Source organism: Sphingomonas sp. M1A8_2b (genome assembly GCF_053345535.1).
Map to the genome: position 1 here is coordinate 919,683 of NZ_JBKFAH010000002.1, position 50,696 is coordinate 970,378.

42 protein-coding genes, 1 tRNA gene and 1 pseudogene (1 of these 44 only partly in view) are annotated in these 50,696 nt (G+C 65.7%); 14 read left to right on the forward strand and 30 right to left on the reverse strand.

Annotated features, from left to right (window positions below; all coding sequences use genetic code 11):
* The 9 genes from addA to ACLBWL_RS12365 form a co-directional block, all read right to left on the reverse strand.
* Positions 1 to 518 carry the 5' portion of a double-strand break repair helicase AddA gene (gene addA / locus ACLBWL_RS12325; RefSeq protein WP_447793384.1) on the reverse strand. The gene continues 2,914 nt to the left of window position 1, outside the view, so only the first 518 of its 3,432 coding nucleotides appear in the window; its start codon is at positions 516 to 518; its stop codon lies beyond the left edge, outside the window.
* Positions 502 to 3,462 carry a double-strand break repair protein AddB gene (gene addB / locus ACLBWL_RS12330; protein WP_447793386.1) on the reverse strand — a complete coding sequence of 987 codons (2,961 nt, stop codon included), beginning with the start codon at positions 3,460 to 3,462 and terminating at the stop codon, positions 502 to 504. Before addB ends, addA begins: the two co-directional genes overlap by 17 nt.
* A complete protein-coding gene (locus tag ACLBWL_RS12335; RefSeq protein WP_447793388.1) occupies positions 3,455 to 4,210 on the reverse strand; it encodes a nucleotidyltransferase family protein in 756 nt (251 codons plus the stop codon). Before ACLBWL_RS12335 ends, addB begins: the two co-directional genes overlap by 8 nt.
* Entirely contained in the window at positions 4,207 to 5,187 is a 981-nt protein-coding gene (locus ACLBWL_RS12340; protein WP_447793516.1) for an aminoglycoside phosphotransferase family protein, read from the reverse strand. The genes ACLBWL_RS12335 and ACLBWL_RS12340 overlap by 4 nt, the downstream gene beginning before the upstream one ends.
* Positions 5,184 to 5,624, reverse strand: a complete 441-nt coding sequence (tsaE, locus tag ACLBWL_RS12345) for a tRNA (adenosine(37)-N6)-threonylcarbamoyltransferase complex ATPase subunit type 1 TsaE (RefSeq protein WP_447793518.1) — start codon at positions 5,622 to 5,624, stop codon at positions 5,184 to 5,186. The genes ACLBWL_RS12340 and tsaE overlap by 4 nt, the downstream gene beginning before the upstream one ends.
* A gap of 127 nt (positions 5,625 to 5,751) precedes the next feature.
* Positions 5,752 to 8,124, reverse strand: coding sequence for a PAS-domain containing protein (locus tag ACLBWL_RS12350; protein ID WP_447793520.1), 2,373 nt, complete (start codon positions 8,122 to 8,124; stop codon positions 5,752 to 5,754).
* A gap of 145 nt (positions 8,125 to 8,269) precedes the next feature.
* Positions 8,270 to 11,278, reverse strand: a complete 3,009-nt coding sequence (locus tag ACLBWL_RS12355; protein ID WP_447793390.1) for a TonB-dependent receptor plug domain-containing protein — start codon at positions 11,276 to 11,278, stop codon at positions 8,270 to 8,272.
* A 197-nt stretch (positions 11,279 to 11,475) separates the two neighbouring features.
* Positions 11,476 to 12,909 (reverse strand): adenosylhomocysteinase, encoded by a 1,434-nt coding sequence (ahcY, locus tag ACLBWL_RS12360; protein ID WP_447793392.1) that lies wholly within the window; start codon positions 12,907 to 12,909, stop codon positions 11,476 to 11,478.
* 230 nt (positions 12,910 to 13,139) lie between these two features.
* Complete coding sequence (locus ACLBWL_RS12365; RefSeq protein ID WP_447793394.1) at positions 13,140 to 13,700, reverse strand: YqgE/AlgH family protein; 561 nt, start codon at positions 13,698 to 13,700, stop codon at positions 13,140 to 13,142.
* Between the two features lie 110 nt (positions 13,701 to 13,810).
* Between ACLBWL_RS12365 and ACLBWL_RS12370 the strand changes: the two genes are divergently transcribed.
* The 5 genes from ACLBWL_RS12370 to katG all read left to right on the forward strand — a co-directional run bounded on the left by ACLBWL_RS12370 (position 13,811) and on the right by katG (position 20,760).
* On the forward strand, positions 13,811 to 14,290 hold the full coding sequence (locus ACLBWL_RS12370; protein WP_332754166.1) for a peroxiredoxin: 480 nt from the start codon (positions 13,811 to 13,813) through the stop codon (positions 14,288 to 14,290).
* 220 nt (positions 14,291 to 14,510) lie between these two features.
* Positions 14,511 to 15,947 (forward strand): AMP nucleosidase, encoded by a 1,437-nt coding sequence (locus ACLBWL_RS12375; RefSeq protein ID WP_447793396.1) that lies wholly within the window; start codon positions 14,511 to 14,513, stop codon positions 15,945 to 15,947.
* Positions 15,948 to 16,037: 90 nt separating this feature from the next.
* A complete protein-coding gene (locus ACLBWL_RS12380; protein WP_447793398.1) occupies positions 16,038 to 16,586 on the forward strand; it encodes a hypothetical protein in 549 nt (182 codons plus the stop codon).
* A gap of 105 nt (positions 16,587 to 16,691) precedes the next feature.
* Positions 16,692 to 18,188 (forward strand): helix-turn-helix transcriptional regulator, encoded by a 1,497-nt coding sequence (locus tag ACLBWL_RS12385; protein ID WP_447793400.1) that lies wholly within the window; start codon positions 16,692 to 16,694, stop codon positions 18,186 to 18,188.
* A gap of 346 nt (positions 18,189 to 18,534) precedes the next feature.
* On the forward strand, positions 18,535 to 20,760 hold the full coding sequence (katG, locus tag ACLBWL_RS12390) for a catalase/peroxidase HPI (RefSeq protein WP_447793402.1): 2,226 nt from the start codon (positions 18,535 to 18,537) through the stop codon (positions 20,758 to 20,760).
* 136 nt (positions 20,761 to 20,896) lie between these two features.
* On the opposite strand, the gene ACLBWL_RS12395 is transcribed toward katG, so the two are convergent.
* Positions 20,897 to 21,727: a 23S rRNA (adenine(2030)-N(6))-methyltransferase RlmJ gene (locus ACLBWL_RS12395; protein WP_447793404.1), complete on the reverse strand. Its 831-nt coding sequence runs from the start codon at positions 21,725 to 21,727 to the stop codon at positions 20,897 to 20,899.
* 307 nt (positions 21,728 to 22,034) lie between these two features.
* Between ACLBWL_RS12395 and ACLBWL_RS12400 the strand changes: the two genes are divergently transcribed.
* The gene (locus ACLBWL_RS12400; RefSeq protein WP_447793406.1) at positions 22,035 to 24,206 is read left to right on the forward strand and encodes a TonB-dependent siderophore receptor; all 2,172 of its coding nucleotides are present in this window, start codon (positions 22,035 to 22,037) and stop codon (positions 24,204 to 24,206) included.
* A gap of 276 nt (positions 24,207 to 24,482) precedes the next feature.
* Here ACLBWL_RS12400 and ACLBWL_RS12405 read toward each other — a convergent pair whose 3' ends face one another.
* From ACLBWL_RS12405 to mdcA, 7 genes are read right to left on the reverse strand one after another with little or no spacing between them, the layout of a single operon-like run.
* On the reverse strand, positions 24,483 to 25,415 hold the full coding sequence (locus ACLBWL_RS12405) for an acyltransferase domain-containing protein (protein ID WP_447793408.1): 933 nt from the start codon (positions 25,413 to 25,415) through the stop codon (positions 24,483 to 24,485).
* Positions 25,412 to 26,245 (reverse strand): triphosphoribosyl-dephospho-CoA synthase MdcB, encoded by an 834-nt coding sequence (mdcB, locus tag ACLBWL_RS12410; protein ID WP_447793410.1) that lies wholly within the window; start codon positions 26,243 to 26,245, stop codon positions 25,412 to 25,414. Before mdcB ends, ACLBWL_RS12405 begins: the two co-directional genes overlap by 4 nt.
* Positions 26,242 to 26,871: a malonate decarboxylase holo-[acyl-carrier-protein] synthase gene (gene mdcG, locus ACLBWL_RS12415; protein WP_447793413.1), complete on the reverse strand. Its 630-nt coding sequence runs from the start codon at positions 26,869 to 26,871 to the stop codon at positions 26,242 to 26,244. The genes mdcB and mdcG overlap by 4 nt, the downstream gene beginning before the upstream one ends.
* Positions 26,871 to 27,587, reverse strand: coding sequence for a biotin-independent malonate decarboxylase subunit gamma (mdcE, locus tag ACLBWL_RS12420; protein WP_447793415.1), 717 nt, complete (start codon positions 27,585 to 27,587; stop codon positions 26,871 to 26,873). The genes mdcG and mdcE overlap by 1 nt, the downstream gene beginning before the upstream one ends.
* A complete protein-coding gene (locus tag ACLBWL_RS12425) occupies positions 27,574 to 28,596 on the reverse strand; it encodes a biotin-independent malonate decarboxylase subunit beta (protein WP_447793416.1) in 1,023 nt (340 codons plus the stop codon). The genes mdcE and ACLBWL_RS12425 overlap by 14 nt, the downstream gene beginning before the upstream one ends.
* Complete coding sequence (mdcC, locus tag ACLBWL_RS12430; protein ID WP_380786490.1) at positions 28,593 to 28,910, reverse strand: malonate decarboxylase acyl carrier protein; 318 nt, start codon at positions 28,908 to 28,910, stop codon at positions 28,593 to 28,595. Before mdcC ends, ACLBWL_RS12425 begins: the two co-directional genes overlap by 4 nt.
* A 7-nt stretch (positions 28,911 to 28,917) precedes the next feature.
* Positions 28,918 to 30,564: a malonate decarboxylase subunit alpha gene (gene mdcA / locus ACLBWL_RS12435; protein ID WP_447793418.1), complete on the reverse strand. Its 1,647-nt coding sequence runs from the start codon at positions 30,562 to 30,564 to the stop codon at positions 28,918 to 28,920.
* A 164-nt stretch (positions 30,565 to 30,728) separates the two neighbouring features.
* Between mdcA and madL the strand changes: the two genes are divergently transcribed.
* The 5 genes and pseudogenes from madL to ACLBWL_RS12460 all read left to right on the forward strand — a co-directional run bounded on the left by madL (position 30,729) and on the right by ACLBWL_RS12460 (position 33,478).
* The gene (gene madL, locus ACLBWL_RS12440; protein WP_447793420.1) at positions 30,729 to 31,163 is read left to right on the forward strand and encodes a malonate transporter subunit MadL; all 435 of its coding nucleotides are present in this window, start codon (positions 30,729 to 30,731) and stop codon (positions 31,161 to 31,163) included.
* A gap of 11 nt (positions 31,164 to 31,174) precedes the next feature.
* Complete coding sequence (madM, locus tag ACLBWL_RS12445) at positions 31,175 to 31,939, forward strand: malonate transporter subunit MadM (protein ID WP_093397717.1); 765 nt, start codon at positions 31,175 to 31,177, stop codon at positions 31,937 to 31,939.
* A gap of 6 nt (positions 31,940 to 31,945) precedes the next feature.
* Entirely contained in the window at positions 31,946 to 32,638 is a 693-nt protein-coding gene (locus tag ACLBWL_RS12450) for a GntR family transcriptional regulator (RefSeq protein WP_447793422.1), read from the forward strand.
* Positions 32,639 to 32,696: 58 nt separating this feature from the next.
* Positions 32,697 to 32,969, forward strand: a pseudogene (locus ACLBWL_RS12455) (transposase); the annotation flags it as partial.
* A 74-nt stretch (positions 32,970 to 33,043) separates the two neighbouring features.
* Positions 33,044 to 33,478 (forward strand): alpha-L-rhamnosidase C-terminal domain-containing protein, encoded by a 435-nt coding sequence (locus ACLBWL_RS12460; protein ID WP_447793424.1) that lies wholly within the window; start codon positions 33,044 to 33,046, stop codon positions 33,476 to 33,478.
* A gap of 434 nt (positions 33,479 to 33,912) precedes the next feature.
* On the opposite strand, the gene ACLBWL_RS12465 is transcribed toward ACLBWL_RS12460, so the two are convergent.
* From ACLBWL_RS12465 to ACLBWL_RS12510, 10 genes are all read right to left on the reverse strand, one after another.
* Entirely contained in the window at positions 33,913 to 36,801 is a 2,889-nt protein-coding gene (locus tag ACLBWL_RS12465; RefSeq protein ID WP_447793426.1) for a TonB-dependent receptor, read from the reverse strand.
* A 772-nt stretch (positions 36,802 to 37,573) separates the two neighbouring features.
* Positions 37,574 to 39,250, reverse strand: coding sequence for a GMC family oxidoreductase (locus ACLBWL_RS12470; protein ID WP_447793427.1), 1,677 nt, complete (start codon positions 39,248 to 39,250; stop codon positions 37,574 to 37,576).
* Between the two features lie 52 nt (positions 39,251 to 39,302).
* A complete protein-coding gene (locus tag ACLBWL_RS12475; RefSeq protein WP_447793429.1) occupies positions 39,303 to 40,136 on the reverse strand; it encodes a sugar phosphate isomerase/epimerase family protein in 834 nt (277 codons plus the stop codon).
* Positions 40,133 to 40,714 (reverse strand): gluconate 2-dehydrogenase subunit 3 family protein, encoded by a 582-nt coding sequence (locus ACLBWL_RS12480; protein WP_447793431.1) that lies wholly within the window; start codon positions 40,712 to 40,714, stop codon positions 40,133 to 40,135. Before ACLBWL_RS12480 ends, ACLBWL_RS12475 begins: the two co-directional genes overlap by 4 nt.
* Positions 40,711 to 41,505, reverse strand: coding sequence for a 3-keto-disaccharide hydrolase (locus ACLBWL_RS12485; RefSeq protein ID WP_447793522.1), 795 nt, complete (start codon positions 41,503 to 41,505; stop codon positions 40,711 to 40,713). The genes ACLBWL_RS12480 and ACLBWL_RS12485 overlap by 4 nt, the downstream gene beginning before the upstream one ends.
* 62 nt (positions 41,506 to 41,567) lie before the next feature.
* Positions 41,568 to 42,491 carry a hydroxypyruvate isomerase family protein gene (locus ACLBWL_RS12490; RefSeq protein ID WP_447793433.1) on the reverse strand — a complete coding sequence of 308 codons (924 nt, stop codon included), beginning with the start codon at positions 42,489 to 42,491 and terminating at the stop codon, positions 41,568 to 41,570.
* Positions 42,492 to 42,504: 13 nt separating this feature from the next.
* The gene (locus ACLBWL_RS12495; protein ID WP_447793435.1) at positions 42,505 to 42,891 is read right to left on the reverse strand and encodes a c-type cytochrome; all 387 of its coding nucleotides are present in this window, start codon (positions 42,889 to 42,891) and stop codon (positions 42,505 to 42,507) included.
* Positions 42,888 to 44,042 (reverse strand): Gfo/Idh/MocA family protein, encoded by a 1,155-nt coding sequence (locus ACLBWL_RS12500; protein ID WP_447793437.1) that lies wholly within the window; start codon positions 44,040 to 44,042, stop codon positions 42,888 to 42,890. The genes ACLBWL_RS12495 and ACLBWL_RS12500 overlap by 4 nt, the downstream gene beginning before the upstream one ends.
* Positions 44,039 to 45,103 (reverse strand): sugar phosphate isomerase/epimerase family protein, encoded by a 1,065-nt coding sequence (locus ACLBWL_RS12505; RefSeq protein ID WP_447793439.1) that lies wholly within the window; start codon positions 45,101 to 45,103, stop codon positions 44,039 to 44,041. The genes ACLBWL_RS12500 and ACLBWL_RS12505 overlap by 4 nt, the downstream gene beginning before the upstream one ends.
* The gene (locus ACLBWL_RS12510) at positions 45,100 to 46,350 is read right to left on the reverse strand and encodes an MFS transporter (RefSeq protein WP_447793441.1); all 1,251 of its coding nucleotides are present in this window, start codon (positions 46,348 to 46,350) and stop codon (positions 45,100 to 45,102) included. Before ACLBWL_RS12510 ends, ACLBWL_RS12505 begins: the two co-directional genes overlap by 4 nt.
* A 114-nt stretch (positions 46,351 to 46,464) precedes the next feature.
* On the opposite strand from ACLBWL_RS12510, the gene ACLBWL_RS12515 reads away from it, so the two are divergent.
* Positions 46,465 to 47,493, forward strand: coding sequence for a LacI family DNA-binding transcriptional regulator (locus ACLBWL_RS12515; RefSeq protein ID WP_447793442.1), 1,029 nt, complete (start codon positions 46,465 to 46,467; stop codon positions 47,491 to 47,493).
* A 217-nt stretch (positions 47,494 to 47,710) separates the two neighbouring features.
* On the opposite strand, the gene ACLBWL_RS12520 is transcribed toward ACLBWL_RS12515, so the two are convergent.
* Together ACLBWL_RS12520 and ACLBWL_RS12525 are read right to left on the reverse strand one after the other, a co-directional pair.
* Positions 47,711 to 47,923: a CHC2 zinc finger domain-containing protein gene (locus ACLBWL_RS12520; RefSeq protein WP_447793524.1), complete on the reverse strand. Its 213-nt coding sequence runs from the start codon at positions 47,921 to 47,923 to the stop codon at positions 47,711 to 47,713.
* A gap of 260 nt (positions 47,924 to 48,183) precedes the next feature.
* Positions 48,184 to 48,648, reverse strand: a complete 465-nt coding sequence (locus ACLBWL_RS12525) for a helix-turn-helix transcriptional regulator (RefSeq protein WP_447793444.1) — start codon at positions 48,646 to 48,648, stop codon at positions 48,184 to 48,186.
* 173 nt (positions 48,649 to 48,821) lie between these two features.
* Here ACLBWL_RS12525 and ACLBWL_RS12530 point away from each other — a divergent pair, with 173 nt between their 5' ends.
* Both ACLBWL_RS12530 and ACLBWL_RS12535 read left to right on the forward strand, forming a co-directional pair.
* Complete coding sequence (locus ACLBWL_RS12530; protein ID WP_168371610.1) at positions 48,822 to 48,968, forward strand: hypothetical protein; 147 nt, start codon at positions 48,822 to 48,824, stop codon at positions 48,966 to 48,968.
* Positions 48,969 to 49,025: 57 nt separating this feature from the next.
* Positions 49,026 to 50,642, forward strand: coding sequence for a recombinase family protein (locus ACLBWL_RS12535; protein ID WP_447793525.1), 1,617 nt, complete (start codon positions 49,026 to 49,028; stop codon positions 50,640 to 50,642).
* Here the strand turns inward: ACLBWL_RS12535 and ACLBWL_RS12540 are convergent.
* Positions 50,599 to 50,675, reverse strand: a tRNA-Met gene (locus tag ACLBWL_RS12540). The genes ACLBWL_RS12535 and ACLBWL_RS12540 overlap by 44 nt on opposite strands.
* Positions 50,676 to 50,696: the final 21 nt, after the last annotated feature.

Here is a 50,696-nt window from a genome sequence, read left to right on the forward strand (position 1 = left end):
TCCGTCAGCATCGTTGCCAGGGCTTCCCGCGCGAGCCCCGCCTCTTCGCGCGCCTCCAGCGGCCGGAAGCCCGGCGTCAGCCCGGCCTCGACCGGGAATGCCGCCAGCAAGCCCTGACAGAATCCGTGGATCGTCTGGATGCGCAAGCCCCCGCCCGGCGCATCGAGCACCTTGGCGAACAGCGTGCGGGCGCGGTCCTGCAACGCCTGTACCGGGCTCTCGCCGAGCGCGATCAGGTCCGCCGCCAGTGCCGGCGCCGGCATCCGCACCCATGCCGCGAGGCGCCCGTTGATCCGCTGCGCCATTTCGGCCGCGCCGGCCTTGGTGAAGGTCAGACACAGGATCGCACCGGGATCGACACCGCGCAACAGCAGCCGGAACACGCGCGCCGCCAGCACCTGCGTCTTGCCGGTGCCTGCCGATGCGGACAGCCAGACGTGCGAGGCCGGATTGCTCGCATCGGCCTGCGCGCCCCTCAGGCGGGGCAGCGTGGCGAGCGCATCACCGCTCACGGCCATACCATTCGTCGCGTCGCATCAACTGGTCGTACTCGGCATAGGGGGCGTATTCGGGGACGAGTTTCGCGGTGAATGCGGCGCTGCCGGTCAGCCATTCGCCGACGACTTCGGTGAAATTGTGCGCGGCGATCGCGGTGAACTCGGCGGTCGGGATCTTGTCGCGCTTGCCCTCGGGATCGACCGGGCTCTCGATATAGCCGAACGCGTCGCGCTTCTTGCCGAGCGACCAATATTCGAATGCGCCCGCGGTGCCACGCACGTCTTCGAAGCCGCCCCGCTCCGCGATCAGGCCGAGCAGCCCGAGTTGCAGGCTGTACCCTGCGCGCACCGCGGTCGGCGAAGGCGGCTTGCCGGTCTTGTAGTCGATGATCGCGAGACGTCCGTCGGGCAGCGTGTCGATCCGGTCGTAGCGCCCCGAGAGGGTGACACCGGCGATCTCGATCTTGCCCTTGCCCTCGGCACTGGCGACGGTGCGGCCGTCCTCGCCTTGTGCGACTATGGCGCCGGCGATCCAGTCGATCGCCTCCAGCAACCGCGGCTGCCACAGCGCGCGCATCATCGGGTGCGTCCGCTCGTCCTCTAGCATCGCCTTCGCGCGTTGCCGGAGCGTGTCGACGGTGCAGTTGTCCTGCTTCCACCATTGCTCGAGGATGTCGTGTACCGCGGTTCCGCGCCACGCCGCGCTCGGATCGGCATCGACCGGGTCGAGCGGCATCAGCCCGAGCACGCGGCGCGCATAGAAGGCGTAGGGGTCGGCCTTGAGGCGATCGACCTCGGTGACGGAAATGACCTTTGGACGCAGCGAAGCCGGCGGCGAAGGTTCCGGCCGAACGGCGGGTTCATGCACACCCGGATCGTCGAGCGCGCGCGTCCAGCCTTCCAGCGCCGACGCACGCTCGAACCGATCGCCAGCAAGCGCCTGCAACCTTAACCAAAGCCGGGATGCCAAGGCCGGCGACTTCGCATCCCGGCGCGCTCGCGTGACGACCGCGCGAGGAGCGCCAAGCGCCTGCGCGAAATCATGCGCGGCGGTGCCGACACGTCGCTCCAACCCCGGCAACCCGAGTTCCATGCGAATACGCGGCGCAAGCCACGGATCGGGTGCGGGCCGTCCTGGCCACACGCCTTCGTTCAGTCCGCCGAGCACCATGACGTCCGCCGTCTGCAACCGCGCCTCGATCAGACCGTAGATTGCGAGCCGGGGATGTCCGCCGGGTGCTGGACGTACCGCTACTTCATCGAGCAACGTTCGCAACAACTGCGGTAGCTCGCGGGGGTCGATTCGCGGCGGTCCGGCAGGCGCCTCGGCTTCGAGGTCGGCGAGGAACTCCGCCGCCGCGCGCCCTGCAAGACCCGACCAGAGATTGTCGCCGCACAGGGTCTGCGCTGTCTCGCGCAGGCAGGCGAGCACCGACGCCAAGGGCTGCGGCCCCTGGTCGAACGCGCCTGCGAGCGGCGTCAGCAACGGCTGGACGTCGGCCCACCATGTTGCTGCCGTCCCCTTGCGCTCGTTAAGATGTCCAGCGATCCCGTCGAGCCCCGCCGCCGGTCGTGGTCCGCGCAACCGCCGGTCCAGCGCGCGCGCGCCGTCGAGCCACAGCAAGCGATCCTCGCCGGCGCGCACCAGCGGATGCTTCAGCAGCGCCAGCAGGGCGAGCGGGGAGAAGCGTTGCGCCGCCGCCTCGGCCAGCGCGAGCAGCAACGTGCCCGGCGGGAGGATCGACAGAGGCCGCCCTGCGCTGTCGTCGATGCCGATATTCCAGCGCCCAAGATGCGCCGCCACCCGCCGCGCAAGCGCACGATCGGGCGTGACGAGCGCGGCGGTCCGCTCGGGCACCTCCAGAGCCTCGCGCAATACCAGCGCGATCGCCTGTGCCTCCTCCGCCGGGGTCGCGAGTTCGGCCGCGGTCACGCCTTTCAAGCGGCGATCCTCCGCCGCGATCTGCGTCCACTTGCCGGTAAAATCCGCAGGCGCCAGCGCGTTGGCGATCGCCCGCCCGCGCGCGGCGTCGGCGTCATGCCCGCCGCCCTCGCGCCAGACCTGCACCTCGCCGCGCGCGACGCCCATGCGCAGGAGCATCAGCTTGGCATCGAACTGCGGATGCGTCTCGATCGAGCGCCGCGTAAGCCCGGTTACCGGGTGCGGATCATGCGGGCCGAGCGCGTCCCATTCCTCGTCCGGCAGCGCCAGATCGAGGCCCGCGAACACCACCATCCCCTGCGGCATGTCGGCAATGCACCGCAACAGTCGCGCGACTGCGGGAGCGGAATCGGTCACGCCTGCCGCACACACGATCCCGGCCGGCGGCGCGTTCCGCCAGCGCTGGGCGAGCCGGTCGAGCAGCGCCGAGCGCCGCGTCGCTGCGTCGATCCGTTCCAGCCGCGCAAGTTCGCCCGGCCAGCGTTGCAGCACGATCTCGAACGTCGCGAGCGCGCGGCGCCAATGCTCGGTAAGTTCCGGCCCAAGCTCGATATCGCGCAATCTGGTCGGCGGCACCTCCTCGACCAGCAACTGATCGAGCGTCCGCGCGAGTTCTCCCGCCAGCCGCACCGCTTCCGCCGCATCGACCGGATGGCCTTCGCGCGCCCGCTCTTCCGACACCAGCCGCGCGAGGATCATCCGCCGCTGATACGGCGGCACCGCGGGCAGCGGCGGATCGATATCGTCCGCTGGATCGAGCGCGGCGCCGACCGCCTCGCCCATCTCCGGATCACCCAGCGCTACGAGACGCGGCAAGACGAGCCCGCCGCCGCTCGCGCGCACGAACGCCTCGGTCACCGCCTTCGCCGCGCGGTTGTTCGGCAACACCACCAGCGCTCGGGCCAGCGCCAGCGGATCGCGGCCCGCCTGCCGCATCAGCCCTGCGACGAGGGCATCCGCAAACGCCCGGTGCGCGGGGATCGTGTACAGCGTCGGGCGACCCGCCGTGGCAATATCAGCCATCCGCGAGGATCGCCTCGGTCTTCGGGATCGCGGCGGGCGTGCCGACGTCGAACCACAGGCCCTGGTGGACCTGACCATAAGCGCGGCCCGCCTCGATCGCCCGGTCCCAGAAGATGTTGGTCGAGAACGGCCCCTCCGGCCAGTCCGCGATCAGCCGCGGATGGAGAATCTGGATACCGGTATAGGCGAACGGCGCTAGCCGGCCGGACTTGCGCCGCCCGCTGATCCGGCCATCCGCGGCAAGGTAGAAATCGCCCGGCCCGCGGTGATTATGCGCCCGCGCGAGCGGCACCATCAGCAACAGCGCGTCCATCTTGGCATCGTCCCAGCGCGACGCGAGCAGCTTGATCGCGTCGACCGGCCCGTCGATCCACAGATTGTCGCTGTTGACCACCAGCACCGGCGCATCCCCAAGCAGATGCCGCGCCTGGACGAGCCCGCCGCCCGTCTCCATCAGCATTTTCCGCTCGTCGGAGATCACCACGTCGATCCCGTCGAACCGATCGGTGACATGCGCCTCCAGCGTGTCCGCCAGATAATGCACGTTGACCACCGCGCGCTTGATCCCGGCCGCCTGCAACCGCTCGAAGACGTGATCGATCAACGGCTTGCCGGCGACCTTCACCAGCGGCTTGGGACGCGTCGCGGTCAGCGGCCGCATCCGCTTGCCGAGGCCGGCGGCCATCACCATCGCCGTTTCGGGGACCGTGCCGCGCGGGACGGGGCGGATCGTCTGCTGGCGGGTCATGCGCCCAGGACCAGCGGATCGCCGCGCAGATCGGCGGGGACGTTCGCTTCGAACCACGCCGCGACCGGCGCCATCACCGGTTGCGCGAGGTCGCGCTCCAGATACGCCCAGACGCGCGGGCACATCGTCGGATAATGCGGCTTGCCGTCGCGCTTCCACAACCGCGTGAAGATGCCGAGGATCTTGGCATTCCGCTGCGCGCCGAGCACGTGATACGCGTTCATGAAGTCGTCCCCCGCATCCGCCGCCGCCCGGTAGCGCGCGAGCATCGCCGCCTCGACCGTCGGATCGACCGTCCGCCGCGCATCCTGCAACAGCGACACCAGATCATAGGCAGGATGCCCCGCCAAAGCGTCCTGGAAATCGAGCAGGCCAAGCGATCGATCCGACCCGACCAGCATCAAATTCTCGGCATGATAATCCCGCAGCACCGTGACCGGCGTTTCGGCGATGGCGTGGTCGAACACCGCCTCCCACGCTGCGTCCCAACCGGGCAAATCGGGCTCGATCCCGACCGCCGGGCAGTACCATTCGACGAACAACCCCGCCTCGCGCTTCAAAACCGCGCGGTCGTACGACGGAACGGGCGCCGCCGGATGGCCGCGCAACCGCACGAGCAGGTCGATCGCCGGCGCATAGAGCGACAGTTCGTCGGCGGGCGCTGCGTCGACCGCCTCGCGCAACCGGTCGTCGCCGAAATCCTCGATCAGCACGAGCCCCTGGTCGAGATCGCACGCCAGTATAGCCGGTGCCGCGAAGTCGCGCTCGACCAGCCATTCGGCGATGGCGATGAACGGTCGCGGGTCCTCGTGCGGCGGCGGTGCGTCCATGAGAATGGCCTGGCGTCCCCCCTCTCCGCCGCCTTCGATCGCGCGGAAATACCGGCGGAACGACGCGTCGCCGGCGACCGGGAGGATCTGCGCCCCTCCCCAGCCATGAGCGTCGAGAAAAGCGGCGGCGCCGGGCGGCGGGGTCATGTCGGCCATCGCGACCTCCAAGCTTCCGGCACGCCGATAGTCAAGCCGCGCGTGCCGTCCGGCTCGATCGTCAGGCTCAACCGCAGCGCATCGGGCCAATGATCGGGGCCCGCGCGCTCCGGCCATTCGACGAGCAACAGCGAATCATAGCGTGCGTCGTCGAGCGCCAGTTCCTCGATCTCGGCGGGGTCGTCGATCCGGTAGAGGTCGACGTGAAGCACGGGGAAGCGCACCTCGGGTGGCGCGTAAGGCTGGACGATCGCGAAGCTCGGCGATGGTGCCTCGCCCGCGAGCCCGAGCGCGGCAAGCAGTCCGCGCGCGACGCTGGTCTTTCCTGCGCCAAGCGTGCCCACAAGCGTAATCACGTCGCCGGGTCGAACCAGGTCGGCAAGCGTAGCCCCGAACGCTTCGGTAGCTTGCGGGTCGGATAGTCGGATCACGCGCAAGAGCCCTCTCCCCCTCGGGGAGAGGGTTGGGTGAGGGGCTGTTTCGGGCGAAGCGCTGCTGGGCTTCCCCTCACCCCAGCCCTCTCCCCGGAGGAGAGAGGGAGCAGTGCCGCCGCCCTCATCGCCGCGGCAATTCGACGGTGATCAGCGTACCCTCGCCCGGCTCGGACACCAGTTCGATCGTCCCGCCGTGCGCCTCCACGAACTGCTTCGCCAGCGGCAACCCCAATCCCAACGCCCGATCCCCCATCGGCTTCGACTCCGCGAACCGGTCGAACGCATGCGCGACGGCCTCGGCGTCCATTCCGACCCCGTCATCCGACACCACGATCCGTGCGGATGTCGCATTGCCGTCGGTATGCAGCAACACCCGCCCGCCATCCGGCGTCGCCGCGACCGCATGCCGCAACAGGTGCTCGACGACCTCCTTCAACCGTTTCGGATTGCCGTTCACCCGCCCCGTCGATCGCGCGACCTCGACCGCGAAATCGAGTTTCCGGCGTTTGGCGGAGGGCAGGATAGTCTCAGCCGCGGCGCGCACCGTGTTGGCCAGATCGACGTCGCTCCGGTCGGTCTCGTCGCGATCGCTCTCTGCGCGCGTCAAATCGAGCACGTCGTCGACCAGCAGCCCGAGCCGCTCGACCGATTCGAGGATCGCACCGACATAGCCCTCCGCCTGCGGCGTCATCTCGCCCGCATAGCCGCCATGCAACATCTCGGCGAACCCGCTGATCGACGTCAGCGGCGTGCGCAACTCATAGCTCATATTGGCGACGAACGCCGTCTTGACCTTGTCGGCGGCCTCCAAAGCGTTCGCCCGGTCACGCAGCGCCTGCTCGGCGCGACGGCTGTCGGTGATATCGAGCATCGTGAACAGCGCGTTGCCATCGGGCAGTGGCACACCCGCGAACTCGAAATGCCGCCCGTCCGCGAACGCCACGCGGCCGCCGCGCTGCTGTCGCTCGACCGTCGCCGATCGGACCAGGTCGGGGATCAGCGCGGACCGGCTTGGCGTCGCGAGCTTGCCGCCGACCGCCTCGGCGAACGCATCGACGCGCGGATGCGCCGCGAGGAACTCCTCCTCGAGCCCCCACAACAGCCGGAACCGGTTGTTCCAGACCTGCAACCGGCCATCGGCGGCGAACACGCCGAGCGCCTCGAACAGATTGTCGAAGGTCGCGGTGCGCACCCGCAACAGCGTGTCGCGCGCGCTCGCGAGCTGGACCTGCTCGGTGCGATCCTCGAAGATCAGCAACAGCCCGCCATCGGGCAACGGCTGGGCGACGACGCGGAGATGCGTGCCGCCGCGCAAATGCCAGTTCTCCTCGATCGCACCCCCGCCGACCGGGCCGCTCTGCGATCCGCCGGTCTGCAGGAACCAGTCGCGCCGCTCCGCCTTCCAACTCGGGAAATCGCGCACCTCGGGCAGGCGATTGGCCTCGCGCATGCGTTCGAGCACGCGGTCGAATTCGGGGCGATCGGCAAGCCATTCGCTGCGCATCGCGAACATCCGCCGGAACGGCTGGTTGCAGAACACGAGCGACCGGTCGCCACCGAATTGCGCGACACCCGCCGACAGCCGGTCGAGCATCGCGCGCTGCGCCTCGGCGAAGCGCTTGGCGCCGGATCGTGCCTGTTCCAGCTCCTCGATATCGATCGCGAACCCGGCCACGCCGCCGCTCAGCAACGGCACGTCGTAGATCTGCAGCGACCGCCGCGCGCCATCGATCGTCGCCGGTAGGACCTGCTGATGCGGCCGCCCCTGTTCGCGCGCGACCGCCGCGCCCGCCAGCGGCCCGCCTCGGCCCGAGCCTTCGACCAGCTCCAATCCGCGCGCCACCACATCGGCGGCATCGCGCCCCTCGACCGCCTCGACATAGGCGGTGTTGACCATCGCCAGCCGCAGGTCGCTCGCACGGTACCACATCGGCATCGGCGCCGCCTCGATCAGCCCGGTCAGCGAATCATACGCGTCGGAAAGTCGCGTGGTTTCCGCACTGAGTCGCGCGATCTCCGCCTCGCTGTCGGTCGCATCGAACGCCCACAGCAACACCGCGCCGGTCGCGCCCATCTCGCCCGGCGCGCGGCCCCCGCGAAACGTGATCGCGCGCGTCGAGCAAAGCAGGCGGATCGAGCGGACGAATGCACGTCCCGATCGCTGCGCCGCGGTGATGTCCGCAATCAATCGCGCCGCGTCGTCCGCGGACAAACCGGTGCCGCCGGCCGCGAGCTCGGCCAGCAACCGCGGCGGCGCGTCGAAACCCAGCCAGTCCGCCATCCGCTGGACCATCTCGATCCGCCCACCCGCGCGCACGACGGTGACGATCGCCGGCGACCCGTCGAGCAGCGTCTTGAGGTGCGTATTCGCGTCGATCGCGTCGGCCGCCGCGGCGCGCGCGCGCAGACCCACAAACAGCGACGCGCCGCCCGCAACGATCAGCGCGAACAGCACCGCGCCCCCTGCGATCACCGCGCCGAGGCTCAAAACCATCATCGAAACCCTGTTCGCGCCATCATCGACCCTGTCTAGGCCAACACCACCGCGATGGGGAGGCCATCTCCAACGAAAAGCGGCGGACTCCGTTGCCGGAGGCCGCCGCCATCACGCTCTGCAGGTTAAACCGGACGCGGTCACATCAGAATTTGGGCATCTTGATGCGCGCACCGACGAAGAAGAAGCGTCCGATCGCGTCGACCGGATAGGTCGTCGACCCGTAGGCCGGCTTTTCATTGGCCACGTTGTTGACGCCGCCGTACATCGAGAAGTTCGGTGCGACATCGACGCTTGCGTAGATGTCGTGGACCCAGCGATCCTTATAGAACACATATTCAGGCGCCGAATAGTTCGGGTTGCCGTCCAGCGAATTCTTGCTGAAGCGACGCGTCTTATCGAACCACTGGACGCCGTAGTTGAGCGTCAGCGGGCCCTTCACCCACGTCAGATCGCCGGTCGTCTGGAATTTCGGCGCGAACGTGGTCTGGAGCGAGTCGGTGACCGGCGCGCCGGGCGTGCCGACGAACTCGAGCTTGTTGAGATAATTACCGATGACCTTGAAGTTGAACACGCCAAGATCGCCCGCCGACAGGCGATAGTTCAGGTTGAGATCGAGGCCGGCGGTCCGGAAGCTCGCGACGTTCTGGGGTCGTACGGTGAACCCGTTGATCAGTCCGGTGCCGGTCTGGCGCGTGATCGACTGACAGAACACGTTGTTCGTGTCCGCCTGGTCGACGCACAGCTCGGAAAGCTGCTGGGCGGTGACCTGGTTGATCGCGTTCTTCAGCCTGATGTCATACCAGTCGAACGAAACGCTGAGCCCGGGCAGGAACCGCGGCTCCAGCACCGCGCCCGCGGTCCAGGTCTTCGCGGTTTCCGGCGTCAGCGACGGATTGCCCGACTGGAAGCCCGAGATATTGACCGAACGCGTATCATCGAACGCAGCGACCTGGGCGGGGTTGAGCCCCGCTGCGGCCAGGATGGTCTTGCAGTTCGCTGCACGCGTCGCCTCGCCGAGGTTGAGATTTTCCGGCTTGCAGGGATCGTTGAAGAACTCGAACGTCTGCGATCCCCCGCCGAACAGCTCATTGATATTGGGCGCACGCGTGGCGCTCGAATATGTTGCGCGGAGGCGAAGGTCGCGAACCGGGGCATATTGGCCGTTGAGCTGCCACGTCGTCGTGCTGCCCGTTGTCGAATAGTCCGAATATCGGATTGCGGCGCCGAATTCGAGCTGGTGCGCGAAGCGGACGTTGCGCAGCAGCGGCGCGTTCAGCTCGGCAAAGCCTTCCTTGACGGAGTACTGACCGATCGTCGGCGACAGCGCGTTGGTATAGGTCAGCCCCTGCGCCGCCAGCGGGTCGGGGGTAAAGCCCGAGCGCTCCTTGCGGTATTCGCCACCCACCACGAACCCGAGCTCACCGCCCGGCAGGCTGAACATGTTGCGGAAATCGCCCGAGACGAAACCGTTGACGACCTGCTGCTCGACGAACGAGCGATCGGTCGTGTTAACCTTGATGAAGTCGAGGCCGGCCTGCGAGCTCTGGCCCTCGCCGAACAGGTTGATCGGCGAGCACTGGCCCGGGGCGAAGGTGGTCGGTGCAGTGACGTCGCGACCCGACGCGAACGGCTGGTCGGGAGTCCAGCCCGGCTGGATGTTGGCGCGACAGGTGATCTGCCCGGTCGCAGGATCGCGCACGGCATCGATCGCTGCGAAGAACCGATCGTCATAGATGTCGTTGACGTAGCGGCTCGTGACGTTGGTGCGGCCGTAGTTATAGGAAAGCTCGTAGCTCAGGCTGTCCGACAGATCGCCGCGGACGCCACCGACGCCGCGATACGTTTCACGCCGGATGTTCTCGCCACGCTGGCCCAGGTCGAAATTGTCGCGCGTGACCAGCACGCCGCCGATTTCGGGGTCGATCGCCGATCGGATGCTCGCGGGGATGTAGGGATTGTCCGAGGGGACGAAGAGATAATAGTCGAAGCTCGGCTGCGCGAGCGAGAACGAGCGGATATTGGCGTATTTGCCCTCGGCGAAGATCTTGAACTTGTCCGATACGTCGAAATGCGCGATCGCATTAACGACGTGCCGTTCGACTTCGGGGCGCAGATCGTTGCCGTAATCGGCGACCGACGTCGCCGAGCCGCCCTTGGCATAGCCGCCGGGGATCGTGATGCCGGGATCCCAAACGCTGCCGTCGCCGTCGAACTCCGGATACCCGTCACCGTTGACGTCGACGCCGCCGCGCCGCGACGTTCCATCGTAGCGGATATCGGTCTGGGGTACGAACAGATATGATCCGGGCGTATTTGCGACATAGTTCGGGTTGCGGTAGAAACCGACCCTGTTGGCGCCCCGGAGATACGAACGATCGCGCGTCTGCAACCGGTCGTCCATGCCATATTCGTAGGCGAGCGCGATATTGCCGCGGCCGTCCGCGAAGTTCTTGCCGGCCGTCACCGTCAGCAATCGCTGCCCGGTGTCGCCCTTGGCGGAGATTCCGGCCTGCCCGCGTGCCGTCAGACCCTCGAAATCGGTCTTGAGGATGAAGTTGACGACGCCGGTCACCGCGTCGGCGCCGTAGATCGCCGAGGTGCCACCGGTCAGCACTTCGATCCGCTCGACCAGGTCGTTGGGGATCGTGTTGACGTCGACCGACTGGTCGCCTGCGAGGCCGGCAACGTGACGCCGGCCGTTGACCAGCGTCAGCGACCGGTTCGTGCCGAGGTTACGCAGGTTGAGCTGGTTGAGACCGGTTGCACCGATCCCGGCGCGGTCGCCCGAATTGTCGCCCGATGTCGACGATCCGATCAACGCGGGGTAGCCGGTCAGGAAGTCCGTCAGGTTGGTGGTGCCCGATTGCTGGATCGTCTGCGCGCCGAGCGACACGATCGGCGACGGTGAGTCATAATCCGGCCGGCGGATCCGCGTACCGGTGACGACGATCTCGCTGTCCGGCACCGTTGCGGCGGGCGATTGCGGGGCGTCAGGCGCAGCCGTATCCGGCGCGGGCGTGGCGGGAAGGTTGGCGGTGTCGCCCGGCGCGGCCGTCTGCGCCATCGCCGGCGCCGCGGTCATCGCGATCAGCACGGCCAATGCCGAAGGCGCTGCAAACAGACCGCCGCTGCGGTTCACACTGAAATTCATTTTACCGAGCCCCTTGTTGAGCGCTGGTTCGTGAACTCCGCCACGTCACTGCGCAGTCATAAAAGGACATTTATTCTGCCGCTTCGCAACCCCACCGGATAATTTGAAACGACATGTTGCAATGCTGCAACAACGAAAAAGCCGCGCCCGCCTGATGGCGGACGCGGCTTTCGAAAAACCCTACGGAATCCTGAGGATCAGTAGCGGTAATGGTCCGGCTTGAACGGGCCTTCGACCGGCACGCCGATGTAACCGGCTTGCTTGTCGGAAAGCTTCGACAGCTTCACGCCGAGCTTCTCGAGGTGGAGCATCGCGACCTTCTCGTCGAGGTGCTTCGGCAGGACGTAGACTTCGTTCTTGTAGTTCTCGCCCTTGGTCCAGAGCTCGATCTGCGCGAGCGTCTGGTTGGTGAACGAGGCCGACATCACGAACGACGGATGGCCGGTGGCGCAACCGAGGTTCACCAGGCGACCCTTCGCCAGGATGATGATCTGCTTGCCGTCCGGGAACTTCACCAGGTCGGTGCCGGGCTTCACTTCGGTCCAGTCGTAGTTCGACAGCGCGGCGATCTGGATCTCCGAGTCGAAGTGACCGATGTTGCAGACGATCGACATCGGCTTCATCGCCTTCATGTGATCGGCGGTGATGACGTCGGCATTGCCGGTCGCGGTGCAGAAGATGTCGGCGCGGCTGACGGCCTCTTCCATCGTCACGACTTCGAAGCCCTCCATCGCCGCCTGCAGGGCGCAGATCGGATCGACTTCGGTGACCATCACGCGCGCGCCGCCGTTGCGGAGCGACTGGGCCGAGCCCTTGCCGACGTCACCGAAACCGGCGACGCAGGCGACCTTGCCCGCGAGCATGACGTCGGTCGCGCGACGGATCGCGTCGACCAGCGATTCCTTGCAGCCATAGAGATTGTCGAACTTCGACTTGGTGACCGAGTCGTTGACGTTGATCGCGGGGAACGGCAGCTCGCCCTTCTTCGCGATCTCGTAAAGACGATGAACGCCCGTCGTAGTCTCTTCCGAGACGCCCTTCAGATTCTTGACGGTCTCGGTCAGGTAGCCGGGGTTCTTCGCGACATACGCCTTGAGCGCACGCTGCATCTCGACTTCTTCCTCGTTCTCGGGCTCGGGCATCGTGTGGCCGGCTTCGAGCTTGGCGCCCCAGAGCGCGAACATCGTCGCGTCGCCACCGTCATCGAGGATGATGTTGGCGGTCTGACCCTCGATCTCGCGGTCCCACGAGAAGATGTCGCCGACATAGTTCCAGTAATCGGCCAGGCTCTCGCCCTTGATCGCGAACACGGGGACGCCCGATGCGGCGATCGCGGCAGCGGCATGGTCCTGCGTCGAGAAGATGTTGCAGGTCGCCCAGCGGACGTCGGCGCCGAGCGCGGTCAGCGTCTCGATCAGGACGGCGGTCTGGATCGTCATGTGCAGCGAACCGGTGATCCGCGCGCCCTTGAGCGGCTGCGCTGCGCCGAACTCGGTGCGCAGCGACATCAGGCCGGGCATCTCGGTCTCGGCGATGTTGATCTCGGCGCGGCCGAAATCGGCGAGGCTGATGTCGGCTACGACATAGTCGGGCTTGCCGTCGGTTTTCTGGGGCGCGAGCGTGGTGGCCACGAGGATATCTCCTGGGAATAATCTTTGATCGGCGAGCCTCATGCCCGTGCCGGATGCCGTGCGCCTTAGGGGATCGGGAGGCTCAAATCAAATATAAAGATATCTTTATATGATGGGTTGGGCAGCCGGACGGCCCTGCCAAACCGCGCCGTTCTCCTGCGAACGCAGGAGCCCAGGGTAACGAACGGCGTCCTGTGCGATGCTGGACTCCTGCGTTCGCAGGAGAACGGCTAAGCCCGCCCCGTCTCCGCGACGATCAACCGGGGGTCGACACCGGCCTGCGCGAAGGCATAGGTCCATCGATCCTCTACCGCCGTATCGAACAGCAGGTCGGTATCACCGAGCACGTTGAACCAGCCCGGTCGCGACAGTTCGCCCTCGAGCTGCCCGCCATCCCAACCGGCATAGCCCAGCGCCACCACCCACTGCGACGGCCCCTTCCCCTCGGCGATCGCGCGCAGCACGTCGACCGTGCTCGACAACTTCCACCGCCCGGCGACGTCGACCGAATCCTGCCCGCCCCAGTCGGACGAGTGCACCACGAACCCGCGGCGAGGCTCGACCGGGCCGCCGAAATGCACCGGCGCGTTGGGCGCATCGCCCGGTTCGATCCCGAACTGTTCGAGCAGATCGTGAAACCCGAGCCCGTCGATCGTCGCACCGATCCCGATCCCGATCGCGCCGTTCTCGTCATGGCTGCACATCGCGATCACCGCGCGCGCAAACCGCGGGTCGCTCATCCCCGGCATCGCGAGCAGGAATTGTCCGGAGAGAAAGGCCGTCTTGTCCATGCCGCACAACATAGCGGCGCATGCTTGCGGTCGCCACGCTTGAAATACCCCGCCCGGCGTCCAAGGTATCGCTCGCCCGCGACCAACGCGCGGCGACAGGAGATTTTCAGATGACGATCAGCGTCGGCGACCGCCTTCCCACCACCACACTCGTCAAGGCCACCGCGGATGGCCCCGATCAGGTCGATACCGACAGCTTTTTCAAGGGGCGGAAAGTCGCGCTGTTCGCGGTCCCCGGCGCCTTCACGCCGACCTGCTCGGCCAAGCATCTCCCCGGTTTCGTCGAGAAGGAAGCCGAGCTGAAGGCCAAGGGCGTCGACGAGATCGCTTGCGTCTCGGTCAACGACGCGTTCGTGATGGGCGCGTGGGGCAAGTCGGCCGGTGCCGGCGACATCACGATGCTGGCGGACGGCAATGGCGATTTCGCCAAGGCGATCGGGCTGACTATGGACGGCTCGGGCTTCGGCATGGGCACGCGCAGCCAGCGCTACTCGATGCTGGTCAACGACGGCGTGGTCGAGCAGCTGAACGTCGAGGCTCCGGGCGAGTTCAAGGTGAGCTCGGCCGAGCATCTGCTCAGCGAAATCTGATGTAAGGGGGCGGGAGCAATACCCGCCCCTCATTACCACCCCGGCGAAGGCCGGGGCCCAAGTGGCAAGGCCGAGGTAACTTCGGGATGCCCGCCGTTACATCCGTTCCCCAATATGGGCCCCGGCCTCCGCCGGGGTGGCGCATTAACACCGGGCGCGCTTAATCGTGACCATCCCTCGCGGTCTTGCCACCGTAACCTCCGCCACGTAACGCTACCCGATGACAATCGCATCCGACCTCGTCGCCGACCTCGACCGCCTCTATCGCGCCTCCGTCGAGCGCCTCCAAGCCGCCATGAGCGCCTATATCGCCGACGGCACCACACCCGATCCCGCCAGCCGCACCGACGGCTCGTTCGCCTATCCCGAAGTCCGCCTCATCTATAAGGGCGGTGTCGATCGACCCACGCCGCTGCGCTCGTTCGGCCGCATGGTCACACCCGGCGAATACAAGATCAGCGTCACCAAGCCCGCGATCTTCGCCGAATATTTGATCGAACAGCTGACGCTGCTGATCGAGGATTACGACGTCACCGTCGAAGCCGTCGAAGGTCGCCAGGAAATCCCGTTCCCGTACGTGATCGAGCCAGGCCACGCGCTGAGCCTCGACGAGGTCTCCGCCACCGAATTGTCGCGCCACTTCCCCGCGACCGAACTCGCGCATATCGGCGACGAGATCGCCGACGGCCTCTGGATCGCGCATGACGAGACCCGTCCGCTCGCGCTGTTCGACGGCCTGCGCACCGACTTCAGCCTCGCGCGCCTGCGCCATTACATGGGCACGCCGGCGGAACACGCGCAGCGCTTCGTGCTGTTCACCAACTATCACCGCTATGTCGACGAGTTCGTCCGCTGGGCCGGGACGCAGCTCGGCGAAGGCTCGCGCTTCACCAGCCTGTCGGGCGCGGGCGGGATCACGATCTCGTCGGGCGACGACATCGACAAGATCATCTCCGACAGCGCGTGGCGGCGGCACCAGATGCCCGCCTATCACCTTATGGCGGACGACCGCACCGGCATCACGCTGGTCAACATCGGCGTCGGCCCATCGAACGCAAAGACGATCTGCGACCACCTCGCGGTGCTGCGTCCCGAGGCATGGCTGATGATCGGCCATTGCGGCGGCCTCCGCCCCAGCCAGCGGATCGGCGATTACGTCCTCGCGCATGCGTATCTGCGCGACGACCACGTCCTCGACGACGTCTTGCCACCCGAGATTCCCGTCCCCGCGATCGCCGAAGTCCAGGTCGCGATGGCCAAGGCAGCCGAGATCGTCTCGGGGCAGTCGGGCGAGGAACTCAAGCGCCGCCTGCGCACCGGCACGATCGTCACGACCGACGACCGAAACTGGGAACTGCGCTATTCGAAGTCCGCGCTGCGCTTTTCGCTGAGCCGCGCGGTCGGCATCGACATGGAGTCTGCGACGATCGCCGCGCAGGGGTATCGGTTCCGCGTTCCCTACGGCACGCTGCTCTGCGTGTCGGACAAGCCGCTCCACGGCGAGCTGAAACTGCCTGGCCAGGCCAACCGCTTCTACGAGCGCGCGATCAGCGAGCATCTCCGGATCGGGATCGAGACCTGCGAGCAATTGCGACTGGAGGGCGCCAAGCTGCACAGCCGCAAGCTGCGCGCGTTCGACGAGCCGCCTTTCCGGTGAGGACCGCTCCAGCAGGACGCGGTTGAAAAACGGAGCGGAACGCGCCGCAATGCGTTACGCATCCGGAATCATTTCTGAGGGAGCATAGCCGTGGCCGACACCGACCCACCCGAAACGCCGCCCCAAACCGACGCCAAGAAGCCTGTCACCCGCCGCCGTGCGACGCGCGCGACCAGCGTACCGAAGTCGACCGCCGCCTCCGCGACCGCCAAGCCGGTAGCGCCGGCGAAGCGCGTGCCGGCCGCCAAGCGCGCCGTGGCGCCGAAGCCGGCAGTTGAGGCAAAGCCCCTGCCCGCTGCGGAAAAGCCCATCGCGTCGGCAACCCGAAAAATACCCAAGCCCGCGCCGAAACCGCGCTCGACCAAGCGCAGCACGCCGCGTCCCACGCCCGTGCGCAAGTCTCCCGCTCCCGCCCCGGTGGTGATCGCCAAACGCAGGATCGGCGGGAAATGGGGCGCCGCGATCGCCGGCGGCGTCGCGGTGATCGGCGCGGCCGCGGCCTTGCTAACACTCCGCGGCAGCACACCGAAAGCGACCCCACCCAAGCCGAAGGGCAAGCACGCGCATCAGGCGGACGGGACGGATTCGTCGAAGTCGCTGGCGGCCGGCATCGCCGATCCGGGAACGATCCCGGAGTAAGTGGGTGTAGGATGGTTGGGTCGACCGACGGAACAAGACCGATCGGTTCCGAATAATCAGGCCTAGGGTTCAAATACCACTCCGGCGAAGGCCGGGTCCCGATTGGTGGCCGACAGTAACGCGCGCTCTAACAGTTTTTCCGCCTTCGGATTTCTGGCGATCGACGATCTGATTACCTGCACGAGCAACCTTCTGATACTGCTCGGTGTGGAGCCGAGGACAAACCAAAGACGGTCAGCTTCGGGGAGCGGAGTGAGGACCAGCGCGAAGGGTGCATGCGCCGACAGCCGGTCGACGGACGTCCTGCTTGCAATCGGCCCCCGCCAACGTGGGCCGCAAGGTCTGCGGCGACATCGCCGGCGTCAGTTGCCAGCCCGTGACGACGAGCGCAGCGGCGACCGCCACACCGGCAATTTGGCGGCGGACGAGGCAAGTCCTCAGGTCACATCGATTCTTGGCTATGCATCACCGCTGGGCAATGGCCATGCCGTGTATCGGGCCCTGCAAGCCCATGCGAAGAATTTCGATCTCAGCGCAGTCACGACACGGCACCTTGGCAGTGCAGCGAACGTGATCGGCGCGCCAGAGCTCGGGCTTGGCTTCCTGATCCGTTCCAGCGCGATGGCGCGTGAGGAGGGCCGTCTCGGTGAGCTACCACGCACGCTTTTCGCCCAGGCATGGGCGCAAGTCGAAGTCGGCCACTGGGACGATGCGCTTGCGGCCGCCGCCGAAGGCGTGACCTTGGCGGAAGAAACCGGCGGACGGCATTGGGTCGCTGCGTCGAAGATAGTCGAGGCGCGCGTTGCCGGGATGCGGGGAGACATGGCAGCCTTCATCGCGCGATCGACTGAGGCGGAACGGATCGCGCTCCCGCTCGGGGCGAGCTTCCTCCTGGCCATGCTGCAGCTCGCACGAACGACGACCGCGCTGGGTGCCGGCCGTCCGCTGGAGGCCTTCGACCACATTCAGCGGATGTTCGATCCGGCCGATCCCGCCTACAATTCGAGCATCCAGTTCTATGCCGCGAGCGATCTGGTCGAGGCAGCCATCGCTGCCGACCGACGTGACGTGGCGGTACGGATGCTCGCCGACATTGTAACCGCGACAAATAGGAAGCCCGTGCCGTGGGTTGGAGCCAATCTCGCCTACTGCAAGGCGCTCGTCGCGGCGCCGGAGCGCTCGGGAACGGCTTTCGACGCGGCGAGCCGCGAGGACCTCAAGGACTGGCCATTCCTGCGTGGGCGCTGCCTTTTAGCCCAAGGCGAATATCTTCGGCGGAGTCGCAGACCAGCCGAAGCGCGCGCGCCGCTACGCGCCGCAGCCCAGACGTTCGATGCCCTGGGCGCCGTACCCTGGAGCGAACGCGCCTGGAACGACCTGAGGGCAGCCGGCGAAGGGAGCCGACCGAGCGAGACGCTTTTAGCGAGCGTTCTCAGTCCGCGAGAGCTTCAAATAGCACAACTCGCAGCTGCGGGGCTCACGAACAAAGAGATCGGTAGGCGGTTGAACCTTTCCCACCGCACCGTGGGGTATCACCTCCATAAGATTTTCCCCAAGACTGGCGTCACCGCGAGATACGAGTTGCGAGACGTATTGAACTAGGTGTTCTTTTCGCTCGACAGCTAGTGTCAGCCCAACAGACTGGTGCCGATCGTTCGCAGTGCCAAAAACTGCCCCGCTCGCCTGCCGCTTTGAGCGATGGAATTTGCACTGCTCGCGCTACATGTCCGCGAGGCGACGAGCGAGCGTGCCTGCGCCGAACTTTATCGCGGTGCGAGCGGTGCTGGCGTTCGCGCGCTTCCCCATGATTGCGGGGAACGGCACGCCCAACTACCACCCGTGATCGAATGGCGTGATCGGTTTGTCCCGAATAATCGATTGGACAAATGTCTGTCGGTCGCTGCATCTTGCCGCATCACGGTTACACCTATCGAGAGAGGACGCCACGATGGCCGATTACGAACAGCCTACGGGCAGCGGCTGCCCAATGAACCCTCAGGGTGGCGGCGAGGTCAAGGCCCGCTCGCTGCTGGGTCGTACGAACAAGGATTGGTGGCCCGATGCGCTGCCGATCGACATGCTGCACCAGCACGGCGTCTCGCCCGACCCGATGGGCGAAGACTTCGACTATGCCGAGTCGTTCCAGCAGCTCGACTACGCCGCGCTCAAGGCCGACCTGACCGCGCTGATGACCGACAGCAAGGCCTGGTGGCCTGCGGATTATGGTCATTATGGCCCGTTCATGATCCGCATGGCATGGCATGCCGCCGGCACCTACCGCGTGACCGATGGTCGTGGCGGGTCGTCGTCGGGTCAGCAGCGTTTCGAGCCGCTCAACTCGTGGCCGGACAACGGCAACCTCGACAAGGCGCGTCGCCTGTTGTGGCCGATCAAGCAGAAGTACGGCAAGAACATCAGCTGGGCCGACCTGTTCATCCTCGCCGGCAACGTCGCGATCGAGAGCATGGGCGGACCGGTGTTCGGCTTCGCCGGCGGCCGCAAGGACGTCTTCGCGTCCGAGGGGGACACGTTCTGGGGTGCCGAGGAACTCTGGGTCAACGAAGGCGCGCAGACGCGCATCACCGAGGACATGCCCGAGCTCGAAGGGCCGCTCGCCGCGATCCAGATGGGTCTCATCTACGTCAACCCCGAAGGTCCGGGCGGTGAGCCCGACGCCCTCAAGTCCGCACGCGACATGAAGGCGACGTTCCAGCGGATGGCGATGAATTCCGAGGAAACCGTCGCACTGACTGCCGGCGGCCACGCGTTCGGCAAGGCGCACGGCGCAAAGCCTGCCCCGCATTTCAAGAGCCCGTCCTCGGAAGCCGTGCACATGCAGGGCCTTGGCTGGCTGACCGATAGCGAGGAGATCGGCCAAGGTCACATCACGACCTCGGGCATCGAGGGCGCGTGGTCGAACAACCCGACCAAGTGGACCGGCGACTATCTGCGCCTGCTGTTCAAGTACGACTATGAGCTGACCGAGAGCCCGGCCGGTGCAAAGCAGTGGCAGCCGGTCAACCCGGAGCCGGAGGACATGGCACCCGACGCGCGCGACCCCAACAAGCGCGTGCCGACGATGATGACCACCGCCGACATGGCGTTGAAGATGGACCCCGAGTTCCGTGAGATCGCGCTGCGCTTCCGCGACGATCAGTCGGCGCTCGACGACGCGTTCGCGCGCGCCTGGTTCAAGCTGACGCACCGCGACATGGGTCCCAAGGTCCGCTACCTCGGGCCTGAGGTTCCCGAGGAGACGCTGATCTGGCAGGATCCGATTCCCGAGGGCACCGCGCCGTCGGACGCCGACGTCGCTGCGTTTAAGGACGCCGTGCTGTCGAGCGGGCTGACGATCGGCCAGCTGGTCAAGACCGCCTGGGCATCGGCGTCGACCTATCGCCGGTCGGACCATCGCGGCGGTGCCAACGGCGCACGCATCGCGCTCGCACCGCAGAAGGACTGGCCGGTCAACGAGCCAGAGCAGCTGAGCAAGGTCCTCGCCAAGCTCAACGAGTTGCGCGGCGCTATGTCGCTGGCCGACGCGATCGTGCTGGCGGGCTCGGCTGCGGTCGAGAAGGCGGCACGCGATGCCGGTCACGACGTGTCGGTACCGTTCCTCGGCGGACGCGGTGATGCTACGCAGGAGTGGACCGATGTCGAGAGCTTCGTGTGGATGGAGCCGCAGGCCGACGGGTTCCGCAACTACCTGAAGACGCGTCACCCGGTGAAGACCGAGGAGCTGCTGCTCGACAAGGCGTCGCTGCTCGGCCTGTCCGCGCCGGAGATGACGGTGCTCGTCGGTGGCCTGCGCGTACTCGGCGCAAACTTCGGCGATGCGCCCGAAGGCGTACTCACCCAGCGTCCGGGGCAGCTGACCAACGACTTCTTCGTCAACCTGCTCGACAACGACACGTTCTGGGATCTCGTCGACACGTCGAGCGACGAGAAGTTCATCGGCTACGATCGCGGCGGTCGTGAAAAGAAGTGGCAGGCGACCCGCACCGACCTGGTGTTCGGCTCGAACTCGCAGCTGCGCGCGACGGCCGAAGTCTATGCCGAGAACGGTCACGAGGCTAAGTTCGTCCGCGACTTTATCCGTGCATGGGTCAAGGTCATGAATGCCGATCGTTTCGACGTCACGGCCAAGCCCGTATCGTCCAACCAGGCGACATAAGGGTCGGTGACATGCGGGCGAGCCGTGTTGCTCTGGACAAGAGGCCAGAACACCACGGCTCGATCGTGACTGACGTGTTCAAAACCACCGGTTGTATTACGTTACGGTCCTGAACGACATCGTCAGGCTCGCGCCGCTAGGCGCCCAACCAATCGGTTGTTATCTCGCCCCTATGCCCCTCCGGTGCGAGCACGGCGCGCAGGGCTTCCAGCAGAGGTGGGAGCGCCTGCGTGAAGGCGTAGGGCGGATTGACGATATAAAGGCCCGCGCCATTATAGATGCCGGGCTGATTGCCATCGTACAACCAATGCTCCACCCCCAGCAATTTCGGAATGCCGAGCTTGCGTAACTGCGCCTTCCACCGCCAGTGCGTGCCGCGGTCTTTCAGCGGATACCAGATCACCGTCACGCCATGCGCCCATTTGCGGTGAGAGGCAGCAAGGGTGGCTGTGATACGTTCGCGCTCATCGGGCTGCTCGTACGGCGGGTCGACCACCACCACGCCGCGCGCGGTACGGGGCGGCAGCATCGCCGGCCAAAACTCGTAGGCGTCACGCTCATGCACGGCAGCGGATGTGTCGCGCATTACGCCGCGCAGGGTATAGGCATCCTCGGGATGTTTTTCGTTCAGGACCAGGAAATCCTGCGGGCGCAGAAGCTGCGCCAGGATCCGCGGAGAGCCGGGGTAGAAGTGCGGCTCGACCTCGACGTTCACCGCCTTTACGGCGGCGCGATAGTCGTTCAGCAAGGGGTTCGGGTCGGCAAAGGCCCGCAGGACGCCCTGCGTGGACTCGCCGGTGCGCCGGGCGTCGTCGCCGCCAAGGTCGTACAGCCCGCAGCCGGCATGGGTGTCGATCAGGGTCAGCGCGCTCGGTTTTTCCTGCAACGCCCGCACGAGGGCGATCAGCAGGCTGTGCTTCACGACATCGGCGCTATTGCCCGCATGGAAGGAATGACGATAATTCATTGCAACTCGAAATCCTGACAATCGACCTTTATCGTGCGGCTGGGCGCGGTTGCATAGCGCGAGGCGCGTGAAGTAACCAATATGGTGCTCGTGTAAAGTCAGGCGAAAACCTTCAACGCGCTCATGCGCGATGCGTCAAACCGGCGTTAGCGATCGTGCTCACCTTCATCTCTCTTTGGCCAGGTTGATCGGGCAGGCGCGAGAGGGTTGCCCTGCCTCTGAGGGGCCGCTCCAGACTTATTGATAACGACTTGCATTAGTAAATGATTCCCTGCAAGAGGCTGCCAGACGTCTCTGGGGGATACGAATGACTGCCTTACTCGCCGTTCTCATGACCGCGGCCAATCTCGACGCTTCGCCCGCTGCTTTGCCGGATCCGAAGGACGAGGCCGCACTTCAGGCGCGCCAATCCGCGGACGAGATTGTCGTCACCGGCGCCCGCACCGAAGGCACCAGCGATTACACGATCCCAGGGCAGACGACCGCCACGCGGCTCAACCTCACGCTCCGAGAGACGCCGCAGTCGGTCAGCGTTGTCACGCGCGCGCAGATCGAGGATTTCCAGCTTAACGACGTCAATACGCTGCTCAGCACGGTTCCGGGCGTGAACGTGCAGGCTGGCGAGACTGACCGGGTGTATTTCTCCGCACGCGGTTTCGACATCCAGACGTTCCAGGTCGACGGCATCGGCGTCCCGTTCGCGTTCGGCATCCAGACTGGTTCGATCGATACCGCATTTTACGATCACATCGAGGTCGTCCGCGGTGCGCCCGGCCTACTGTCGTCGACCGGCAACCCGTCCGCCGTGGTGAACTTCATCCGCAAGCGTCCGACCAAGGATCTGCAGGTGCGCGCGAGCGCCCAATATGGCTCGTTCGATCAGTATCGCGGTGAGGCCGACGTCAGCGTGCCGATCACCAAGACCGGCAGCATCCGGGCGCGTGCAGTCGGGGCGTATCAGGACGGCGACAGCTATCTCGACCGCTATGGTCTGCGCCGCTGGGTCGGCTACGGTATCGTCGAGGCAGACCTTGGCGCCAACACGACGGTCAGCGCCGGCTATGGTCATCAGGACCACAAAAGCCGCGGTGCGATGTGGGGTGCGATCCCGCTCACCTACAGCGACGGGACGCCGCTGAACTTCGCGCGCTCGTCGAACGTCGCGCCCGATTGGTCGAGCTGGAACGTCATCGACCGCCAGATCTTCGGCGACATCACGCATCGGTTCGGCAATGGCTGGGTTGCGCGTGCGAGCGCGATCCGCCGTGCCACCGACGAGAACAACACGCTGTTCTATGTCTACGGCAACCCGTTGCGAAACGACGCCGACGGCATCGGCATCGATCCGGCAACCGGGCTCCAGGTCGGGATCCAGAGCTATCCGGGCAAGTTCCGCGCCACCACGCGCAACCTCACGATGGAGGCCTACATCGCCGGCCCGGTGACATTCCTGGGGCGTGAGCACGAGGTCAACATCGGCGTGAACCGCAGCGCGCAGGACTATGTCCAGCAGTCGAGCTACGACACCAGCACGATCGGCACCTACCTGCCCTATCCCGACCTGTTCGCAGGCAATTTCCCGCTGCCTAATTTCCCCACCGAGTTTTCGAGCGCGCCCCTATCGAGCCAGAACACGCACACGCGGCGCGAGACGGCCTATGGTCTGGTCCGGTTCAATCCGGGCGACGCGGTCAAGGTGATGATCGGCGGTAACGTCACCCACGCCACGAGCACGGGCTTTTCCTACGGCGGCAACACCGATTTCGACGCGACGCGGTTCCTGCCGTTCGCCGGCGCGACGGTCGACGTGACGAGCAACCTCAGCCTCTACGGCAGCTACGCGACGATCTTCAATCCGCAGAACCAGCTGCTCGACATCAACAACCGCATCATCGATCCGATCGAGGGCGAGAACCTCGAACTCGGGATAAAGGGTGACTGGTTCGCCGGCCGGCTGAACGCGACGGTCGCGGTGTTCAAGACGCGGCAGGACAATACGGCCGAGGCGGCGGGCATCGTGACCGAGAACGACGTCACCCGCACCTATTATGTCGGGATCGATGCGCAGTCGGAAGGCGTCGAGATCGATGTCGGCGGCCAGCTCGCGCCTGGCCTGCAGATGACGGGCGGATATACGGTAATGCGGATCGAGGACCCGGAGGGCAATCCGGTGCGGCGCTATGTCGCGCGCAACACCGGGCGATTGAATCTCAGCTATACGCTGCCGATGCTGCCCGCCCTCAAGCTGGGCGCCAGCGCGCAGTATCAGAGCCGCATCATCTCGCCGACCGGGCTGGGCCGGCAGGGAAACTATGCGTTGCTCGATCTGCTGGCGGCGTACAGCCTCACGCCGAACATCTCGGCTGCGGTGAACCTACGCAACGTCACCAACACCAAATACCTGACCGCAACCAACTTCGACGGCGGCTATTACGGCGCCCCGCGTTCGGTGCTGGGCACGATAAGCGTGCGATATTGAGGAGCAGGCGTGGGGTGGACGTGCAAGGTGCGCCTAGGCTTGTCCATCCCACGCCGGCAAAGCGTCGGTATCGGTCGGCCCGATCGGGATCGGGATTGCGCTCGCCGACTACGGCAATTTTCGATCGACAAGTTGCCGGACGCCAAGTGCTGTCCGGCACCCGAAAGCGGCGAGCGTCTGCCCAACCGCAGTACATCCAGCGCGCAATTTAGCGGGGGGCTCGACCCAGGTGCAGACGTTCGACATGCACTCGGGCACTCCCACTCCAGTCCTCCGTCAATGATATTCACCGATCGATTGGCGTCGGTTCCACTCGGCAACGCCTTTCCAGCTCCGAAAATCGTCGACAGAGCGGACGTCGAGCCGCGGGTACGTCGCACGGACCATATCCGCGAGGGCGCTGCCCGGACCCAGTTCCAGGATCCGGTCGGCGCCGCGCTCGATCAACGCCTCCAAGGTCGATGCCCAGTCGACCGTCGTGTCGATTTGAGCCGCAAGTCCGCGAAAGTCGCCACGCCCCCTGGCGATCGACGCATCGGCGGCGCCGAGCAGGGTACGCCCCGGAATAGGTCTCTGCGGCTCCGACGCTTCCAATGCGTCGAGGAAAGGCGCCACAGCGCGCGACAGACGCTTCGTGTGCGACGCGACGCGGACAGCGATGGGCCGTGCTGCAACCGCGGACTCGTCCACTGCGGCGACACAGCATCGTTCGACGTTGTTACGGTTTCCGCCGATAATGAAGAGTTGCGCCGGGTTGACGATGGCGAGCGCGCAATCGAACCGCGCGACGAGCGCGTCCACATGCTCGCGCGTCAATCCTCGAATGAAGCCAAGGCAATCGTCCGCCCCGCTCACCGCATCCATCGCCTCGGCGCGGACCGCCGTCAGCCGAAGCGTTCGCTCGGGCGTCCAGATGCCGGCGACGCCCCATGCCGTCATCTCACCGACGCTATATCCCGCGACCAAATACGGCTCGGCGAATGCCAGGCACGCATTCGCGGCAAGCCCGCGCGCGACACACAGGATCTGGCTCGTCCGATTGCCATGCAAATCGGCGTCCGACGCGGTTTGCAGGAGCGTGAGGATATCCTGCCCGAGTAACGCACTCGCCTCGGTGAGAATCCGCGCAGCGGCCGGTTCGTTGGCGAACAGGTCGAGCATAGCGCGATCCTGCCGCCCCTGCCCCGAACACAGCAGCGCGAGCGTCATGCCGTCGTGAACTCGACGAACAGCGCCATTGCCAGCAGGTCGGCACACCCGCCGGGGCTAAGCCGTCTTGCGGTGAAGGCATTGTGCGTAGCGATCGCGGCTCCGCGCCAGTCGGTTGCGCCGACCCCGCCGGCATCGAGAAACGCACGGGCGCGTGTCTGCGCGAACGCGAGACCTTCAGAACCGCCACGGTAGAGGAGATTGGTGTCGTCGACCCCGACGATCAGCGCCATGAGCGCCTCGACGCGACAGGCTTCTTCGTCCGCGTTCCGGCGTCGCGCGTCGGCGAGCGCGGGCAAGGCGACCCGGTAGAGCGAGGGAAAGCCGGCCGCCGCCTCGGCGCGCGCGCCACCCGTGGCATGGCGACGGGCGACGGTGCTGCCGTGGCTGTGCAGCGGTACCGGTCCGCGGGCGATCTCGACGCCCCAGCGTTGCGCGACGATCGCGCCCAATGTGCCCGACATGCGGTACACCGCGCGAAACCCGGCGGCGGCGCAGAGCAGCCCCATGCCGAAGATCGCGCCGCGATGCGTGTTCACCCCGCCGGTGGCCGCCATCATCGCGACCTCTGCCTCGATCCCGATCGCGCGGAGGCGGTCCATGCCGGCGCCGGCCGCGCCCGCTTCGGCGAGCCTTGCGAAGAACGGTTCGAGCGTCTCGGCGCTGCGGTTCATCATCGCCGCGTCCATGTCGTCATGCGCGCCGGTATCGACCGGGCTGACGAGGCCGGGCTTGGGATAGATCGCGATCTCCAGCTTGAGGCACTCGGTCGCGATCCGGCCGATGCTGGCGCCGTCGATCGCCGTTGTCGCGCGAGCCAGTGCGGTCATGCGAACAACTCGGTTCGCGCGATCATGCGGTTGCCGTCCACGGCCTTCACCAGCATCTCGGGCGCGGCGGAAGCGAGTTCGCGCCACTGGACCGCAAGCCCGGTGGGCGTCACGATCTCCCCGTCCAGCCGCATCGGCGCGTCCGCGTCGATCCGCGCCAGTGCAGCAGCCAGCCGCGCCGCGGCGTCGGCGGTCGAGACCCGCCAGACGAGATCCAGATCGGACGTCTCCGACAGATACGGCAGGCCGGTCAAATGCGCCCACGCCAGGCTGCCGAAGCACCGCGTATCGGGATCCAGCGCGATGAGCGCGGCGATCGTTTCCTGCCACGCGATGGGGGCGCCCCGAGCCGTATCCGCGAGCAAGGGCGGCGGCGCGTCGGACAGGATTGCCTCCGGCGGAACGGCGACGGCCAGACGTTGCTTGCCGAGCGATGGCGGCAGCGGCAGGCCGAGCGGCACCAGCCCCGCCACATCGTCGCAAATCGGGCGACGCGCGATCATCGGATATCCCGCTGCGACCCAATCAGCCACGATCGGCATTGCCTGAAGCGTCGGATAGGCAGCTAGTATCTCGCCCCAGCGCGCCGGGTCGAGATAGACCAGCCGGTGCCGATCTAACCGCATTACGCCTGCGCCGCCGCCGCGACCTCACCGGCGATCCGCGCCGATTTCGGTCGCCCGCCTCGCTCTGCGCCGAGTGCGGCCCGGTCGTCGCCTCCGCGCGGGCGTGCCAGCAATGCCTGCAACTGATCCGCAAGACTCTCGTCCGCGTCCCAGACAGCCGCGATGCCACCGACGCTGACGAGATTGTCGAGGCCGGGTGCGAAGACCGGCGTGGTCTTCGCCTTCGCCTCAAGTACATCGATCGGCAGTTTCGTCACGCGTGACATCGAGGCGAGATCCATCACTTCGGGGTGCGCGCCAGGCAATGCGACCAGCGTCCCGCAGGCGAGTGCGGTGGCGATGAACGCGCCTGCCGCGCTGCCGCCGTAGAGCAGTCCGACCGTGCGGTGGCCGCGCGCTTCCGCCACCAGCAGCGACTTGGCGAGGTGCGCGAGATATTCGCTGAGCCCGAGCAGTTCGTCGCGGCGGCTCATCCGCTGGCTCGCGCTGTCGACGAGGAACAGGATCGGCGCGGAATCGTCGTTCCGGGCGATCTCCATCACCGCCGCGGACAGCCGGATCGCTTGGTCGATCCCGATCGGCGCGCGCGCGGTCGCGCCGACGACATGGACCACCGCGCCACCGGGCAATGTTCCCTGCCCGAACAGCAGGTCGCCCTCCGCAGATACCGAATGACCGGTCGGAAACAGCGACGCGAGGATGTCAGCGGGCGTCATCGGCGCTCTCCCGATACTGGGCGGCAAGGGTGGCGAAGGCGGTGGCCGGCATGTCGGGGATCGCCTTCGGATCGTCGATCCCCAGCGCCTGCCAGATGTCGGTCGCGTCGGCAGCATCGCCAAACCGCGCAATCCGTCGTTCGAGCCGCGCCTGCTCGGCCTCCAGCGTCTCTAGATCGAGACTGGATCGCTCCCCGCTCCCGTTCGTGCTGAGCGAAGTCGAAGCACCGTCGATCGAGCCAAGCCCTTCGGCTTCGCTCAGGGCGAAAGGATGGGGGGAGGCGCTCCGATCGGATAGCGGTCGAGCCGACTGCGCCAATGCGGCAAGCGCGGCTTCGCGAAACGCCGCCGCGTCGTCGTCGACGAACACGTCTGCGCCGCCAATCAGCGTGCGATGCTTGCCGCCCATCGTCCGCCAGACCAGCGCGCGGTCGCGCGAGTCGAACTCCTCGACGCCCATGTTGGTCTCGATCACCTCGGGGCCGGTCACGCTGATGCGGCCCTGTTCCGACACGATCAGCGTCGAGCAGCACCCCGCGATCAACCCGCCGCCGCCGTAACAGCCCGCGCGGCCGCCGATCAGCCCGACGACGCGGACGCCCGCCATCCGTGCTTCGGCGACCGCGCGCATGATCTCGGCGATAGCGATCTCGCCGGCGTTGGCCTCCTGCAAGCGCACGCCGCCGGTGTCGAACGCGATCACTACGTCGCGCCCAAGCGCCTTAGCAGCACGCAACAGCCCGGCCAGCTTGGCGCCGTGCACCTCGCCGAACGCGCCGCCCATGAAGCGGCCTTCCTGCGCGGCGACCAAGATCGACGCGCCGTCGAGCGTCGCGCTGCCGACGACGATCCCGTCGTCGAACTGCGCGGGAAGGTCGAAGATGCCGAGATGCGGGCTGGTCTCGCGCTGTTCCGGCCCGACGAACTCCGCGAAGCTGCCGGTGTCGACCAGCGCAGCGATCCGTTCGCGCGCCCCAGCCTCGTACCAGCTCTGGCGAAAATTGCTCATGCCTCGGGCTCCTCGATCATGCGGACACCCTGCGCGAGCCGCAGCGAAACGGTGTCGGGTCGTGCGCCGCCATCGTTGATCGCAATCCGCAAGCCACCGGCCGCACGCCTGCCGACGAAATCGGCGACCACCGCATCCCACAGATCGCGAAAGCCGTGCGCCGCGGTGCTGATCTCGATCGCGCACCGATCGGGTGCGTCGCCGCGCTCGACCAGCACCTCGAGATTGCCCGACGCGACCACGCCGACCAGCGCCATTTTTCGCGTGCCGCCTGCCGGGGTTGGCGCGGCGATATCGAAATGGAGAATTTCCATGAGTGTCCTACCAGTTCCGGAAACGGCTCGGCGGCCGGTACAGCCCGCCCGAGGCGAGCATGAGGTCCTTGATCGATCGGGCGGCGAGCATGTTCCGGTTCGCGTCGAGCGGATCGATGCCGAGATCCTCCGGCCGCTGGATGATCTTCCGTTCCCGCAACCGTTCGACCATCACCTTGTCGCGGCCGCGGCCGATCTCGGTGAAGCCCGCCACGCCGCGGATCGCCTGCTCGCGCTCGTCGGCGGTGCGGCAGAGCAGCAAGTTGGCGATGCCCTCCTCGGTGACGATGTGCGTAGTGTCGTCGGCATAGACCATGATCGGTGCCAGATCGAGATCGAGCTTCTCGGCGAGTTCGAGCGCGCCGAGCTTCTCGACGAACAGCGGGGCGTTCCCCTCGCCGAACGTCTCGCCGATCTGCACCACCAGTTTTCGCCCGCGCCTCAAAGGCGCCGCCGTGTCCGGATCGGCCTCCGCCCCCGCCTGCAACCACGGTGCGCTCGGATGCCGCCGCCCGCGTGCGTCCGACCCCATGTTGGGCGCGCCACCAAAGCCTGCGATCCGGTTCGCGGTAATCGTCGAGCTGTGCCCCGCGAGGTCGATCTGGAGCGTCGAGCCGATGAACATGTCGCACGCATACAGCCCCGCGGTCTGGCTGAAGGCACGGTTCGACCGCAGCGATCCGTCGGGGCCGGTGAAGAAGATATCGGGCCGCGCGGCGAGGTAATCCTCCATGCCGACCTCGGAGCCGAAGCAATGGACCTGCTCGACCCAGCCCGCCTCGATCGCCGGGATCAATGTCGGATGCGGGTTGAGCGCCCAGTGCGTGCAGATCTTGCCCTTCAGCCCGAGCTTCTCGCCGTACGTCGGCAGCAACAGCTCGATCGCCGCGGTGTTGAAGCCGATGCCGTGATTCAGCCGGCGCACGCCATAGGGTTGATACAGCCCCTTGATCGCCAGCATCGCGGTCAGGATCTGCGTCTCGGTCATCGCCGCGGGGTCACGCGTGAACAGCGGCTCGACATAGAAGGGCTTGCCAGCGTCGAGCACGAAATGAACCTGGTCGCCGGGGATATCGACGCGCGGCAGCGTATCGACGATCGACCCGACCTGCGCGATCACCAGGCCGCTACCGAAGCTGGTCGCCTCGACCACCGTCGGCGTGTCCTCGGTATTGGGGCCGGTATAGAGATTGCCGTGGCGATCCGCGCTGACCGCGGCGATCAGCGCGACCTGTGGCGTGAGGTCGACGAAATAGCGCGCGAACAGTTCGAGATAGGTGTGGATCGCGCCCAGCTCGATCTTGCCGCCGAATAGCATCTTGGCGATCCGCGCGGACTGCGGCCCCGAATACGAGAAGTCGAGCCGCTTCGCGATGCCGCTGTCGAACACGTCGAGATGTTCGGGCAGCACGACCCCGGACTGGACCATGTGCAGGTCATGGATCCGCGCCGGGTCCATCGCCGCCAGCCCCTTGGCCAGCACGTCCGCCTGCTTCTGGTTGTCACCTTCCAGGCAGACCCGGTCGCCGGGACGCAGCACCGCTTCGAGGAAATCGACCAGCGTCTCGGGATCGACCAGCTTGCCGGTGGCGAAGTTAGCCCCGGCCGCGATCCGCTCCTCACGCAAAGCCTTCCGCGTATTCCACTGCCGCACGCATCGTCTCCTGACGCTCATTCTGCACTCTTTGTATTCTCTATTGCTCCAAACGCAACCCTATGCATACTTAAAGGCGTATAAGACGATAGATCGAATACAGTGAGAGGATCCGCCATGAGCCAGTCCCTACCCAGCTCCGCCCCCAATGCGGGACGCGGCGCATGATCGCCGGCGTCGCGCTGCTCGCGATCTGCACGTTGATCGGGCAGTTGCTCGGCGAAGGCCTTGGTGCGCTGCTCGGCGTGAAGGCCAATGTCGGCGGGGTCGGCATCGCGATGATCCTGCTGATCGCCGCGCGGATGTGGCTGAAGTCGCGGGGCCGCTACGTCGAGGGCGTCTCGCGCGGGATCGGCTTCTGGGGTGCGCTGTATATCCCGATCGTCGTCGCTATGGCGGCGCAGCAGGACGTCGTCGCCGCAGTCGAGGGCGGACCGGTGGTGCTGATCGCCGGCGTCGGCGCGCTGCTTGTGTGCTTCAGCGCGGTCGCGCTCATCAGCCGCCTGTCGGGCACGCCCGAGACGATGGACGAGATCGAGGCGCGCGAAGCCCGCGAGGCCGAAGCGGCACTCGCCCCCTCCCCTGCAACGACGCACTGAGGCGCACCGACATGGAAATGATCACCAAGGTGCTGACCGCCAACGCGCTGCTCACCGCATTCGCGGTCGTCGGCATCGTCATGTGGCTGTCGAACATGCTGTCCGCTAAGCTGACGATGGGCCGGGTCCACGGCTCGGCGATCGCGATCCTGATCGGCCTCGCGCTCGCTTTCTGGGGGGGGATCGCGACCGGCGGGCACAAGGGGCTCGCCGACCTGCCGATGCTCGCCGGGATCGGCCTGATGGGCGGCGCGATGTTGCGCGACTTCGCGATCGTCGCCACCGCCTGCGAAGTCGATGTCGAACAGGCGAAGAAGGCGGGACTGATCGGCGTGGTCGCGCTGCTGCTCGGCACGGTGTTGCCATTCATCGTCGGCGCGCTGGTCGCCGCGTCGTTCGGCTATACCGATGCGGTGTCGATGACGACGATCGGCGCGGGCGCGGTGACCTATATCGTCGGGCCGGTCACCGGCGCGGCGATCGGCGCGAGTTCGCCGGTGATCGCGCTGTCGATCGCGACCGGCGTGTTCAAGGCGGTGATGGTGATGGTCGGCACGCCGCTGGTGGCCGGGCTGATCGGGCTGAACAACCCGCGCAGCGCGATGGTGTTCGGTGGGCTGATGGGCACCGTCAGCGGTGTGTCGGGCGGGCTCGCCGCGACCGATCGTCGCCTGGTCCCCTATGGTGCCTTGACCGCGACCTTCCATACCGGGCTAGGCTGTCTGGTGGCGCCGTCGATCCTGTACCTGATCGTCCGCGCGATCGTGGGGGGCTGAGGAACCGTGGGCGTTATCGACATCGAAGACACCGGGCTGCTGTCCGACCGGATCCGCAATGCGCTGACCGATGCGATCTCGTCGGGCGAACTGGCACCGGGCACGATGCTCGACGAACAGCAACTGGCGGATCGCTACGGCGCGTCGCGCACCCCGGTCCGCGAGGCGCTGCGGCAACTGGCGACCAGTGGCATGGTCGAAGTCCGGCCGCGCCGCGGCGTCATCGTCCGCCACGTCACCGCCGAGGAGGTGATGGACATGTTCGAGGCGATGGCGGAGCTCGAGGCGGTGTGCGTTCGCCTCGCCACCTATCGCATCACGCCGCTGGAGCGCAGCCGCCTGCTCCGTATCCATGAGGCGAGCGAAGCCGCGGTCGAGGCGGGCGACGTCGATGCGTATGATGCGCTCAACCGCGAGTTCCACGAGGCAATCTACCGCGCCGCGCACAACGACTTCCTCGCCGAGCAGGCGATCGCGGTTCGCACGCGCCTGAATGCGTTCCGCCGCATGCAGCTCCGCCAGGACCGGCGCCTAGCGAGTTCGCGCGCGGAGCACGACGCGGTGATGCGCGCGATCGCGGAAGGCGACGGCGACACCGCCGCCCGCCGGATGCGCGCGCACATGCTCAACGCCGCGAGCGCGCTCGACAGCTACATCGCGCATCAGGACGTCGCTCATGTCGGTCCATCAAGGGTCTGAGCGCCCGCGGGTGAAGATGGGGGTCTTGGGCGACTGATCGTCCGCCCCGCCCGACGAGCTGCCAAATGCACAGTGGCTCCTCGGCGACCGCGGATATAACGCCGACTGGTTCAGGGACGCTATCGAGGCAGCGGGCATCCAGCCCTGCATCCCCGGTCGTAAATCTCAGCTCGAGTCCATCAGGTATGACACGCGCCGGTACCGCGGGTGCAGCCGCATCGAGATCATGCTCGGGCGTATGAAGGACTGGCGCCGGCTTGCTAGCCGCTACGAACGCCGCCCGACCGTCTTCATCTCCGCTATAGCTCTCGCTGCCACCGTCATCTCCTAGCTATGACAAATGCGGCATGAACCTAGCGTCGCCGGGCAGACGATTGGTGGCGCGTACCTTCCCACGACAACGCGTTGCTGATCGCACTGCAACCCGTACGCAGAGTGACCATGGTCGCGGCGAGCTTCTCCACCGTGCTCGGCTTGGTGCGAACACGCTGGCGGATCGCAGAAAGCGTCTTCGCGCTCGAGCTTGGAGTGCCTGCCGGGACGACCGCCCGCATTCGCCTGCCAACGGCGGATCCCGGATCGGTCCGCGAAGGTAAGCGCCCGATCGCCGGCAATCGTGACGTCACCATGCTCGCCCAAAATGCCGACCATGTCGGCCTGCGGGTCGGATCGGGCGTGTATCGCCTGACAGCGCGCGCAGAATTGCAGGCGATCAAGCGCAACGAAGACGCGCCGCCGCGGAGGCGAAACACGCCGCAGCCATCGCGCTCCGCATTGTTTCCAGCCGGGTACCGGGTCGTGAGGAACCCCATCTCGTGTCGGCGATATGGTGCCGGATGAGCACGCCCCTGGTCCAGAGATCGGGTGCCAGCGCGCGTTGCTCGCCATCGTCAGCCCGATCGATGTCGGCGAGGAACGGCGGTGGAAGCATCTCAGGATGGATCTCTGCGGCGAGACAGATCACCAAGGCTGCCGGGCGGACCACAAGACTGCGCGCCCGCATAGCAGCTTGGCGGCATGGCGCACGCCGCCTTGACCCAGGAGCATATGGACACCGGAACCACGGGATCACCGGCCTGAAAAAGGGGAGCGGATCACGCTCGCCTTTGCCGCCGCACAGACCACCTGCGCCGGAAATCCTTAAACGGGCTCTTTCGTCTCGATCAATCCGCGATCTTCGCTCCTTACACGCGCGAGCCAAGCATCCGCTGCTCCTACCATTCGGCGACCCGGGGCATGCCGCTTCACCACGCCCCAGGTCTCGACTTCGACGATCAGAACTTGACGCGCACACCGAAATTATAGCGTGCGCCGGTTTCCTGGAGCGCCAGGAAACGGTCTTCGACGGCCGACCATTCGTTCACCCGCTCGTTGGTGACGTTGACGCCCTGGACATAGACCTGGAAGTTGGAGGTCAGGTCGTAGGCGACGTTGAAGTCGAGTTGCCCGTATGACGACCGATTGCGCGGGCGCCCCTGGCTCGACCGGCATTGCCGCAGGTAATCCGAACGCCAGTTGTACGAGGTGCGTGCCGAGATGCCGTATTTTTCGTAGAAGGCGCTGCCGTTGGCAGAATGCGGCGACAGCCCGTTATACCCGCAGTCGAAATCGGCGAGCGTCTGGTCGCGCTGCACCTTGCTGTCGACATAGGTATAGTTGCCGGTGACGCCGAAGCCCGAGGCGAAACCCGGAAGCCAGTCGAACGCATATTGCGCGCCCACCTCGATGCCGCGGATATAGCCGGTCTGGCCGTTGCGGGTGCGGGTATCCTGGAACACGCGGCCGAACCGGTTCACCGGCAGCGTCTGGAGTTCGAGGAAGTTACTCAGGTCCTTGTGGAACCCGCCGACGCTGACATAGCTTACCGGCGTCATGTACCATTCGACCGACAGGTCGTAATTGGTCGACTTGAACGGCAGCAGGCTGGGATTGCCGCCGCTCGACTGCGGCACCGAGATACGGCCCCCGAAATCGTTGTTGACGCCGAGATCGGTCAGCGTAGGGCGCGTGACCGTCTGCGAGAACGCAGCGCGCGCGAGCAGCTTTTCGGTGACGTTGAACCGGATGTTCGCCGATGGCAGCGCGTTGACGTAGCTGTTGCGGACCGTCACCGCCGTCGCCGGTCCGTACGTATATTGCAGCGTATCGTCGCCGGGCGTGTTGGCGATGTTGATGACGGGCGTGTCGAAACCCGAGGACACGACATCGGTCTTGATGACACGGACGCCGACGTTCCCCGCCCAGCGATCGCCGCCGAACTGCATGCTGATATAGCCTGCTGCCAGCTTCTCCTGGACGTTGACCGTGCCGCGAAGCTGCTCACGGACGCCGAACGGGCCGCCCGGCAGCGCGAGCACCTGCTGCGCGAAGGCTGCCTGCTGCGCGGGCGTACGGCCGTTGGTCGGGATCGACAACGTGGCGGGATCATTGAGATAGGCGAGGAACGCCTGTGGATCGAACTGGAACAGCGAGGGCGGAATATTCTGCCCCCCGCCGAGCAGGTTGGTCCAGTCATAGCTCTCCAGCAGGCCGGACGCGATCGGCACCTGGTAGCCGCAATAGGTGCAGTTCGAGTCGCTATTGTTGAACTGCCGATTGATCTTGCGCCGTTGTGTGTACGACCCGCCGATCTGCACCGATTTCAGAACCGAGTCCTGAATGTCGTATTTCGTATCGAGATGGAATTCGGAGCCGCGGTCGCGCGATCGGTTGGTGTCGATGCCCATGTAATGCAGCCGCATCCGGTTGGGATCGTTGATGATCGCGTTGTCGAACGATGCGGTCGGCAGCCCCTGGCCTGGATTCAGATTGAACTGGTAGCTGTACGGCAGCAACGCACCGATCACGAGATACTGGTTCGGCGAGATACGGTTCGCGCCGGTAACGGACGCGTCCAACCGCACTTCGACGTCTTCGGCCGGGTTCCACTTGATGTTGCCGCCGAACTGATAGCTCTCGGACTCGCGCTTCGTCAGGTTATAGACATGGTCGATCTTCGAATTGAGGCCGTTGTTGGTCAGCCTGTCGCGATTGTCCGCCAGGAACTGCGGGTTCTGGGCGATGAAGTCGCCGCCGATCATGCCGAGCCCGGTCGCCGTGCCGTTGCCGTCGAATGTCGGCGCATAATAAGGCGCGGCCAGGAAGTTATCCATCTTGCGGACCACCCCCGACACCGTGAACTTCGAGTAGACGCCGTCGACGGTGATCTCGAGATTGTCGCGCGGCTTGAACTGGACGGCACCAGCGAGGTTGATCCGCTCGCGCTCCTCCTGCGAGCGCTGGTAATAGAGGCTCTGGGGAACGTTGATGTTGCCCGCTGCCGGGTATCGCGGGTCGGCGCCGGTGATCAGCGTCGGCGTGCCGCCGATCACCGAGATGATGTCGGGTCGCCCGTTGATCCACCCGTCGATCGCGATGGTGTCTTCCTGGTTCTTGCGCTTCGTGTACGACCCCGACAACACCACGCCGAAGGTCTTGTCGGGATTGGTCCACGATGCGGTGGCGGACGCATCCGGCCCCGCCTTCTCGCGCAACGTGTCGTAGATGGCACCGGCCGACCCCGAGAAGTGGAAGCCGCTGCGCCCCTCCAGCGGGCGCGCGGTGATGATGTTGACGGTGGCCCCGATGCCGCCCTCCTGAAGCTCGGGCACGTTCGATTTGAACACGTCGGTCCGCTGGATCATGTTCGACGACAGCACATCGAACGAGAATTCACGGCCAGGATTGTCGGTCGCCATGACGCGGCCGTTGACCAGCACGGTATTGAATTCCGGCCCGAGCCCGCGAACTGTGATGAACTGGCCTTCGCCGCCCGATCGATCGATCGCGACGCCGGTGATACGCTGGAGCGATTCCGCAATGTTGGAGTCGGGGAATTTGCCGACGTCCTCCGCACTGATGCTGTCGACGATCTGCTGTGCATCACGCTTCACGCGCGCCGAATTGGCAAGGCTGCTGCGGATGCCAGTGACGACGATCTCGTCGCCCGTGCCAGAATCGTCCTCGCCCGGCGCGGCCGCGGTGGGTGCCGGGTCTTGCGGAAGCGATGCGGCGCCCTCCTGCACCGATCCAGGTTTGGCCGCGGTCAGATCCTGTGCCTGCGCGGGCGTAATCATGCTCACGCTACCCAGCAACAGGCAGATCTTTGCAGAAAATAGCCTCATACTTCCTCTCCCAGTGAATGGACTATTTGAGCCCATTTTATTTATACTTGCCTCGGGTCTATCACCGCCCGACGATCGATTATTCAAAACACTCTGTATGTTCTGTCTGATGCGGTATCGCTCGATGCGACTTACGCGTCACACGTCATTACTTTGATGTACGGATCCATATGTTGCGGAAACGGATCGGTGCACTCGGATCATGACCGTCGAACAACATGAGTGCTTCGGAAGGGGTGTGGCGTCTTCGCATACCACCGGGCGTCACCACCGGCGGTTCGGGCGCCCACACTTCCGTGTCTTCGGGTCGTGGCCCACCCTGGCTCTGGGCGACAAACGCGACCGCGGCGATGATCGGCAACTTCACGCCATCCCCCTGCAAGGTTACGTGGATCTCGCGGTCCGCGCACGTTTGCTCGCAAGGTTGCGCTACGCTTCGTCGCTGTGCCGAACCCGACCGGGTTCATCGGATCACCGTGCGCGCCACCCCGAGAGCCGCCTCTCCATGCGATCATGCTCACTCCCCTTTCGCGACGTCTTTGCGCCGCGTTTGACCATTTACTATGTACACCGACGATTGATGTAAACGATTACATCGTCGATCGATCTTACGACATGGCAAGCACCGCGCGTGACCCAACGATTGATCCGTGACCCTAGCCGGTCACCATCTCGATCTGCGATGACTGCACATCATCATGACGTAGGATCGATCGGCCCCGGCCTGTTCGACAATGACAACGCCACCCCGCCAGAGGCCGGGACTAAACACCTAGGCCATTGTCTTGCGACGGACCGCGTGATCGGCGGCGCGCGCAGTAAGTGCCATGAACGTCAGCGACGGATTGATGCACGATATCGAGGCCATTTGCGCACCATCCGTGACGTAGAGGTTGGAGGCGGCATGCGCTTGGCTCCATTCGTTGAGCACCGATGTCCGCGGATCGCGGCCCATGCGCGCGCCGCCCATTTCGTGGATCGCGTCGCCGGGGACATGCTCCTTCTCGGTGCTCTTGACGTTGGTCAGGCCCGCCGCCTTCAGCATCGCTTCGCCCTGCGCCCTCGCATCGCTCATCATCCGCAATTCGTTGTCGCGAAACGTCACGTCGAAACGGACCAGCGGCACGCCGAACCGGTCGACCTTGCTTGCGTGCAGCGACACGCGGTTGTCCGCATAAGGCAGACATTCGCCGAACGCGCCCATGCTGAATTTCCACGGCGCATATTTGCGCATGCCCTGCTTCATCGATGCACCGAAGCCGACGGGCGCGGCGGGGTTGCGGTAGGCGCTACCCTGATAGCCATAGCCGCGCTTGAAGCCGACGCCTTCGTCACCGCCGATATTGCGAAAGCGCGGGACGTAGACACCGCCCGGACGGCGACCGAATTCGATGAATTCCTCCATGCCGGGAATGTCGCCTTCGATCCCGACGCGGAAGATGTGGTCCATCACATAACGCCCGAGCGTGCCGCTCTCGTCGAAATAGCTGCGATCGCTGCCCGGCGCGCGGGAGTTGAGCAGGATCTGCGTGGACGCGATCGCCGAGGCGCAGAGGAAGACGAGATCGGCTTGAACGGTTTCTGGCTGGCCAGTCTTGGCATCGATATAGCGGACGCCCGTGACCGTCTTGCGCGCCGCGTCGTACACCAGGTTGGTGACGACCGAATCCGACTTGAGCGTCAGCCGACCGGTCGCGCGCGCCGCCGGCAAGGTGACGGCCTGGGTCGAGAAATAGGCGCCGAACGAACAGCCGTTGCCGCACTGATTGCGGTGCTGGCATTTCGTTCGGTTCTGATCCGGTTTGTCCTCGGTCATGTTGGACAGCCGTGCGTTGATCAGCTTGCGGCCGGGAAATTTCGCCTCGAGGTTCCCCTTGAGCCACTTCTCCGCCACGTTCATCGGCATCGGCGGCTGGAACTCGCTGTCAGGCAGATAGGGCAAATTCTCGCGCGAGCCCGACACGCCGATGTATTTCTCGACATAGCTGTACCACGGCGCGACGTCGTCATAGCGGATCGGCCAGTCGCCATCGATGCCGTCGCGCTTGTTCGCCTCGAAATCCGCAGGGCTCCAGCGGAAGCACCAGCGACCCCAGATCAGCGACTTGCCACCGACCGCGCCGGGCCGGATCCAGTAGAATTTGCTGCCCTCGTCATAGGCGTACGGGTTCAGCCGGTCGTCATTGTGGAACTCGCGGTTGCTGGGCTGGACATAGCCGTGCTTGCCGATGAAATAATCGCTGTCGAGCAGCGGCTTGGGCATGATGTTGCGCGCCGGCACCTCATAGGCCGGCTTGCCGTCATAGGTGTAGCCTTCGCCGTGCTCGACCATCTTGCCGCGGTCCAGCATCAGGACGCGGAGGCCCTTTTCGGTCAATTCCTTCGCAGCAAAACCGCCGCTTACGCCCGAACCAATTACGATCGCGTCGAACCTGTTGGTCTCAGCCATGATCTCTCTCTCCTAAAACTCGGAAAACACGCCCCGTCAGAAGCGCCCCCATTTAAAAACGAAGCGCGCGCAGTGTCCGGAAGCTGGTGGTGATGTCGGGCAGATAGGGCGCGGGAGCCTCGTCGTTCTCGACGTAGAAATGGCGGACGCCTGCGCTGCCCTTCAGCTTGAAAAGCGCGGCGAAATCGATCGTGCCCTGCCCGACCGCGGTCATGCTCCGGTCGGGGCGCATGTCCTTGACATGATAGGCGTAGAGGCGCGGCGACAAGCGCTCGATCAGCGTCGCCAGGTTTTCGCCGGCATGCAGCGCCCAATAGAGATCGAGTTCCACCTTCACGAGCGCGGGGTCGGTCTCCTTGAGCAACCGGTCGTACAGGCTGACCCCGCCCGGCTTGGTCGTGAACTCGAAATCGTGGTTGTGATAGGCGAAGCCCAGCCCGGCCTTTTTCAGGTCGGTCGCGAACCGGTTGAAGTTCGGCAGCGCCGCGGCCCAGCCCGCCGCGTTGCGATGCTCGGCGGTCATGTACGGCAGCACGACCGTGGTCGCGCCGAGCGTCTTGGCCATCGTCACCGACTGGTCGAACTGCTTGAGCAGCGCGTCGTAGCCGATATGCACCGAGGGCGCGGTCAGGCCGAGCTTGTCCATCGTCCGGCGCAGCATCGCATGGTCCATGCCGTCATAGCCGCCACCGCCGAACTCGACTTCGCGGTAGCCTATCTGCGCGACCTTGCCGAGCGTGCCGACCGGGTCCTTCGCGAAGATCTCGCGGATCGTGTAGAGTTGCAGGCCGATCGCCTTCAACTGTGCGGCCGACGCGGTGGGCACGAACGCGAGAGCTGCGACCGCACCGGAGCCCGCGAGCAGGTTTCTACGGCTGAGGATCATGCGGAATACACCTTGCTGACCTGGGAATAGGGGAACTGGCCGTTATACTCGCCCGGCACCGGCAGATATTCGCGCTCCTGCGTCATGCCGATTTCCGACGTGTAATAGCCGGTGACGACAAGCTGTCGGAATGCCTCGAAGAAGACGCCGCCGGACGGGATCTGGTCGTTCATCGCGAGCGTGAGCAGCGCATCCTGCTGCGCCGCCGTCGCCTTCGCACCGGCGACCTTATAGTCCTTCAGGCTGCGCGCCTCGATCGCGTCGAGCCCGGCGAGGATCGGCACGCGGTCGGCTGGCAGGGCCCAGTCGGCGAGCAGCTTCTCGATATAGGCCGGGACACCGGCGGCGATCGCGCCCGGCGTATCGGTGGTCGGCAGCACGCGTTCGCTGAGCGCGGTCATCAGCGCGCGCTGGGCCGCCGTGAAGACCGCGACGCTGGGCGGGCCCTCGCTGATGACGGGAATGCCGGCGGCCGCGCCGGGCGCCTGCGCAACACCGGCCGCGCGCGCGATCGGCGCATACAGGGCCGTGCCGAACATGGCGACGACGCCCGCGAGTGCAGTTCTGCGATCGATCATTTACCGTCCTTCTTCAGGTCCTGTGCGATCGCCGCCTCAGGCAACGGACGAACCCAGATGTTGCGGAACGACACCGGCGAATCGTGATCCTGAAGCTGGATCGGCGCGGCATCGGCGTGCGCCTTGTAACTCGCGACCTGTCGCCAGATGGTCGTGCCGAGCATCGCCTGGTGGTTCTGGACGAGCACGCCGTTCAGCAGCGCGGTGACATAAGCGGGGCGAACCAGGCTGCCGTCGGCGGCGAAGCGGGGTCGCTCGAACACGATATCGTAGGTCTGCCATTCGCCGGGGCGACGCGCGGCGTTCACCAGTGGCGGCTTCCACCCATAGACCGCGCCGACCGTGCCATCGGCATAGGTCGGGTTCTGCGAACCATCGAGGATCTGCAGTTCGTAGCGCTGCATGAACCAGATGCCGCTGTTGCCGCGATCCTGCGAGGTCTTGGTCGGCGGGTTGGGCGAGCGGAATTCGAGATGCATCTGCACGTCGCCGAAGCTCTGTTTCGAGACGAGGTTGTTCTCGCCACCACTTTTCGCGCGCGACGGGATCGTCAGGATGCCGTTATCGATCGGCCACGCGATGCGATCCGGCTTCCACGCATCAAGCGAACGTCCGTCGAACAATACGACCGCGTCGGCGGGCGGTCCGCCGGGGGTCGCGGCCGGTGCGACGACGATCGGCGCGGGGCGGTCGGCGTCGTGGACGCGCCACTGGCCGCCGGGCAACATCGGCGTATCCTTGAAGCCCGGCTTCTCCTGGGCCGCGACTGGCCCCGTCGTCATCAGCGCCATCGCCGTGACAGCGCTCGCTATCAAACAGGTGTTCATGCGTCTTCCCCTCATCCCCGTCCCCCTCATGCCGCGTCGATTTCGCGATAGGCGGCGATCAGGCGATCCTCGCCCGCGCGGCCGGCGATCGAATTGCCGTGTTCCATGCCGATCACGCCCGAATAGCGCTTTGCCCGCAGCCACTTCACGATCGAGGCGTAGTTGATCTCGCCGGTCGAGGGTTCGTTGCGGCCCGGATTGTCGCCGAACTGGATATAGCCGATCTCGTTCCAGCACGTGTCGAGCGTCGGGATCAGGTTCCCAGACTGGATCTGCTCGTGATACAGATCGGCAAGCACCTTGACCGCCGGGCTGTTGGCGCCACGTGCGACCGCATAGCCCTGCGAGATCGTCTGCATATAGACGCCGGGATGGTTGGTCCGCGTGTTGAGCGGCTCCATCACCATCGCCGCGCCCGATGGCGCGACGATGTCGCCGGCGCGGCGCATCACGTCGATCACGCGCGCGGTCTGGATATCCACCGGCACCTTCGGGTCCATGAACCCGGTGACGACGGTCATCCGCTTCGCGTTCAGCCGCTTGGCGACGTCGAGCGAGGCGCGGATGTCGGCGAGGAACGCCTCGCGCTCGGCGCCGTCGGTCGCGCCGAGCAACGGTCTGGACTTCGACCATTTGGGCATGCTGGCGACGAACACGCCCATCGTCATGCCGCGCTGCGCCAGCGCCTTGGCCATCTGCTCCTGCTCGGCCACCGACCGCGTCGCCGCCTCGTTGTCCTCCCAGGCGGTGAAGCCCTGATCGGCGGCGTAGGCGATCTGTTCGATCCGCCCACCGCGGCTGGCGAAGCTGCCCTCGTGCGGCGCATAGCCGAGCGAGAAGCGCGCCGCGTTCGAGCTGCGGCGTTGCCCCCCGGCCATGCCCGGCACCAGCGACGCGGCGGCGCCGGCCGCGAGCCCAGCCCCGAGCAGATTTCGGCGGGAGAGTGTCATGCGACCATTACCATCATTTCGAGCCCTCGGCCCTTAGGTAGGCGATGATCGTCGCGCGCTTTGCGGCATCCGGCGTCGCGATCGGCATGCGCGTGCCCGGCACCTTCTTCTGCGGTGCGGCGAGATAGTCGTTGAGCGTCTTCTCGTCCCAGCGCAGCTTCGATGCCTTCATCGCGGGCGAGTAGTTGAAGCCGGGCGTCGCGGCGGCGGCACGGCCGACCACGCCGTACAGGTTCGGGGCGATGCCGTTCTTGCCGCCCTTCACGACGGTGTGGCAGGCGCGGCACGCGGCGAAGGCCGGCGGTGCAGCAGCGGTGGATTGCGCGGTGGTCGGCGCTGAAACCGTGACTGCCGCAACTGCCGCGATACTTCCCGCGACCAGAGCCATGAGCAGCTTCATTCATTCTCTCCCGGATTTACTGAAGTCCATTTCTGGTCCGATGCCGCGTTGGCAATTACCGCCTCGATGAAGCGCATCGTGCGGAGGCCATCGGTCACGCCCGGAAACCAGCGCCCCCCGTCCTCGCGCCCATCGCCGCGGATCGCCGAAGCGAATGCGCGGTAGAGGTTGGCGAACGCCTCGATATAGCCCTCCGGATGACCGGCGGGCGTACGCACCAGCGTGGCGGTCGCGTCGAGCATGCCGGGGCCACCGGTCCGCACGATCTCGGCGGGGCGGTCAAGCCAGCGGAGCGTCAGCGTGTTGGGTTCCATCTGCGACCAGTCCAAGCCGCCGCGTTGGCCGTGGATGCGGAGCCGAAGGCTGTTCTCCTCGCCCGCCGCGACCTGGGTCGCCTTGAGCACGCCGCGGGCGCTGCCCTCGAACCGGAGCAATGCGCTGACATCGTCGTCGAGCCGGCGACCGTCGACATGCGTCGTCAGGTCCGCGGAGACCGAGTGTACCGACAGGCCGGAGACATGCTCGGCGAGCTGGAACGCGTGCGTGCCGATGTCGCCGAGGCAGCCGCCGAGCCCGGCGCGCGCGGGATCGGTGCGCCATTCGGCCTGCTTGTTGCCGTCGGTGTCGATCAGCTGGCTGAGCCAGCCTTGCAGATATTCGACCTGGACCAGACGGATCGCGCCAAAATCGCCGCGTTCAATTCGCGCGCGTGCCTCTTCGACCATCGGATAGCCGCTGTACGTGAACGCCAGCGCGAGGCGGCGGCCGCTGGCCTTGGCGGCCGAGGCGATCGCCTCGGCCTCGACGACACTCATCGCCATCGGCTTTTCGCAGAACACGTGGAAGCCGGCGTCGAGCGCAGCGATCGCCATCGGGGCGTGGAGATGGTTTGGGGTAACGACCGCGAGCGCTTCGATGCGCTCGTCCTCGGGCATGTCACGTTCGTGCGCGATCAGTGCGTCGAGCGACGGATAGACGCGCCCCGGATCGAGCCCAAGCAACGCGCCGGTGCGCGTATTGCGCCCGTCATCGGTGCTGAACGCGCCCGCTACGAGGTCCCAGTCGCCGTCGAGCGCCGCCGCCATCCGGTGGACCGCGCCGATAAAGGCCCCCTCCCCGCCGCCGACCATACCAAGACGGAGGCGAGTCATGCCCGCTCCTCCGACAACCCGAGCAGCTTGCGGATCGCGGCGCGATCAATGCCGCTGGCGGCGAAATCGTCGAACGGGCGCTCGGTCAGGCGGATCATGTGGTCGCGGATGAACGGTGCGCCTTCACGCGCGCCATCATCGGACCGTTTCAGCGCGCACTCCCATTCGAGCACGGCCCAACCGTCATAGCCATATTGCGCCATCTTGCTGAAGATCGCGGAGAAATCTACCTGCCCGTCGCCAAGCGAGCGGAACCGGCCGGCGCGGTCGACCCAGTTCTCGTAACCGCCGTACACGCCGGTTCGGCCGGTCGGGTTGAACTCGGCATCCTTGACGTGGAAGCACGAGATCCGATCGTGATAGCGGTCGATGAAGTCGAGATAGTTGAGCTGCTGCAACACGAAATGCGACGGATCGAACAGGAGGCGCGCGCGCGGATGGTTGTCGACCGCCGCCAGGAACCGCTCCCAGGTCGCGCCGTCATGGACGTCCTCGCCCGGATGGACCTCGAACGCACAATCGACGCCGGCCTCCTCGAACACGTCGAGGATCGGCGTCCACCGGCGGGCGAGTTCGGCAAATGCCTCCTCGATCAACCCGGCGGGGCGTTGCGGCCAGGGATAGACGTACGGCCATGCCAGCGCGCCCGAGAAGGTCGCATGCGCGGACAGCCCGAGATTGGCGCTGGCGCGTGCGGCGAGCTTGACCTGTTCGACAGCCCAAAGCTGGCGTTCGGCAGGCTTGCCGTGGACTTCTGGGGGCGCGAAGCCGTCGAACAGCGTGTCGTATGCCGGGTGGACGGCAACGAGCTGGCCTTGCAGATGCGTCGACAGCTCGGTGACTTCGATGCCGTGCTTGGCCAGCCGCCCACGAAGATCGTCGCAATAGGTCTTGCTCTCGGCGGCGAGCTTAAGGTCGATCAACTGCGCATTGCAGGGGATCTGGACGCCGACATAGCCGAGCCCCGCCGCCCATTCCGCCAGACCGTCGAGCGTGTCGAACGGCGCTTCGTCGCCAAGGAACTGGGCGAGGAATATCCCGGGGCCCTTCATGCCGGTCATGCTGCACTCTTTCTGGTGTCGTCGCGGAACGTGAACTGGAACAGCAGCGCGATCACGGCCGCGGCGATGGCGGGATACCACCACATATGCTGCCAGTCGGCGATCGTCGGCGATGTGGGCAGCTGCGCGTACAGCAGCGCGCCAATCTGCGAGCCGAGCAACATGCCGACGCCGTAGGTGAACAGGGTCAGCATGCCCTGCGCCTGCGCGTTGACGCCCTTGGGCGTGGCGATCGTGCCGGTGTAGATCGCGCCGGCGACGAAGAAGAAATCATAGCACACGCCGTGCAACGCGACGCCGAGATACACCGCCCAGATCGACGAACCGCCATCGCCGATCGCGAACAGAGCGTAGCGCAACGCCCAGGCGGCCATGCCGACCAGCAGCAGCGGCTTCACCCCGAACCGGCGATACAGCCACGGCATCGAGAACATGAACACGAGTTCGGACATCTGCCCGATCGCGAGCGTGCCGCCGACGTTGCTGATGCCGGTGGCGCCGACATAGGGCGAGGCATAGGCGTAATACATCGCCAGTGGGATCGAGATCAGCGTCGCGCAGGTCATGAAGATCAGGAACGAGCGCTGACGGAGCATCCCGAACGCCTCGACGCAGAACACCTGGCGGAGGACGCTCTCGTCGCGCGGCGCGTCCGCCGTCACGTTCGGCAGCGTGAAGCTGTAGAGCCCCAGCGCGATCGAGACGACCGCCGCGACGCGGAAGATCTCCGGGCTCGCCGACAGCCCCGCCCAGCCGATGATCAGGCCGGCGGTGATCCAGCCGAGCGTACCGAACGCGCGGACGAACGGGAATTTGTCGGTCCGCTCGCCGAAGCTCTTCAGTGCGATCGTGTTGGCGAGGCCGACCGTCGGCATGTAGAGGATCATGTAGCAGAGCAGCAGCCAGACGAACGTCCGGCCATTCTCCGGCGTCACCAGCGACGGCAGCATGAACAGCAGCACGCCGCCGACCAGGTGCAGAATCACCATCAGCATCCGCGGGCTGACGTACCGAGCCGCCGCCATGCCGAGCAGGAACGACCCGACGATCGACGCGATAGGGCCGACCGAAAAGGCGTTGCCGATCAGATTGCCGATGCCGACGGTCTGCATGACGAGGCCGAGGGTTACGGTCCAGGCGCCCCATACGAAGAACTGCATGAACATCATGGCGCTCAGGCGGCCGGTCAGCAGACCACCTCCTGGGACGACGCCTGTCGCGTGTGATGCAGTGTCTGCAAGCGCCATTCGCTACCTCTCCGATCGCAGTTTTCCTGCTTGTCGACCCAGAAGCTACGGAGGCTGGAAACGAATGTAAAGGATTACATCGGATAAATATCGACAGTGGCTCGAACCGGATCCATGACGCCCCTTATGCCGACGATCATCGAAGTGGCCGCACTTGCCGGCGTCTCCACCGCCACCGTGTCGCGCGTCCTGAGCCGACCCGAGCAGGTGTCCGAGGAGACGCGGCGGCGGGTGTTGGAGGTCGTCCGCACATCGGGCTACGCGCCCAACGTCGCCGCGCGGAGCCTGCGAACGCTACGCGCCGCGAAAATCCTGCTGACCGTCCCCGACATCTCCAACACGTTCTTCGCCAGCGTCATCCGCGGCGCCGAAGAAGCTGCGCGCGATGCAGGGTATTCGGTCGTGGTCGGCGACACGCGGCACGATCCAGAGGTCGAGGATCAGTATGCCGACATGCTGTCACGCCGGGAGGTCGACGGGTTGATTTTCCTTGGCCACCGGCTGCCCGCCAGCCTAGCCCCGCTACTGGCCCGCAAGGGTGCCGCCGCCCCGATCGTCAACGGCTGCGAATACAGCCCCGACCTTGGCGTCCCCAGCGTCCATATCGACAATGCGGCCGCCAGCGCCGACGCCATGAATCATCTGATCGGCCTCGGTCACCGCACGATCGGCATCGTCACCGGTCCGGAGATCAGCCCGATCAGCCGCGACCGCCTCGCCGGTGCGATCGATGCGGCTCACCGCGCGGGTCTTCGCGACCGCCTCCACATCCGCATCGGCGACTATTCCGCGGGGTCGGCGGTCGACCATACCCGCGACCTGCTCACCCGCAATGTGACGGCGATCTTCTGCTTCAGCGACGAGATGGCGATGGGCGCACTCAGCGCGATAGGTGACGCGGGTCTGTCCTGCCCGATCGACGTCTCGGTCATCGGCTTCGACGACCTGCCACTCGCCCGCTATTTCCAGCCACCGCTGACGACCATTGCCCAGCCCAAGGGCATGATCGGGCGGCGCGCGGTCGAACTGCTGGTCAAGATTCTGCGCGGCGTCGACAGCCCCCTCAAGCAGGTCACGCTGCAGCACGAACTCTTGACTAGGAACAGCACTTCGGTCCCCGCACACGAGAAGGGTAGCGGATGACCTCGCAGCTTGGTGACGTCGGTCCGCCTTCGGGCTCGTAACCGAAATTGATGTGATCGAAAAATAGTCCGCCGCATTGCGGTCGAATGCCTCCGCAACGCCATGGGCGGCTGCATCGCGACCTGCACCAAGGGCGTGATGGCTTGCGATCACATGGTCTTCCCAAACTGTGGTTCGGGGAGTTGACCAGCGCGCCGATGCGCCGCCACGACCGACTTCATTGCCTTGAACGGCGAAATTTCTGTAATCTTTCCTCCGTTTGCCTCTTGTCCACCGCGTCCCGCCTCATGTTCCAATCGACGGCATCACCACCAGCGCGGCAGGCAAAGCATTGCCATGCCGTGTCAGTCGCGTGGAGGCTGCGGGTTACATCGGGATGCCACGGACAGGCGCCACGGAGCCGGTCATCTCCATCGACGAATGGTTGCAGCTAGACGGTCTGGCTAATCAGCCCGACCACCGCATCGCGCGTTGATCCGTCGCGCGATGAGAACGTATTGTTCTCCATATTCGCCTGCCTCGTCCAGATCGCCGATCTGTATGCTGGACCATCATTTCGGTTGGTTCATCACAACGATCGCCGATCCGGAGCAACCAAGAAACGCGGATTGGGTCGGTGTCGGCATCAGCGATGACCCCGCTCCGCTCGAACGCACGATGCAGAGATTGCATGAACGATCGGCGCCAAGATCAGAACGAGGCGCGGCGCAATTTGCCCCCCGCGACCGCAGCGAGGAGCGGGTGGCCGAACACAATCCTCCGATCCTCACGAACGATGTTTCCGTCTTCCGGGTGCCAGGTGAACACCGCGGAGCGTGCAACCTGACCGCGCTCGATCCGGGACAATTGCGACGCGGAGACGCCGCTACGGCGGGCAAGCTCGGCGAGCGTCCAACCAAGCCGTCGGCGTCCCCATCGCAGAGATTCGCAAAGATAAACTTGCTGACCATCCTGGGGGGTGTCGGGCATCCGGGGATGAGACCCCGTGTTCGATCCAACCTTCGCCACTTGTGCCCAGTCCAATTCAAAGATCGCCATCATTCGCTTGAGCGTCTCGGAACGGGGCCACGCTTTTCCGGTTTCTATCCGCGAAAGCGCAACCCGACTGATCCCGACCCGCGCCGCGAAAACCTTCGGCGCGATCGGCTCGCCCATTCCCGCCTCGCCTCGTCGATAGCTCCGTATAATCTCACCCAAATCGGCACGAAGCCCGCAAAAGCCTGCAGGCAGACGCATGCGGGGACGCGGACGTGCACGAAACATTGAGGGAATTTACCGATTTTGTATCGTTGATGCACGCTAGATAACGACCATCCCAAAACGTCAGCATGGTTGCTGTGCAAATCGAGTGGGTGGAAGACGAGAAGGCGCAGGAGGCGCTTGCGGATCTCGTCCGGCTGCTCGCGCATCAGGCAGCAAGAGAGGCTCATCGGGAAGCGCAGGATTCCCGGCGCCTCGAAGTTATGAAAGAATAAGTCATGCTGACTCCCCTACCCCGCCGCATCGCGCTCTACGGCCGTCACTCGACCATCATGCAGACCGCGTCATCAAGCGCTGATCAGGTTGCGGCCTGTGCACCGCTGGTCAGCTTTCTGGGCGGAAACGTCGTGGCGACCCAACTCGATCCTCAGCTGTCAGGTTATCGCCGCAATCGCCCAGGACTACAGCTGTTGCTGCGCGCAGCGGAAGCTGGCGAAATCGACATCATCGTCTGCGAGTCGCTCGACCGGCTGGCGCGTGATGCAGAAGACGTGGCCTGGCTGGGCAAGAAGCTCGCCTATCACCGCGTCCAGCTCCACACGGTTAGCGAAGGCCATGTCGACGAGATCAAATTCGCAGTGGCAGGGCTACTCGGATCGATCTTCCTGAAGCATCTCGTCGACAAGACGCTGCGTGGCATGGAGGCAGCCGTGCTTGCGGGGCGGTTCGCCGGAGGGCGTGCATATGGATACAAGCGGATGGTGCGGCTCGATGCGAGCGGAGAGGTTCAACGCGGGCTGCTCGAAATTGACGAAGCGCAGGCCGAGGTGGTGGGCCGCATCTTCGCATGGTTCGCCGCGGGGTTGTCCTCTATTCAGATCGCCACCCGGCTGAACGACGAGGGCGTGCCGGGCCCCCGTGGTGGGGAGTGGAACGCCTCGACGATCCGAGGCGATCCCGCCAAACTCGTCGGCATCCTCAACAACCCCCTCTATGTGGGACGCCTAGTATGGGGGCGCCGGGAGTGGCGCAGGAACCCCGACAGTGAGAAGCGCGAACGCCGCTATCGGCTCCGTGACCAGTCTGAGTGGGTCGAGGTTGCGGTCCCTGACCTGCGGATCATCGACGATACTGTCTTCGAGGCCGCGCGCGATGAAATCGAACGCCGCAAGCGCCCGGCAACCGCATCGTCGACGGTCGGCAGCAAGCGCGCAAAGCATCTCCTGTCCGGGCTCATCCGCTGCGGTTGCTGCGGGGCAAACTATACGATCAGCGGGAAGGATTATTACCGCTGCGCTGGTCAGAAGGAGCGAGGCACGTGCGGTAATCGTGTTTCCGTGCGCAAGGAACCTCTGGAGGCCGCGACGCTGGCGGTTCTGCAGGAGCATCTGCTGACCGAGAACCATGTGCGCCTATTTATAGAAGAATTCGAGCACGAGATGCAGCGATTGGGCCGCCAGGACGCGGGCATGGAGCACGCAGCTCAACACCGCCTCAAGCAGGTCACTACTGAACTCGACAATCTGTACCAGAACCTGCTCGCTGGCATTGCCAGTCCGGTGCTCCGGGCGATGATCGCGGAGCGAGAGGCGGAGAAGGAGCGGCTGGAGGCACAAAGAGTTGCAACAACTACCGGGAAACCGATCGTAGTCTCCCTGCCCCACCCGGTGCTTGTGGACCGCTTCCGCAGTAAGGTTGCGGCACTGCGCCAGTCGCTCGACGACGAAGCGATCCGGACCGAGGCTGCGGCAGTGATGTCGACGCTCATCGAAAGCGTGACGATCTGCCCCGACGAACCCGGCGGCCCGGAGGCGGAGGTGGTCGCCAAAGTATCGGACCTGCTGGCCTGGGCCACAAACGACAACGCCGCCCCAGGGGGCGGCGTGATGTCGAGTTCTGTAGTGGTGGTTGCGGGGACAGGATTTGAACCTGTGACCTTCAGGTTATGAGCCTGACGAGCTACCGGGCTGCTCCACCCCGCGCCGAGATCCCATTAAAGTGTT

Coding starts and splice junctions, on each gene's coding strand:
- addB (WP_447793386.1), bottom strand. CDS start 3,462: ATGGCTGATATTGCCACGGCGGGTCGCCCGACGCTGTACACGATCCCC.
- ACLBWL_RS12335 (WP_447793388.1), bottom strand. CDS start 4,210: ATGACCCGCCAGCAGACGATCCGCCCCGTCCCGCGCGGCACGGTCCCC.
- ACLBWL_RS12340 (WP_447793516.1), bottom strand. CDS start 5,187: ATGACCCCGCCGCCCGGCGCCGCCGCTTTTCTCGACGCTCATGGCTGG.
- ACLBWL_RS12350 (WP_447793520.1), bottom strand. CDS start 8,124: ATGGTTTTGAGCCTCGGCGCGGTGATCGCAGGGGGCGCGGTGCTGTTC.
- ACLBWL_RS12355 (WP_447793390.1), bottom strand. CDS start 11,278: ATGAATTTCAGTGTGAACCGCAGCGGCGGTCTGTTTGCAGCGCCTTCG.
- ACLBWL_RS12365 (WP_447793394.1), bottom strand. CDS start 13,700: ATGGACAAGACGGCCTTTCTCTCCGGACAATTCCTGCTCGCGATGCCG.
- ACLBWL_RS12370 (WP_332754166.1), top strand. CDS start 13,811: ATGACGATCAGCGTCGGCGACCGCCTTCCCACCACCACACTCGTCAAG.
- ACLBWL_RS12375 (WP_447793396.1), top strand. CDS start 14,511: ATGACAATCGCATCCGACCTCGTCGCCGACCTCGACCGCCTCTATCGC.
- katG (WP_447793402.1), top strand. CDS start 18,535: ATGGCCGATTACGAACAGCCTACGGGCAGCGGCTGCCCAATGAACCCT.
- ACLBWL_RS12395 (WP_447793404.1), bottom strand. CDS start 21,727: ATGAATTATCGTCATTCCTTCCATGCGGGCAATAGCGCCGATGTCGTG.
- ACLBWL_RS12400 (WP_447793406.1), top strand. CDS start 22,035: ATGACTGCCTTACTCGCCGTTCTCATGACCGCGGCCAATCTCGACGCT.
- ACLBWL_RS12405 (WP_447793408.1), bottom strand. CDS start 25,415: ATGACGCTCGCGCTGCTGTGTTCGGGGCAGGGGCGGCAGGATCGCGCT.
- mdcB (WP_447793410.1), bottom strand. CDS start 26,245: ATGACCGCACTGGCTCGCGCGACAACGGCGATCGACGGCGCCAGCATC.
- mdcG (WP_447793413.1), bottom strand. CDS start 26,871: ATGCGGTTAGATCGGCACCGGCTGGTCTATCTCGACCCGGCGCGCTGG.
- mdcE (WP_447793415.1), bottom strand. CDS start 27,587: ATGACGCCCGCTGACATCCTCGCGTCGCTGTTTCCGACCGGTCATTCG.
- ACLBWL_RS12425 (WP_447793416.1), bottom strand. CDS start 28,596: ATGAGCAATTTTCGCCAGAGCTGGTACGAGGCTGGGGCGCGCGAACGG.
- mdcC (WP_380786490.1), bottom strand. CDS start 28,910: ATGGAAATTCTCCATTTCGATATCGCCGCGCCAACCCCGGCAGGCGGC.
- madL (WP_447793420.1), top strand. CDS start 30,729: ATGATCGCCGGCGTCGCGCTGCTCGCGATCTGCACGTTGATCGGGCAG.
- madM (WP_093397717.1), top strand. CDS start 31,175: ATGGAAATGATCACCAAGGTGCTGACCGCCAACGCGCTGCTCACCGCA.
- ACLBWL_RS12465 (WP_447793426.1), bottom strand. CDS start 36,801: ATGAGGCTATTTTCTGCAAAGATCTGCCTGTTGCTGGGTAGCGTGAGC.
- ACLBWL_RS12470 (WP_447793427.1), bottom strand. CDS start 39,250: ATGGCTGAGACCAACAGGTTCGACGCGATCGTAATTGGTTCGGGCGTA.
- ACLBWL_RS12475 (WP_447793429.1), bottom strand. CDS start 40,136: ATGATCCTCAGCCGTAGAAACCTGCTCGCGGGCTCCGGTGCGGTCGCA.
- ACLBWL_RS12480 (WP_447793431.1), bottom strand. CDS start 40,714: ATGATCGATCGCAGAACTGCACTCGCGGGCGTCGTCGCCATGTTCGGC.
- ACLBWL_RS12485 (WP_447793522.1), bottom strand. CDS start 41,505: ATGGCGCTGATGACGACGGGGCCAGTCGCGGCCCAGGAGAAGCCGGGC.
- ACLBWL_RS12490 (WP_447793433.1), bottom strand. CDS start 42,491: ATGACACTCTCCCGCCGAAATCTGCTCGGGGCTGGGCTCGCGGCCGGC.
- ACLBWL_RS12495 (WP_447793435.1), bottom strand. CDS start 42,891: ATGAAGCTGCTCATGGCTCTGGTCGCGGGAAGTATCGCGGCAGTTGCG.
- ACLBWL_RS12500 (WP_447793437.1), bottom strand. CDS start 44,042: ATGACTCGCCTCCGTCTTGGTATGGTCGGCGGCGGGGAGGGGGCCTTT.
- ACLBWL_RS12505 (WP_447793439.1), bottom strand. CDS start 45,103: ATGACCGGCATGAAGGGCCCCGGGATATTCCTCGCCCAGTTCCTTGGC.
- ACLBWL_RS12510 (WP_447793441.1), bottom strand. CDS start 46,350: ATGGCGCTTGCAGACACTGCATCACACGCGACAGGCGTCGTCCCAGGA.
- ACLBWL_RS12515 (WP_447793442.1), top strand. CDS start 46,465: ATGACGCCCCTTATGCCGACGATCATCGAAGTGGCCGCACTTGCCGGC.
- ACLBWL_RS12525 (WP_447793444.1), bottom strand. CDS start 48,648: ATGGGCGAGCCGATCGCGCCGAAGGTTTTCGCGGCGCGGGTCGGGATC.
- ACLBWL_RS12530 (WP_168371610.1), top strand. CDS start 48,822: ATGGTTGCTGTGCAAATCGAGTGGGTGGAAGACGAGAAGGCGCAGGAG.
- ACLBWL_RS12535 (WP_447793525.1), top strand. CDS start 49,026: ATGCAGACCGCGTCATCAAGCGCTGATCAGGTTGCGGCCTGTGCACCG.